We start from the raw sequence: 56621 nt of genomic DNA, 5'->3' as shown, positions 1-56621 counted from the left end.
GACGTCGCGCCGAAGGAGGTCGGCCAGCCGCCGCGCGCGCCGTGGGAGTCCGTCCACGGACTGACGACCATCGCCAACGGCATGATGGCGCCCCTCGACGGGCGCCGGTTCAAGGCGGGCGTCTGGTATCAGGGGGAATCGAACACCGGCAAGCCGGACACGTACGAAGCGCTCCTCAACGCCATGATCGCGGAGTGGCGCGGAATGTTCGGCGAGGACCTCCCCGTCGTCCTCGTCCAGCTGCCGGGCTTCGGCGCCTTGCCTGCGGGTCCTGCTGACTCTGGCTGGGCGGGCGTGCGGGAGGCGGAGCGGCAGGTCGCGCTCGATGACGAGAACGTCGGCCTCGCCGTCATCATCGACGCGGGCGACCGCTTCGACATCCATCCCGCCAACAAGCAGATCGTCGGCCACCGCGTCGCGACCATGCTGGAACGGCTCGCCTACGGCGAAGAGGGCGCGACGGACGGCCGCTCGCCGGCGGCGGCGCGGATGGACGGCGGGGACGTCGTCGTGACCTTCCCCGACGGCCCTGAGATCCGGGCCGTCGGCTACGGCGCGCCGGTCGGGTTCGAGCTGTGCGAAGAGGACGGCGCGTGCCGCTACGCCGCCGCGGTGCTCGACGGCGACGAGGTCAGGCTCGACGCCGAGGGCACGTCGCCGACGGAGGTCCGCTACGGCTGGGCCGACGTGCCGCTGGTCAACCTCTACGAAGAGGACGACCGCCCCGTCACGCCGTTCCGCCTCCCCATCGAGGCGGCTGACTGACGGCCGGAATTGCCTAGTCCGCCCTTCCGGCATAGCTCCCTGGCTCTGAGACGCTGGAGGACGCCGTGAGACACAGACGACTGGGCAAGACGGGCTTCGAAGTTTCCGAGGTCGGGCTCGGCTGCTGGCAGCTCGGCGGCGACTTCGGTCCGATCGAGGACGAGAAGGCGAAGTCGGTCCTCGCGGCCGCCACCGAGGCGGGGATCGACTTCTTCGACACCGCCGACGTCTACGGCGACGGACGCAGCGAGGCGCTGGTCGGGGAGCATGCGGCGTCCCTGCCCCGCCGGCCGGTCCTCGCGACGAAGGTCGGCCGCACGGCCGACCTCTATCCCGACGCCTACGGACGGGACGGCGTTCGCGACCACCTCAAGCAGTCGGCGGACCGCTTGCGGGTCGACGCGCTCGACCTCGTCCAGCTCCACTGCGTCCCGCCGGAGGTCCTGCGCGGCGGCGACCTCTTCGAGGTGATGAACGAGGCGCAGGCGGACGGCCTCGTCCGGGCGTGGGGAACGAGCGTCGAGACGATCGAGGAGGGCATGGTCTGCCTGGACGAGCCCGGCTGCGCCTCCATCCAGCTCATCTTCAACATCTTCCGCCAGGACGCCGCCGACGAGCTCCTGCCGCGCGCGAAGGAACAGGACGTCGGCATCATCGTCCGCCTGCCCCTGGCGAGCGGGCTTCTCACGGGCAAGTTCAGCCGCGACACGCACTTCGCGCCGACCGATCACCGCAACTACAACCGCAACGGCGAAGCGTTCTCCGTCGGAGAGACCTTCTCCGGCATCCCCTTCGATACCGGCTTGGATCTCGTCGACAAGGTACAGGCCGCGCTGCCCGATCACGACGGCTCCCTCGCCCAGGTCGCGATCCGCTGGTGCCTGGACCACGACGCCGTCAGCTCGGTCATCGCCGGCGCGTCCAAGCCCGCTCAGGCCCGCGCCAACGCCGCCGCCTCGGAGATGCCGGCGCTGTCGCCGGAAGTGCATGACGAGCTGCGGAAGCTCTACGACGCCGAGGTGAAGCCCGCGATCCGCGTCCCGGTCTAATCGTCGAAGCTGGCGCTCTTGATCAGGGCGAAGACGGCTTGCCCTTCGTCGAGCGCGAGCTCGGCGGCGGCCGCCTTGGTGATCTGCGAGCGGAGCGGGTCGCCCGCCGCGTCCAGAACGATTTCGGCGAAGGCCGTCCCGGGTTCGGGCTGCACCGATGCCACCTGCGCCGACAGGACGTTCCTGATGCTCAGCCCTCGCGGCGGCGCCGTCGCGAGGGCGACGTTACGCGGATCGACGTAGAGGCGGACGGCGGCGCCCACCGCGCGCTCCCGTGCGAGAGGCACGAAGACCGCCCCCGCGCCGGTCTCGATCGTCGTCAGCCAAGCTTCCTCGTCGTGCCCCGCGACGGTTCCCGTAAGGACGCTGCCGGCATGTCCGGCTATGCCCTCCGCGCTCAGGACCTCCGCCGTCGGACCGAACGCCGCGATTCGGCCGCCGCTCATCACGGCCGTGCGCTCCGCGAGGAGCGCCGCCTCGCGCGCATCGTGGCTGACGAGGAGGACGGGCAGCGCGAAGCGCGCGATGAGCGCCTCCAGATAGGGAAGGATCTCCGCCTTCCGCCCCCCGTCGAGGCCTGCCAGCGGCTCGTCGAGTAGGAGCAGCCTCGGCCCGCAAAGCAAGGTGCGGGCGAGCGCGACGCGCCGCCCTTCCCCGCCGGACAAGGTCGCGGGGCTGCGGCTTAGTAGGTCGCCGAGGGCGAACGCCTCGACGACCTCGTCGAGGCCGAACGCCTGCTCGCGCCTCTGCCCGCGCTTCTGCGCGTAAGCGAGGTTCCGCTCGACGCTGAGGTGGGGAAACAGCCTTCCGTCCTGGAATACGCTGCCGACCGGACGGCGATGAGGCGGAACGAAGCGGCCGGCGCCGGCCTCGAACCAGACCGCTTCGCCGAAGGCGATGCGTCCCGCCTGGGGCCGCACGAACCCGGCGACCGCGCGAAGAAGCGTGGACTTGCCGCTGCCGCTCGGTCCGAAGACGGCGGTGCAGCCCGACGGGGGAAAGCGCTGCGCCACGTCGAGCGTGAAGTCACGGTAGCGAACGACCGCTTCGACCTCGAGCGCGTCAGACCGCACGGGCGGGCCTCCGCCTGAACAGGGCGACGCAGAGAAGGACCGCGAAGGAGAAGCTCAGCAGGATCAAGGAGAGCGCGTGCGCATCGCCGTAGGACAGGGTTTCGACCGCCTCGTAGATCGCGATCGACACGACGCGCGTCTCCCCGGCGATGTTCCCGCCGACCATCAGGACGACGCCGAACTCGCCGATCGTGTGCGCGAAGCTGAGGACCGCGGCGATCAGGAAGCCGCGCGCCGAGAGCGGCACGGCTATGCTCCAGAAGGCGTCGAGCGGCGAGGCGCGAAGGCTCTGCGCCGCCTCGAGCAGCGGCTCCGGCACCGCCTCGAAGGCGGCTTGAAGCGGCTGCACGGCGAAGGGCAGCGAGTAGAGGACCGAAGCGAGGACGAGCCCCGTGAAGGAGAAGGTCAGCGTACCGCCCGTAAGCTCCAGCCAGGCGCCTCCTATCGGCGAGGCGGGACCGAGGCCGATCAGGAGGTAGAAGCCGAGCACGGTCGGCGGCAGGACGAGCGGCAGCGCGACGACCGCTTCCACGAAGGGCCTTGCCCGCGACCGCGTCCGTGCGAGCCACCAGCCGAGCGGCGTGCCGAGGGCGAGCAGGATCGCCGTCACCACGAGGGCCAACCGCACGGTGAGCCAGAGCGCGGCGGCGTCGGCGCCGCTCATTCCGCCCCGTCGCCGTAGCCGTAGCGTTCGAGGACCGCGCGTCCCGCCGCGCTGCGCAGGAAATCGAGGAACGCGGTTGCCGCCTCGTTCTCCGCCCCGCGCCGAAGGAGCGCCGCATCCTGACGAACGGGCGTGTAGAGCGCTTGCGCCGGGGTCCACCACCCGCCCCGTTCTTCCTCGGGCAGAGCGAGGATCTGGGACAGCGCGACGAAGCCGAGCTCCGCATTGCCCGTCCGCACGAAGGCGAAGGCCTGCCCCACATCCTCGCCGAGGACGAGCTTCGGCGCGAGCGCTTCTTCGACGCCGACGGCGCCGATCACCTGCATCGCCGCCGCGCCGTAGGGCGCGAGGGAGGGGTTCGCGACGGCCAGCCTGCGGAAGTCTCCCGCCTTTAGCCGCTCTTCGTTCGCGGCGCCGTCCGGTGCCCAGAGCACGATCCGCCCCACGGCGTAGGTGAAGCGCGACCCCGGTACGGTCATCCCCCCCGCCTCCAGCCTGGCGGGCCGATCCTCGTCGGCGGCGAGGAAGACGTCGAACGGCGCGCCGTGCACGATCTGCGCGTAGAGCTTGCCCGTCGATCCCGCCGCCAGCGTGACCTCGTGGCCGGTCTCGGCTTCGAAGGCGGCTTCGAGCGCCTCCATTGCCGGGACGAAGTTGCCGGCGACGGCCACCCGCACCTCCGCCGCCGCGGCGGGACGCATGAGCGCGCCGAGAACGACGAGAAGGAAGAAGAGCGAACGATGCGGCAAGCAGGGGCCTCGGGGTTGCGTCCGCGCCGCCCTAGCGCGCTTCGCGTTCGGCCGAACAGCAGCACGCAGCTTGCAGGCCGCCGCGCCCCCGCCCAAGCACATCGGCAAGCTCTGCGAGGTTCGCCATGCGATCGCTACTCCTCACGGCCGCTGCGGCGGCGCTTCTGACCGGCACCGCCGCCGCGCAGGAGACTCCTGGCGCCGAAGGTGCGGGCTACGATCGGGCCGATCCCTTCTCGTGGCTCGAGGACGTCGAAGGGGAGCGGACGCTCGAGAAGGTTCGCGCCTGGAACGAGCGCTCCCTTCCGGTCCTCGAGGCGGTGCCGGCCTATGACGACCTCTACGACGAGGCGCTGGCGGTCCTGACCTCGGACGCGCGGATCCCCGCGCCCGAGATCAGGGGCGAGTACGTCTACAACTTCTGGCAGGACGAGGCGCATGTCCAAGGCCTGTGGCGGCGTTCGTCCATCGAGGCCTATGCGGGCGGCGCGCCTGAGTGGGAAATCCTCCTCGATGTCGACGCGCTGCGCGAGGCGGAGGGCGAGGACTGGGTCTGGCACGGCGCGAGCTGCGCCCCCGCCAGCGACCGCTGCCTCGTCTCCCTCAGCCATGGCGGCTCGGACGCCGACGTGGCGCGCGAGTTCTCGGTCGAGACGAAGGCGTTCGTGGAGGGCGGCTTCGTGCTGCCGGAGGCGAAACAGGACGCAGCCTGGGTGGACGAGGACACGCTGCTCGTCGCGACCGATTGGGGCGACGGCACGATGACCGAGTCGGGCTACCCCTTCGTCGTGAAGCGGTGGCGGCGCGGCACGCCGCTCGGCGAAGCGGTGCCCGTGTTCGAGGGCCAGCCTAAGGACGTTCGCGCCGCCGGCATCACGGTGCATCGGGGCGGCCGGACATACGCCTTCGTCCTGCGCGCCGAGACGTTCTTCGAGGACGTCCTCTTCTATCAGGGCGAAGACGGCCTGACGAAGCTGCCGATTCCGAAGCGGGCGGACTTCGAGGACATCGTGGACGGCAAGCTGATCGTCCTTCTGCGCGAGGACTGGTCCTATCAGGGCACGGCGTACGCGCAGGGTGACCTGGTCGCCCTGTCGCTCGAAGACATGACGGCGGAGGCCGTCTTCTCGCCCAATGACCGGCAGGCGGTGCAGCGGGCGGCGGCGACCTCGGACGCGCTCTACGTCGAGCTCTTGGACGACGTGGCGGGCGAGGCGATCCGCCTGACGCCCGGGCCGGACGGCTGGACAGCGGAGACGCTGGCGCTGCCCGAGAACGGCGTCGTCTCGATCGCGGCGGCGGACGGCGACCGGCCGGACCTCTTTTTGTCCTTCGAGAGCCTGACGCAGCCCGACACGCTCTATCACTACGACGCGGGCAGCGGCATGGCCGAGGTCATGGCCCTGCCCGCCTTCTACGATGCGTCCGATGTCGTCGTGGAGCAGCGCGAGGCGGAGAGCGCGGACGGCACGCGCGTCCCCTACTTCGTCATGGGCAAGCGCGACGTGCTGGAGGCAGGCGACGCGCCGACGATCCAGTACGGTTATGGCGGCTTCCTGATCCCGATCCTGCCTGTCTACTACGACGACCCGGCCCGGCCGCAGAACGGCGCGCTCGCCGGCAAGATGTGGGTGTCGCGCGGCGGCGTGCTCGTCCTCTCGAACATTCGCGGCGGCGGCGAGTTCGGGCCCGCCTGGCACGAGGCGGCGCTGAAGGAGAACCGCCAGCGGGCGTTCGACGATTTCATCGCGATCTCGGAGGACCTGATCGCGGACGGCGTGACGACGCCGGGCAAGCTCGGCGCGATCGGCCGGTCGAACGGCGGGCTCCTCATGGGCGCGATGCTGACGCAGCGGCCGGACCTATACGCCGCGCTCGATATCGGCGTGCCGCTGATCGACATGTTCCGCTACGACAAGCTCCTCGCGGGCGCGTCCTGGGTCGGAGAGTACGGCGACCCCGACATCCCCGAAGAGCGGGCGTTCATCGGCGCCTACTCGCCCTACCAGAACCTGTCGGCCGACGCGGACTACCCCGTCCCCTTCATCTACACCTCGACCAAGGACGACCGCGTCCACCCCGGCCACGCGCGCAAGCTGGCCGCGAAGCTCGAGAGCTTCGGCGACGACTTCCTCTACTACGAGAACATCGAGGGCGGGCACGGGGGCACGGCCAACCAAGAGCAGCTCGCCATGCGAACGGCGCTCGAATACGCCTACTTCGTGCGGCAGCTGATGGGACAGACCCAAGAGGCGGACGGCAGCAGAAGCGACTGAGCCGTCCGAACCTCGGGAATGGGATGGTGAGCCCGACAGGGATCGAACCTGTGACCCGCTGATTAAAAGTCAGCTGCTCTACCAACTGAGCTACGGGCCCACGCAAGGCGGGAGGTAGAGGCGTGCGCGCGGGCCGTCAACCGGCCCCTTGCCCACCTGCGCGTTCTTGGTGTCGCGCCCTGAACGCGGCGGCGAACTCTGCGAACGCCCCCGCCTCGATCGCGTCGCGCATGGCGCGCATCAGCGCCTGGTAGAAGGCGAGGTTGTGCCAGGTGAGGAGCGTCGCCGCGAGGTACTCGCCCGCCCGGAAGAGGTGGTGGAGATACGCCTTCGAGTAGTCGCGGCTCGCCGGACAGTCCGAGGTCGCATCGAGCGGCGCCTCGTCGTCGGCGAAGCGGGCGTTCTTGAGGTTGATCGGGCCGTCCCATGTCCAAGCCTGACCGTGCCGCCCGGCTCTCGTCGGCAGGACGCAGTCGAACATGTCGATGCCCCGTTCGACGGCGCCAAGGATGTCGAGCGGCTTTCCGACGCCCATCAGGTAGTGCGGCTTGTCCTCAGGCAGGAGCGGGCACGTCGCGTCGAGCACGCGCAGCATCGCCTCGCGTCCCTCCCCGACCGCGAGCCCGCCGACGGAGTAGCCGTGAAACCCGATGTCGGTCAGCGCCCGCACCGAGGCCGCCCGCTGGTCCGGGAAGACCGAGCCCTGCACGATGCCGAAGAGCGCCTGGTGTCCGCCCGCCATGCGCTCGAAGGCGGCCTTGGACCGCTTCGCCCAGCGCACCGACATCTCCATGCTCTCGCGCGAAGCCGCCTCCTCGATGGGAAAGGGCGGGCACTCGTCGAGCTGCATCTGGATGTCGGAGTGCAGGAGGCACTGGACCTCGATCGAACGCTCCGGCGTCAGCATGTGGCGCGAGCCGTCGATGTGGCTCGCGAACTCGACGCCCTCTTCGGTCAGCTTGCGGATGTCCGTCAGCGACATGACCTGGAAGCCGCCGGAGTCAGTTAAGATCGGCCCGTCCCATCCCATGAAGCGGTGAAGCCCGCCGAAGCGGTCCACCCGCTCCGCCGTCGGGCGCAGCATCAGGTGATAGGTGTTGCCGAGCACGACCTGCGCGCCCGTCTGCTTCACGTCGCGGAACTGCATCGCCTTGACCGTGCCCGCCGTGCCGACCGGCATGAAGGCGGGCGTGTCGATGGGGCCGCGAGACGTGGTGATGCGGCCGCGACGGGCGGCGCCGTCCGTGTGCGTCAGCTCTAAGGTGAAGGGTGTCATTCGCGCTCCAGGAGGCACGCATCGCCGTAGGAGTAGAAGCGGTACCCCGCCTCGACCGCGTGCGCGTAGGCGGCCTTCATCGTGTCCGTCCCGCTGAACGCGCAGACCAGCATGAATAGTGTCGAGCGCGGCAGGTGGAAGTTGGTGAGGAGGACGTCGCAGGCGCGAAAGTCGTAGCCCGGCGTGATGAAGATGTCTGTCTCGCCTAAGAACGCGCGGACTTCGCCCGAAGCGGCCGCCGTCTCGGTCAGCCTGAGTGCGGTCGTGCCTACGCAGACGATCCGCCCACCCCGCGCCTTCGCCTCGCGCATGGCGGCGGCGGCCTCCTCGGAGACGTGTCCCCACTCGGCGTGCATCTTGTGGTCCGACGTCTCCTCCGCGCTCACCGGCAGGAAGGTGCCCGCCCCGACGTGGAGCGTGACGTGGACCGCCCCGATGCCGCGCGCCTCGCAGGTCGCCAGCACTTCGGGCGTGAAGTGCAGCCCGGCGGTCGGCGCCGCGACGGAGCCCTCGGCCTGGGCGAAGACGGTCTGGTACCGCTCGCGGTCCTCGTCGTCCGCGGGGCGGCGACGCGCGATGTAGGGCGGCAGCGGCATGTGCCCCGCCGCGCGCAGCGCCGCATCGAGGTCGCCCTCCGCGTCGAGCCGCAGGCTGACTTCCCCGCCATCGCGAGACAGGACCGTCCCCGAAAGCCCCGCGCCGAAGTCGATCCGGTCGCCGTCGCGCAACCGCTTTCCGGGCCGCGCCAGCGCGCGCCAGACCCCCTCGCCCACCGGCGCGAGCAGGTTCGCCTCGACCGCGACGTCCCCGCCCCCGCCCTCCGGCCGCGCGGGCCGGATGCCGCGCAGCGCCGCGGGCAGCACCTTGGTGTCGTTGAGGACGAGGAGGTCGCCGGGGCGCAGGATTTCGGGCAGCTCGGCGAAGCGCCGGTCGCCGAAGCCCCCGCCCCGCACGTGCAGCAGGCGCGAAGCGTCCCTGCGCTCGGCCGGGCGAAGGGCGATCCTGTCCTCGGGCAGGTCGAAGTCGAAGTCGGCGGTCCGCATCCTGGCCGTCTAGCGCAAGTATCCAGGAGCGCTAGAGCTCCGGCGGCGCGGCCACTTCCGCCGTTGGTTCCACCTCGTCGAAGACGGCGCTCTCGACGATCGAGCGGACGGACTCGACATAGGCCTGGCTGTCGCTCGCGAAGGGCCCGACGTAAGGCGCGAGCGCGCTGGCGCTCGGCTCCTCGCCGTCGACGCGCGTCTGCGCGCGGACGCTGCGGAAGTCCTCGAACTGCTCGTGGCTGGCGTAGAGCCGGGTGAGCGCCCGCGCCGCGGCGAGGAGGTTGGGGTAGCCGTCCTTCAGGTCGAGGCCGAAGACCGCGTTCTTCTCGACGGCGCTCGCAGAGCCGCCCCAGCCCGTGGACAGGGCGGCCTGCGCCGCGGCCAGGCGCGGCGGGACGATGTCGATCCGGCCGAGAAGGACAGCGGGCTCCGCGAAGCGCAGGCCGTAACGCCGCGCGATCGCCGACACCGTCGCTTCCTCCTCCAGCGTCAGGCGTCCGCGCGTCTCCTCCGCCTCGGCGAGCGCCTCCAACCGCGCGCGGTCGGACCGGATGCGCGCGTTGGACGCCTCGACGACCGTGGTGATCGTGTCGATGAACAGGGCGCGCCGTTCCTCGAGCGGCCGCTCGGCGAAGCCCGGCGGGAAGGTGGCGGGCACGCGGGTCCGGTCGCTCAGCGCGGTGCGAAGCTCTTCCTGCGTCGACACCGTGACCAGGGACGGCGCCGCCGGCGGTTGCAGCGCGACGGCGAACCAGCCGCCCACCGCGATGGAGGCTGCCGCTGCGGCGATCCGCGCGAGCGCCCCGCCGCGGCTCATCGGCGAGCGCTCTTCCTCGTCGGACAGGCGCAGGGCCTGGCCGACGACCGGTGCGGTCCAGCCCTGGATGACGAGGGAGATGAGCACGACGACCGCCGCGGCGCTCAGGTAGAGGTTGCCGTTCGGCACGCCGAGGGCGGCGGGGAGCAAGCCCAGATAGACGGGCGTCGCCCCGCGAAGGCCGACCCAGGCGACGAAGCCGACCTCCCGCTGGCGAAAGCCGAAGGGCGCCAGCGCGCCCGCGACCGCGAGCGGCCTCGCGACGAAGATCAAGGCCAGCGCCACGCCGAGCGCTGGAGCGGCGACGGTCGCGAGGTGCGACGGCGTGACGAGAAGACCGAGGAGCAGGAACAACCCCGTCTGGGCGAGCCAGGCGATGCCGTCCATGACCCCGCCGACCCGCTCCGCCTGCTTCGGTGCGACCGTGGAGATCGTCAGACCGGCGAGGTAGATGGCGAGGAACCCGCTGCCGCCGAGAACCTCGGCGGCGCCGAAGGCCATGAAGCCGAAGCCCGCCGTCAGGATCGATATCAGGCCGCTGGGCAGGGCGAGGCGCTGAAGGATTCTGGGGACGGCGATCCCCGTCGCGCCGCCGACCAGGGCGCCCACGACGAGCTTGGCGAGGAGGGTGAAGGCCCAGGCCCCGGCGCTGAGCGGCTCCGTCGCGATCGAGATGGACAGGCCGACGACCAGCAGGATAGCGATCGGGTCGTTGAAGCCGGACTCGACCTCCAGCGCCGCCACGATCCGCTTCGGCATCTTCAGCCCGGAGGCCGCGAGCGCGAAGACGGCGGCGGCGTCGGTCGAGCTGACGATCGCGCCGAACAGGAGCGCCGCGGACCAGTCGAGGCCGAAGGCCTGGCGGGCGAAGGGCGTTACCAGGAAGGCGGTCGCGATCGTTCCGATCAGGGCGAGCGACAGGCCCGGCTTCGTGCCGAGGCGAAAGGCCGAGGCTTCCGTTCGCAAGCCGCCCTCGAACAGGATCGCGGCGAGCGCCGCAGACCCCCATACGAGCACGCCCTGCGAAGCGTCGAAGGAGATGCCGCCCGGCCCTTCGCGGCCCGCGAGCATGCCTGCCAGCAAGAAGACGAGCAGGATCGGTGCGTCGATCTTCTGGCCGGCGGCGCCGGCCAGGATCGCCCCGACGCAGAGGGCCGAGATCGCGAGGATGATGATGCCGACGTCCAAGCCTGCCTCCGGACCGACCGGGGGCCGCTATGCCCGTCCTGCTGGCGATAGGCCAGCGTTCGCCCCCGCGCCGCCTTACCCCCCTTCGCCTTGCCGCGCGGTTTAGACGACTCTTTTCCTTGGCCCGAGCGCCACATCGCCTTACCTGCGGGCACATGACGCCTTCCCGCTCGCGGTTCGTCCCGCTTTCCCCTCTGCGGCCCGCCCTGCTCTTCTGCCTACGGTTGAGGGAGACCTCGCGATGACACAGCTCGACGCCAGCACGCGGGGCGACCTGCCGGAGATCGAAGACGTCTCCGAGCTGACCGACTACCTCGCCTCGGGATGCAAGCCGCCGGACCAGTGGCGCATCGGCACCGAGCACGAGAAGTTCGGCTTCCTGTGGGATTCCTACGCCCCCCTTCCCTTCGCGGGCGAACGCTCGATCCAGGCGGTCCTGCGCGGCCTCGCCTCCGAATTCGGCTGGCAACCGCTGGAGGAGGACGGCGTTCTCGTCGCGCTCAAGAAGGACGGCGCCTCCATCACGCTCGAGCCGGGCGGGCAGTTCGAGCTGTCGGGCGCGCCGCTCGAGACCATCCATCAGACCTGCGGCGAGGTTCATCGTCACCTCGCCGAGGTGAAGGCGATCTCGAAGCCGCTCGAGGTCGGCTTCATCGGCCTCGGCGCGGCCCCGAACTGGACGCGCGACGACATGCCGAAGGTGCCCAAGGGCCGCTACGGCATCATGCGCGCCTACATGCCGAAGGTCGGCTCCCTCGGCCTCGACATGATGCACCGGACCGCGACCGTGCAGGTGAACCTCGACTTCTCGACCGAAGCCGACATGGCGAACAAGTTCCGCACCTCGCTCGCGCTGCAGCCGCTCGCGACCGCGCTCTTCGCGAACTCGCCCCTGACCGAAGGGAAGCCCAACGGCTACCGCTCTTGGCGCGCGCACATTTGGACGGACACGGACGCCGCGCGCACCGGCATGCTGGACTTCGTCTTCGACGAGAGCTTCGGCTTCGAGCGGTACACGCAGTACATGCTCGACGTGCCGATGTACTTCGTCTGGCGGAACGGGCGGTACATGGACGCGACGGGCCAGTCCTTCCGCGACTTCCTCCGGGGAGAGTTGCCGGCCGCGCCGGGCATGAAGCCGACCATCCTCGACTGGCAGGACCACCTCTCGACCGCCTTCCCCGAGGTGCGGCTGAAGACGTTCCTCGAGATGCGCGGCGCGGACTCGGGCAGTTGGGGCCGCATCTGCGCGCTGCCGGCCTTCTGGGTGGGCCTCCTCTACGACGAGCACGCGCTCGGCGCGGCGTCGGAGCGGGTGGCGCACTGGACCGTGGACGAGTTGCGCCAGCTCCGCGGCGATGCGGCCCAGCATGGCCTTCAGGCCGAGATCGGCGGCGAGACGCTTCAGGACGTGGCCAAGGACGTCCTCGGCATCGCGAGCGAGGGGCTGAAACGGCGCGGCAAGCTCGATGCCTCCGGCAATGACGAGTCCGGATTCCTCGCGCCGCTCCACGAGATCGCGCGGACGGGGAACAGCTTCGCCTGCAACCTCCTCGCCGACTACGAGGGCGCCGGGGGGAACACGAACGTCCTCTTCGACCGCTACGCCTTCTGAGCGAGACGTCCTACGTCACGGCGCCCGACGAGGCGCTGACCTACCTGCGCGAGGCGGACCCCGTCCTCGCTCGCGCGCTGGACCGGGCGGGGCCGCCGGTCGTCCGGCGCCGGACGCCGGGCTATCCGGGCCTCTTCCGCATCATAACCGAGCAGCAGCTCTCCGTGCCGAGCGCTCGGGCGATCCTCGCCCGCTGCCACGCGAAGCTGGGCGAGCCGACGCCGAGCGTCGTCCTCGCCGCCTCGGACGACGCCTTGCGCGGCTGCGGCCTGTCGAGGCCGAAGATCCGCTACCTTCGTGCCGCCGCCGACGCGGTCGCGGAGGGTACGCTCGACCTCGAAGGGCTCGGCGCGCTCTCCGACGAGGACGCGGCCAGGCACCTGGTCGCCGTCCCCGGCGTCGGCCCCTGGACGGCGGCCATCTACCTTCTGTTCTGCGACGGCAGGCTCGATGTCTGGCCGAAGAGCGACGTCGCGCTGCTCGCGAGCTACGCCGCCGCCAGCGGCTTCGCGGCGAAGCCCGCGCAGCGCGACTTCGACGCGGAGGCCGACCGCCGCTACGCCCCGTGGCGCGGCGTCGCGGCGCACGTCCTTTGGACTCACTACGCCGTGCTGAAGGGCCGGAAGCCGGGCTGACCGGCGGGACTCGAAACCTCGATCTTACGGGCTAAGTCGCAAGGATGGCGCGACGAACGTGCAGGCGGGCGGGGTCCGCATGGTGACCGCTGACGGGCGCGAGCGCCTGGACCTCCTGGCCTGTCCGGCCTGCGATGCGCTGCATAGCCGGCCCGCGCTGGACGAGGGCGAAGTCGCTCACTGCGTGCGCTGTCACGCCGTTATCCTCGCGCGCAAGCACCGTTCGGTCGACCGGGTGGTCCCCGCCGCCGCCGCTGCGCTCCTCGCCTACCTCGTCGCGGTGACGTTCCCCTTCGTGGGCGTCTCGGAGGCGGGCCTCGCGAACCAGATCTCCGTGATCGACGCGGTCGTCGCGCTCGCCGAGGGGCGGTTGGGCCTCCTCGCCGTCGTCCTCGGCGTCTTCACCCTCGCCTTTCCGCTTTGGATGATCGTCTCGCTGCTCATGGTCACGGTACCGATCCGCCTGGGCCGCCCCGCGCCGCGCTACGCCGCCGCCGAGTTGAAGGTCGTTCGGCGCCTCGCGCCGTGGGCCATGGCCGAGATCTTCCTCGTCGGAACGGCCGTGTCGCTCGTGAAGGTGGCGGGCCTCGCTCACTTGAGCTTCGGCCCCGCCTTCCTCGGCCTCCTCGCGACGGTCGTCCTTCTGGCCATGGCCACGGTCTACCTCTGCGAGGACACGATCTGGGCGGCGGTGCGGGCCCGGTGAGGAGCGCCGCGGAAGAAGGCCTCGCGCTCTGCCGCTACTGCCGCACCGTGGTGCCGGCGGACGAGCCGCGCTGCCCGGTCTGCCACGACCGCATCGTCCTGCGCCAACCGCGCCAGCTCCAGCGCGTCTGGGCCTTCTGGCTCGTCGCGCTCATCGCCTACGTGCCCGCGAACCTGCTGCCGATCATGGAGACCGTGACGCTCGGCAGGGGCGACCCGCAGACCATCATCGGCGGCGTCTTCGTCCTCTTGGAGCACCATGACTACTTCATCGCGGGCGTCGTCTTCGTCGCGAGCATCATCATCCCGACCGCCAAGTTCGGCGCGATCGGCTGGCTCGCCATCGCCGCCGCGCGGACACGGGTGCGCCACCCCGAGGGGCTGCACCGCGTTCACCGCGTCGTGGAGCTCGTCGGCCGGTGGTCGATGATCGACGTCTTCGTCGTGGCCGTGCTCGTCGCCCTCGTGCAGCTCGGCGCGGTAGCCCAAGTCCGGCCGGGCGTCGGCGTCCTGCCCTTCGCGCTGACCGTCATCTTCTCCATGCTGTCCGCCGGCGCGCTGGACCCGCGCGTCTTTTGGGACAAGTTCGACCCTGAGCCTCTTCAAGGAAGTGCCGTTTGACCGACGAGATCCACCCGCCCTACCCCCGCGTGTCTCCGACGCGCAGCCGCCCGATCTCGCTCGTCTGGATCGCGCCGATCGCGGCCGTGATCATCTGCATTTGGGTCATTTGGTCCTCGGCGCAGGACCGGGGGCCCCTGGTCGAGATCACCTTCCCCAGCGCCGCCGGCATCGAGTCGGGCACCGAGATCCGCCGCAACGACGTGCCGGTGGGCGAGGTCGAAGACGTGCGACTGTCCGAGGACGCGGCGTCGGTCGTGGTCTCCGCGCGCCTGGACCCGGAACTCGAACCCTTCCTCGGCCAGACGACCCAGTTCTGGGTCGTCAACGCTCAGATCTCTTCGGCGGGCGTGTCCGGCCTCGAGACCCTGCTGTCGGGCGCCTACATCGCCGTCGATTGGGAGGAGGAGGCTCGCCGCTCCGCCCGCCGCTTCGAAGGCGCGGTGACGCCGCCGCGAACGCCGGCCGGGACGCCGGGCGTGCGCATCGTGCTGACGGCCGAGGACGCCGGCTCCGTCCGTCCCGGCTCGCCGCTCCTCTACCGGGGGCTTGAGGTCGGTCGCATCGAGACGCGCGAGCTCACCGACGAGGGCGAGGCGGTGCGCTACGAGGCCTTCGTCGAAGCGCCCTACAACGCGTACGTCACGCCCTCGACGCGGTTCTGGAACACGATCGGCGTCAACATCTCGGCCAGCACCTCGGGCGTGTCGATCGACGTCGGTACCCTCACCAACATCCTCAGCGGCGCGGTCTCGTTCGGCGAGGTCGGCGGCGCGCTCGGCGACCCGCTCACCCAGGACGGCGAGACCTTCACGCTCTTCCCCTCCCGCCCCGAGGCCGAGGAGAGCCTCTTCGCGAGCGAGGAGGAGGAAGGCGTCCGCTTCGTCGCCGAGTTCGATCAGTCGGTCGCGGGCCTCAAGACCGGCGCCCCGATCACCTATCTCGGCATCCGCATCGGCACGGTCGTCGACGTCTATCTCGACATCGCGGGCGGGCTCGCCGGGGACAGCCGGACCTACGCCGTCCTACAGTTCCAGCCGCGCCGCCTGGGCCTCGAAGGCCTCGGCCCGGACGAGCTGCGCACGCGGTTCGACACCTTCGTCGAGGAGGGCTCGCGGGTTCAGCTGACGACGGGCAACCTCTTGACCGGCGCCCTCGCCGTCCGCCTCGTCAGCCAACCGGACGCGCCGACCGCCAGCATCGACTACGCGGCGAGCCCCTATCCTTCCTTCCCGACCGTCCCCTCCTCGACGGAGGCGATCGCGGCGGACGTGCAGAGCATCCTGCAGAAGGTCGCGAACCTCCCCCTCGAGGATCTCGTCGCCAACGCCGCGGCCGCCTTCGCCGAGATCGACGCCCTTCTCGGATCGCCGGCCGTCGCCGAGGTCCCGGCGGACCTCAGCGAAGCGCTTCAGGCCTTCGCGCAGGCCGCCGAGCAGCTCGAAGCGGCGACCGGCAGCGTCTCGCCGAACTCCGAACTGCAGGTCGAGCTCATCGACGCGGTGCGCGAGTTCAGAGAGGCCGCGCGCCGCATCGGTGCCCTGGCGCAGACGCTCGAGGAGCAACCGAACGCCCTGATCGTAGGACGCGACTGATGACCAGAAGAACCCTCCCCGCCCTCACCCTCGCCGTCCTCGCGCTTTCTGCCTGCGCGGGCGGCGGGATCAGCGCCGAGCGCTACCTCCTGCCCTCGCCGACGCGCGTGACGGCATCCCCGCAGAGCGAGCCCGTCCGCGTCGCGCTCGAACGGGTGGGGCTTCCCGGCTACTTGTCGGAGGACCGTGTCGCCAGCACGGCGGACGGCACCACCGTCACCTTGGACGAGCACGCCCGCTGGGCGGAGGATCCGCGCACCGCGATCACCCGCACGCTGACCGCCTCGCTCGCGCGGGACGAGGGCCTCACCGTGCTCTCCGAACCCTGGCCGAGGCGCTTCGATCCCGACGTGCGCGTCCGGGTCACGCTCGACGACTTCCTCCGCGTGGGCGCGGACAGGGCGCGCCTGGCGGGGCAGTTCATCGTGATGGAAGGCGGCAGCGAAGACGTGCTGGCGATCGAGCCCTTCACGCTTGAGACGACGCAGTCCGCCGCGGACTACGCCGGCTTCTTCGAAGCCTCGGCGGGACTGCTCGGCGAGCTCGGGGACCGCATACGGGCCCGGATCGAAGAGCGCGAAGAGGCGGGCGCGGACTGAACGGCGCCCGCCCGCGGCGGACCGCCTCCTCGCTTCCGGTCGGCGGCCCGTCAGGGGCCGCCGCCGTCTTGATACTCAGAGGTCGAGCAGCAGGCGCTGCGGGTCCTCGAGGTTCTCTTTCACGCGGACGAGGAAGGTGACCGCGCCCTTGCCGTCGACGATGCGGTGATCGTAGCTCAGCGCCAGGTACATCATGGGGCGCAGCTTGATCTCGCCCTTCACCGCGACCGGACGCTGCTCGATCCGGTGCATGCCGAGGATGCCGGACTGCGGCATGTTGAGGATCGGCGTCGACATCAGCGATCCGTAGACGCCGCCATTGGTGATGGTGAACGTCCCGCCCTGCATCTCCTCGAGCTTCAGGTCGCCCGAACGGGCCCTGCGGCCGAAATCGTTGATGTCCTTCTCGATCTGGGCGAGGGACTTCATGTCCGCGTCCTTCAGCACGGGGACGACGAGGCCCTTCTCCGTGCCGACCGCGATGCCGATGTCGTAGTGGTTCTTGTAGATGATGTCCGCGCCGTCGATCTCGGCGTTGACCTCCGGCACCTCGCGCAGCGCCTGAACGCAGGCCTTCACGAAGAACGACATGAAGCCGAGCTTGACGCCGTGCTTCTTCTCGAAGAGCTCCTTGTACTGAGAGCGCGCTTCCATCACCGCCGTCATGTCGACGTCGTTGAAGGTGGTGAGCTGCGCTGCGACGTCCTGGCTCTCCTTGAGGCGACGGGCGATCGTCTGCCGAAGGCGGGACATCTTCACGCGCTCTTCGCGCTCGCCCAGGGGCCGGGGCGCGGCGGACGCCTGCGGCTTGGCGCTCTGTGCCGGACGCGAGGCGGCGGCGAGGGCGTCGCCCTTGGTGATGCGGCCGCCCTTGCCGGTGCCCGCGATCGAACCGGCGTCGAGGCCGTTCTGCTCGATCACGCGCCGAGGCGCGGGCGAGACCGGCGCTTGGGCGGCGGGTTTGGCTTCCGCCTTCGGGGCGGCGGCGCTGCTCGGCGCGGCTTCCTTGCCCGCTTCGCCGGGCACGATGAGGCCGAGGACGTCGCCGACGGCGACCGTGTCGCCTTCATTGGCGCGGATCTCGGTCAGCACGCCGGAGATCGGCGCCGGCACGTCGACCGCCGCCTTGTCCGTCTCCAGGCTGACGACCGGATCGTCCTGCTTCACGAACTGCCCGACCTTGACGAGCCAGGATCCGATGTCGGCTTCGGTCACGCTCTCGCCCGACGAGGGCGCGGTGATCTCGACCGCGTCCTGGGCGCTATCGTCGGTCACCGCGGCGAGGGCCGCCTTGGCGCCTTCCTCCTCGGTCTCGGCGGGGGCCGGGTCGCGTTCGATGCCGCCCGATGCGGGCTCGTTCGAAGCCTTCGCGGTCGGCGCCTTGCCGGCGGCTTGGCCGCCCTCTTCCATCTCGGCGATGACGTCGCCGACCGAGACCGTGTCGCCTTCCTTCGCATTGATCGCGGTGATGACGCCGTCGGCGGGGGCCGGCACGTCCATCGCGGCCTTGTCGGTCTCTAGGCTGACGATCGGCTGGTCGGCCTTGACGCGGTCGCCGACCTTGACGAGCCACTGGCCGATATCGGCCTCGGTCACGCTTTCACCGGCGGCGGGTACTCGGATCTCGGTCATTCTACGTTCCTAACCCAGCGCGTCTTCGAGGAAGGCGGCGAGCTCTTCTCTATGTTGTTTCGCATGTCCCGTGGCGGTCGACGCCGAAGCCGGCCGGCCGGCATAGCGCGGACGCGTATGCTTGGCGCCGATCTGATCGAGCGTCCATTCGAGGTTCGGCTGCATGAAGGTCCAGCCGCCCATGTTCTTGGGTTCTTCCTGGCACCAGACCATCTCCGCGTCGCCGAAGCGGCGCAGCTCCGCGGCCAGCGACTTCGCCGGATACGGATAGAACTGCTCGACCCGGAGAAGGTAGACGTCGTTGATGCCCCGCGCTTCGCGCTCTTCGAGAAGGTCGTAGTAGACCTTGCCCGAACACAGGACGACCCGCCGCATGACGTTGTCGGGGACGAGTTCGACCGTGCTGCCCGGCCGGTACTGCGCATCGTCCCACAACACGCGGTGGAACGAGCTGCCCGGACCCATCTCGTCGAAGGTCGAGACCGCCCGCTTGTGGCGCAGGAGGCTCTTCGGCGTCATCAGGACGAGAGGCTTGCGGAAGTCGCGCTTCATCTGACGGCGGAGGATGTGGAAGTAGTTCGCGGGCGTCGTGCAGTTGGCGACTTGGATGTTGTCCTGCGCGCAAGCCTGAAGGTACCGCTCCAGGCGGGCGGAGGAGTGCTCCGGCCCCTGGCCCTCATAGCCGTGCGGCAGCAGGAGGACGAGGCCCGACATCCGCAGCCACTTGCGCTCGGCCGAGGAGATGAACTGGTCGAAGATGACCTGCGCGCCGTTGGCGAAGTCGCCGAACTGCGCTTCCCACAAGGTCAGCGTGCAGGGGTCGGCGAGCGAGTAGCCGTACTCGAAGCCCATCACCGCGAACTCCGACAGGTTCGAGTCGATCACTTCGAACTCGGCCTGACCGTCGGAGAGGTGGCGGAGCGGCGTCCAACGGCGCTCGGTCTCCTGATCGACGAAGGAGGCGTGGCGTTGGCTGAACGTGCCGCGGACGGAGTCCTGGCCGGACAGTCGGACCCGATAGCCCTCCTCCAGAAGCGTGCCGAAGGCGAGCGCCTCGCCGGTCGCCCAATCGATGCCCTCGCCCGCTTCGAGCGCGGACGCCTTCGCCTTCAGGATGCGGTCGAGCGTGCGGTGTATCGTCAGCTTCTCGGGCACGTAGGTCAGGCGCTCGCCGACCGACTTCAGCCGTTCGAGCGGGACGGCCGTGTCGCCCTTGCGGTCGTCGTCGGCGGGCGGGCGGAAGCCCTTCCACTGCGCGTCGAGCCAGTCGGCCTTCTTGGGCTCGTACGCTTCGCCCGCGTCGAACTCGGCCGTCAGGAAGCCTTTGAACTCGTCCATGCGCGACTGGACGTCGGCTTCGCCGACGAGGCCTTCCTCGACCAGACGCCGCGCGTAGATCGCGCGCGTCGACTCGCGGGCGCGGATCTTCTTGTACATGAGCGGCTGCGTGAAGGACGGCTCGTCGCCCTCGTTGTGGCCGTATCTGCGGTAGCACCACATGTCGATGACGACGTCGTGGCCGAACTCCATGCGGAACTCGGTCGCGACCTTCGCCGCATAGACTACGGCTTCAGGGTCGTCGCCGTTGACGTGCAGGATCGGCGCTTCGACCATCTTGGCGACGTCGGACGGGTAAGGAGAGCTTCGCGCGAAGCGCGGGCTCGTCGTGAAGCCGATCTGGTTGTTGACGATGAAGTGGATCGTCCCGCCGGTGCGGTAGCCCTTGAGCCCCGTGAAGCCGAAGCACTCCGCGATGACGCCTTGGCCCGCGAAGGCGGCGTCGCCGTGCAGGAGAAGCGGCAGCACGTGGGTGCGCGAGACCGGAAGCGGGTCCTTGGGCGGGTTCAGATCCTGCTTCGCCCGGCACTTGCCGAGGACGACGGGGTCGACGGCTTCGAGGTGCGACGGGTTCGCGGCGAGGCTGAGGTGGACCTTGTTGCCGTCGAACTCGCGGTCCGACGAGGCGCCGAGGTGGTACTTCACGTCGCCCGAGCCGCCGACGTCGGACGGGATCGCCGCGCCGCCTTGGAACTCGTGGAAGATCTGATGGTAGGGCTTGCCCATCACCGCCGCCAGGACGTTCAGCCGCCCCCTGTGCGGCATCCCGATCGAGATCTCCTCGACGCCGAGCGCGCCGCCGCGCTTGATGATCTGCTCGAGCGCGGGGACCATCGACTCGCCCCCGTCGAGGCCGAACCGCTTCGTGCCTTGATACTTGGTCTGGAGGAAGTTCTCGAAGCCTTCCGCCTCCAACAGCTTCTGCAGGATGGCGTGCTTGCCCTCGGTGGTGAACTTGATCTCCTTGTCCATGCCTTCGATCCGCTGCTGAAGCCAAAGCTTCTGCGCGGGGTCGGAGATGTGCATGAACTCGATCGCGAAGGTCCCGCAATAGGTCCGCTGCAGGATCTCCATGATCGTCTTGAGGTTCGCCGTCTCCAAGCCGAGCACGTGATCGAGGAAGATCTCGCGCTCCCAATCGCTCTCGGTGAAACCGTAGGTCGCAGGGTCGAGCTCGGGGTGGACGTCGACCTTCCGCATCTCCAGCGGGTCGAGGTCGGCGATCAGGTGACCGCGGATCCGGTAGGCCCGGATGAGCATGAGGGCGCGGACGGAGTCGCGCACCGCGGCCTGCACGTCGGCGGGGGCGAGTTGCGGCGTGCGCGCTTCGACCTTCTTCTCGAACGCGCCCTCGACGCCCGACCAGTCGCCCGACAGCGCCGCCGTCAGCTCGTCGCCGGGCCTCGTCGGCCAGTCGCGCCGCGCCCAGGACGGGCCGGCCGCGTTCTCGGCGGCGCCGTCGCCGCCCATCTCCTCGAACCAGGCGCGCAGTTCCGGGTCGACGCTCGTCGGGTCCGAAGCCCAGCGCGCATGCTGCTCGGCGAGGTAGCCGGCATTGCCGCCGGAGAGGAAGTCGGTCATCGCGACCGCGTCGCGCGCGTCGAACTCGCGGGGGTTCGAACCGTCGTGGGCCATAGGGGGCCTTGGAACTCTGGCGCCGGGGGCGGGCCGGCATGATCGGGGCGGCGGGCGCCACCCGCCGGGTTTGCACGCTACTTAAAGGTGCGCCGCGCTTTCGCAACCGCGGCACACGGGCAAGCTAGCGGGCTTAACCTTTCAGAAGCTCTACCAAAGTCGTCCCGAGCGCCGCGGGCGTCGGGCTGACCGCGATGCCGGCCGCCTTCATCGCGTCGATCTTGGCGGCGGCGGTGTCGTCCGCGCCGGAGACGAGCGCGCCGGCGTGGCCCATGCGGCGGCCGGGGGGCGCCGTGACGCCCGCGATGAAGCCCACGGTCGGCTTCTTCACCTTGTTCTCGGCCAGGAACCGCGCCGCGTCCGCCTCGGCGGAGCCGCCGATCTCGCCGATCATGATGATGCTCTCGGTCTCGTCGTCGGCGAGGAACATCTCGAGCACGTCGATGAAGTCCGTGCCCTTCACCGGGTCGCCGCCGATGCCGACGCAGGTCGACTGGCCGAGGCCCGCGCCGGTCGTCTGGTGCACGGCCTCGTAGGTCAAAGTCCCCGAGCGCGAGACGATCCCGACCGAGCCGCGCCGGTGAATGTGACCGGGCATGATGCCGATCTTGCACTCGTCGGGCGTGATGACGCCGGGGCAGTTCGGCCCCACGAGGCGCGTCTTCGAGCCTTCGAGCGCGCTCTTCACCTTGACCATGTCGAGCACCGGAATGCCCTCCGTGATCACGATGACCAGCGGGATCTCCGCCTCGATCGCCTCGATGATCGACGCCGCGGCGAACTTCGGCGGCACGTAGACGACCGAGGCGTCCGCGCCCGTCTTCTCCCGCGCGTCCTTCATCGTGTCGAAGACGGGCAGCGTCGCGCCCTTCGCGGCCTCGCCCGCCTCCCAGGTCTGCCCGCCCTTACCGGGCACGACGCCGCCGACCATCTTCGTGCCGTAGGCGATCGCCTGCTCGGTGTGGAACGTCCCGGTCTTCCCGGTCAGCCCCTGGCAGAGGACCTTGGTGTTCTTGTCGACGAGGATGGACATGCTGACTCCCGGCGCGGCCGATCTTTGGGTTCCGCGCGGGACTAGCGACGCGCCCCGCGCCGCACAAGGCGAAGAGCGCGATCGGTGCACCCAGAAGCCCCCGAAGATTGACACGCCGCCGCCCCGGCGCGACGCCCTCCCCCATGAGCATCGACGTCACCGCCCCCGCCGATGGCGGCAACATCGAGGTGCTGGACGCCTCGAACGCCGCCCAGATCCGCCTCGCCATCCGCCCCGACGGCGCGGCGAAGTTCCACCAGTGGTTCCACTTCCGCGTCTCGGGCGCCAAGGGCACGCCCCTCACCCTGCGCATCGAGAACTGCGGCGACAGCTCCTACGCGAGGGGCTGGCCCAACTACCGCGCGGTCATGAGCACGGACGGGACCGAGTGGCGGCGCGTGGACACCGCCTATGAGGACGGCGTCCTGACGATCACCCACACCCCGGCGTCGGACAGCGTCCGCTTCGCCTACTTCGCGCCCTTTGGCCTCTCAGAGCAGCAGGCGATGATCGAGCGCGCCTGCGCCGCCCCCCGCACGACGCTCACCACGCTCGGCCACACGATCGACGGCGAGCCTTTGGACCTCCTGACCATCGGCGAGCCCGCCGAGGGCAAGGCCCGCCTCTGGTTCATCGCGCGCCAGCACCCCGGCGAGACCATGGCGAGCTTCTGGATGGAGGGCTTCCTTCAGAAGCTCTGCGACGAGGCCGACGCGGAGGCCAAAACTCTCCTCGACAAGGCCGTCGTCTACGCCGTCCCGCTGATGAACCCCGACGGCGCGCGACGGGGGCACCTGCGCACCAACGCAGCCGGAACCGACCTCAACCGCGCCTGGGCCGAGCCCTCGATGGACAAAAGCCCCGAGGTCTTCCTCGTCCGGCAGAAGATGGAGGAGACGGGCCTCGACTTCTTCTTCGACGTCCACGGCGACGAGGTCATCCCCAACAACTTCGTCGCGGGCGCCGAGGGCATCCCCGGCTGGTCGGACCGGCTCCAGTCCCTGCAGGACCGCTTCAAGAAGGAGATGGTCGACCGCACCCCCGACTTCCAAACCCAGGAAGGCTACCCCATCCCCCCTGCAGGCAAGGCCAACATGGCCCTCGCCACCTCCTGGACGGCGCAAACCTTCGACGCCCTCGCCCTGACCCTGGAGATGCCGTTCAAGGACGCGCTGTCGAACCCGGACGAGGTGTACGGATGGTCGCCGGAGCGGTGTCGGCAGTTGGGGCGGGATTGTCTGGGGGTGATGGCTGGGATGGTGGAGGAGTTGCGGTGACGAAGCAGATGGTCGTGGCAGGGTTCTAACGTGCAACTTTTGACAATCCTAAACCCATCTAATTTTATTGTAGCAATACCATAGTTTATGATAGTAAGTGGTAGGCGCACTATGTAAACTATCAAAGGTTGAATATGGTTGATTTCAGTAAGTTGCCGAGCTCACGAGCAGATAATCGACCCAACGACCCAGTTAAAATCTTTGAACGGCGTCCGAGCGGTGACACTGACGTCAAAGATTTATGGCGTGGACAGGCAGATGCTCTTGAAGAATGGAATCGATACCGCGACAAGAGTGATGTCCTTCTTTCACTGAATACTGGCGCGGGAAAAACAGTTGTAGGACTTTTGATCGCACAGAGTCTTATGAACGAGGGATGTGAAAATGTCTTATATGTCTGTTCGACCAATGATCTGGTTATGCAAACGGCTCGAGAGGCAAAAGAGCTCGGTGTTGCTTGTACGACAAAAATGGGACGAGACTTTTCGAACGATCTTTTTGAAGAGGGGCGTGCGTTCTGCATTACGAACTACGCAGCTATCTTCAACGGTCGAAGTACGCTCATGCGGCGGAATCGGCCACAGGCAATAGTTTTCGATGACGCCCATGTCGCTGAGGGAATGATACGAGACGCCTACACCCTTTCAATTCCCGCAGCGAAATACCGCGACCTATACGAAGAAATCACACTTCTGTTCGAAGATCATTTTACTGATCTTCATATTGCGGAGCGATTCCGCAAGGCGAAAGCAACTGGCCTCTTTGAATTCGTGATGGCGGCGCCACGCGGGATTGTTGAACGAGCGAATAGGTTACGAGACCTTCTACTCAAACATGGGGCCGATGAGGGCGATCTTAGTTACGCTTACTCTCATCTGGCAGATCACCTTAACAGTTGTGCTGTCATCTTCGGCGACAGCAAGATTGAGATCACGCCTCCCTTTTTGCCATCTCGGTGTCATCCTGCCTTCGGCACCGGAGTACGCCGAGTGTACCTGTCTGCAACGCTCCAGTCTCAAGTTGAGTTCGTCCGTGCATTCGGACGAAAGCCGGAACACGTAATTGCTCCGAACAACGATGCTGGTAATGGGGAAAGGCTGATCCTTGATGGTCGCGAGGTACAAGGAGGTTTTGGTCCTTCCTTTGCCAAACAGCTTACGACCAGTCGTAAGGCTGTTATTGCCGTGCCTACCTACAACATGGCGTCGCGTTGGTCTGCGATTGCTGAACCTCCTATCAGAGAGAAGTTTTCGGACGAACTTGATGCTTTCCGCGAAGCTAACTCAGGCGGCTTCGTCCTGGTAAGCCGATCCGATGGAATCGACCTCCCAGCGAATACTTGTCGTATAATGATCATGGACGGACTCCCCGTCGGTACGTCCCTTCTCGAACGTCTTATTGCCGCGTACATGCCAACCACGAGTACGCAAAATCGGCGCGTGGCAAGTCGAATTGCCCAGCTTTTTGGGCGTATCAACAGGGGACGGAACGATTACGGTGCATTTCTGATCGAAGGGCGCGATCTTGCGAAGTGGCTCCGAAATGACCGTAACGTCGCACTCCTTCCTCCACTTCTCCAACGTCAAATCGTCGTTGGTCGAACCGTTGTCGAGAACATGGACGAGCACAATGCGAACGAAGCACTAAACGCTGTTGACGCCGTCCTGAGCCGCAATGAGGGTTGGGTAAAATACTATCAGAGTGAAGTGTTGGGAGCTGAACTTGATCAAACCGAAGCGCAACGAACAGAGGATGCTGAGGATACGCTTGTTTCGGCAGCGTTAGCAGAAGCGAAGTATGCGGCTGCCATGTGGTCCGGTGGTATTGATGTCGCCCGCAATGCACTTGAGAAGACAATAGCTGACGTTTTGCAGTACGATGAGTACCTGGCCGGTTGGCACCAAGCGTGGCTTGGACTGACATTCGATCTTAATCAAGATAGCGAAGCTGCTGATAAGATGTATGATATTGCCCGCTCGCGTCTGCCGAATACGATACCCCTAACTAGGCGCAGACGGGCGGGGGACGAAAGCGTGAAGGGTGAGCAACTAAAGCCGTTAACACGCGCCCTTCTTGATCTCACACATACACTTCATGCACCAAAGTTTGAGAAAGATTTTGGAGTGCACAAGTTGAGGCTTAATCGTATTGACGATGGTACGCCGAAGCAAGCCGAGGATGGAGTTGCTTGGCTCGGAAAGCTTCTTGGATTTGTGGACACTCGGCCAGATGAGACTGAGGGTACTGGTCCAGATGTCGTCTGGGAGGACCCAGAATTACGTCTGGTACTCGCTTTTGAGTTGAAAACCGACAAGGACAAGCCCGCGAGTTACCGGAAGGATGACATCGGACAGGGGCATGATCATGAACGGTACCTCGAAGACACCTACCCGGATCACGAGCGCCTTGGATTACTCTTCGTAGGCCCTGAGGGCGATTTGACAAGTAGTTCGAACCCGTCCCCAACTATGGGCCTATGTCTAACATCAACGATGGCAGGACTTCGAGATCGATATTTTGCGCTTGTCCAAGATCTACGGCAGCAGGAGCCACTTGGTCGATGGGCTATGGCTCGCGAGGAAGCTTCAAAAGACGATTGGACACTAAGGAAGCTGGCGAATGACCTACGCGACAAGAGCTTCTAGCCTCTCTCGGGTGTTCGTCTAGTCTAAGGGTCCTCGCTGCCGCGATCATCGGCGGATAGCTTCGCGAGCTGTTCTACGGACTTGTCCTCGCCCCCTGCCGCTCATGCCGTCCTCACCCTCGCGTCGTACGATCCGGGGTGGGAGCGCGCCTTGCCCTCGCGTGCGGCGCCGGGAGGCTTCGTGCCTTCGGAACTGGGGGCGGTGCGCCGCTCGACCTTCCGGATGATCAAGACAGACCGGGCGAGCGCCAGAGGGGCCCCGGCGGACCGCGCTCCCAACCTAGCCCCACCGTCACCCCGGGCTCGTCCCGGGGTCCAGCACCTGGGCTGTCGGCTTACGCCGCAGTGATAGGAGAGCGCCGCTGCGCGTCTTGCGCCCCCTCTCCCCGCTGGGGAGAGGGCCGGGGTGAGGGGGAGCGGCGCCCGTGCGAAGCGGAAGCCTAGCTCCCCCTCACCCGGCAGCGAAGCTGGCGACCTCTCCCCAGCGGGGAGAGGTGAAGCGCGCGGGGAACTTATCCCCGCGCCCTGCCGCCGTGCCATGTTGCCTCCGTCGCGGCAGGGCCGGGGCGGGGCGGACAGCTGACGTCTCCCCTGCCTGCCGCCACGAGGTCACGTGCTGGCGAAGTCTGGATGATGGAATGCATCCCACTTGGTCAGGTTGGACACGCGCCGGGCGAGCTGAAGAACGGCCCTGGCGGATCGCGCTGAGGAGCGTGGAGGACTTCGTGCCGCGCGCGGCGAGGGTGTGGGACCCCTTGCGTCGCAGACAACCTACTACCACCCCGAACTGCGGCGAGCCGCGCGCGGGACACCCCGGACTTCTCATACCGCACTCGGGGCGGACGCTTCGGCGTGCCTGCCGTCCGGTGCCTGCCGCCCCCGACTACAGCTTTACCTTGCGCTCGCGGCTCTTTGCGCCCACGTCTGGGTCGCATCCTGAGTCTAGGCTCACACTTCAGCGTCCGAGCGGATGCTTCGAACTTTCCTCTACAACGGTTGCGCTCACTAAGCTTCGGCGTCTGCCGGGCACTACACACGATGAAAGAATACCCACGATGTCCACTGGTACAGTGAAATGGTACAACGCCGACAAGGGCTACGGCTTCATTCAGCCTGACGCGGGCGGCAACGACGTCTTCGTTCACGCGACGGCACTCGAAGCGGCCGGGATCCGCAGCCTGCCCGACGGGCAGAAGATCTCCTACGAGATCACCGAGCAGCGCGGCAAAAGCTCCGCGACGCAGCTCGAGCTCCTCTGAGCTAAGGCGACGCCGGGCGCCGCACTCGCGGCGCCTAGGATCTCCAGGGCGCCGCATCCGCGGCGTCCTCGACCTGAAAGGTCGCATCATGACCGACGCCACCGGCTTCGAGGACGATCAAGACCTCCTGACCAGCGTGCCGTCGGCGCAACGCGACGCGAGCAAGGCCCGCCACGAGGCCTCGCAGCGCGCCCGCTCGGAACGCGAAGCGGAGGAGCGCCAGTCGCGGACCGAACACCTCAAACGCCTCCGGACCGCGCGCCAGGCGCGCTGAGCGCTACTTCTTATCCGCGTAGGGGTTCTCGCCCTTACGAAGGTAGAGGCGGATCGGCACGGCCTGGATCTCGAACGCGTCGCGGATCGCGTTCACGAGGTAGCGCTGATAGCTGTCCGGCACCTCGTCCGCCCGCTGGCAGTGGACGAAGAAGGTCGGCGGGCGCGTCTTGATCTGCGCGCCGTAGCGCATCTTGATCCGACGCCCCCGGACCGCCGGCGGCGGATGCGCGGTCGTCGCCTGGCCGAGCCACTCGTTGAAGGCGGACGTCTTCACCTGCGCGTTCCAGTCGACGTAGACCTTCGTGATCGCGGGCATGAGCTTGCGAAGGCCCTGCCCCGTCAGCGCGCTGAAGGTTACGATCGGCACGCCCGGCAGCTGCGGCAGAAGGCGGCTCGCCATCTCGCGCAAGGCCACGCCCATCTCGGTGCGGTCCTCGATCAGGTCCCACTTGTTCGCGGCCAGGACCACAGCCCGCCCCTCCCGCACGGCGAGGTCGGCGATCTGAAGGTCCTGCTTCTCGAAGGGCTGCGTCACGTCGAGCATGACGACCACCACCTCGGCGAAGCGGATGGCTCTGATCGTGTCGCCGACCGACATCTTCTCGAGCCGGTCCTGAACCCGCGACCGCTTGCGCATCCCCGCCGTGTCGAACAGCTTCACCGGCCAGTCGCGGTCCTCTCCGCGCCAGGTCCACTCGACCGAGATCGTGTCCCGCGTGATCCCGGCCTCGGGGCCGACGAGGAGGCGGTCCTCGCCGAGTATGCTGTTCACCAGCGTCGACTTGCCCGCGTTCGGCCGTCCGACGATGGCGACCCGAAGCGGCTTCAGCGGATCGTCCCACTCCAGCGCCTCCGCCTTCACGGCCTCCGCCCGCCCCTCGGCGTGCGGCCGGATCGCCTCGTAGAGGTCGGCCATGCCCTCCCCGTGCTCGGCAGATATCGGCACGGGCTCGCCAAGCCCTAGACTGTACGCATCGTAGATGCCGTCCGCCCCCCGGCCCTCGGTCTTGTTGACGACCAGCACCACGGGTTTGCCGCCCGAACGTAGGATTCCCGCCAGCTCCTGATCGAAGGCGGTGATGCCGGCGCGGCCATCGACGAGGAACAGCGTGATGTCGGCGAGCGAGATCGCCTTCTCCGTCCCCGCGCGCATCCGGGCCTCGAGTGCGCCCTCCTTCGCGTCCTCGAGCCCCGCCGTGTCGATCAGCGTCAGGTCGAAGTCGCCGAAGCGGACCTCATGCTCGCGGCGGTCACGGGTGACCCCCGGGGTGTCGTCCACCAGTGCGAGCTTCCGCCCGGCGAGGCGGTTGAACAGCGTGGACTTACCGACGTTGGGGCGGCCGACGATGGCGACTCTTAAGGGCATGAACGCCCGCTACACCGCAGGCGCCGCCTTGTCATGCGCGGGGTGGCGGCGAGGCGCCGGGGTCTGCTAGGAACGGCCCCGGGCGACCCCGTAGCTCATCAGGATAGAGCGACAGATTCCTAATCTGTAGGCAGCAGGTTCGAGTCCTGCCGGGGTCACCACCCGCCCCTCAGAGGATCATGAGCCGGATGCCGTAGGCGACGACGCCCACCACGAGGACGCCGGCGAGCCAGAGCCCGACGAACCAAAGGCCCTTGCGCAGCGCCGCAGGCATAGAGGCGAACCCGCGCCGCATCAGTGATAGCCTGCCTCGGGATCGACCTTCCCGCGGAAGACCCAGTAGGCGAAGGCGGTGTAGCTCAAGATGATGGGAATGAGCACGCAAGCGCCGACGAACATGAAGATCTGGCTGTAGAACGGCGTCGCGGCGTCCATGATCGTGACCTCGGTCGGGATGATGTAGGGGAACATCGACACCCCGAGCCCACCAAAACACAAAAGGAACAGCCCGAGCGCCAGCAGGAATGGGCGATACTCGTGCTTATGGACGTTGATCGACTTGAACATCATCCAGGCGATCAGGGCGACGGCGATCGGGACCGGCGCGACGACCAGGATGTTCGGCCAGCCTAGCCACCGCTCGAAGTAGGAAGCTTCCAGGAACGGCGTCGCCGCGCTGACGGCGGCGACGAAGCCGAGCGTGCCGAGGCCGAAGCGCCAGGCGAGCTTGCGCGCGACGTCGTGGACCTCGCCTTCGGTCTTCATCAGGAGCCAGGTCGCCCCGAGAAGGCCGTAGCCGACGACGACGGCGACGCCCGTCAGGAGAGTGAACGGCGTCAACCAGTCCCACCACCCGCCGCCATACTGGCGCCCGTCGACTTCGATCCCCTGCAGGAGTGCCCCCAGGGCGATGCCCTGCGCCAGCGCCGCCGTGACCGAACCGCCGATGAACGCGTAGTCCCAATGCCCCAACCACCGCTTCGTCCGCCAACGGAACTCGAAGGCGACACCGCGGAAGATGAGCGCCAGCAGCATCGCGATGATCGGCGCGTAGAGCGCCGGCATGATGATCGCGTAGGCCATGGGAAAGGCGGCGAAGAGGCCCCCACCTCCCAGGACCAACCAGGTCTCGTTACCGTCCCAGACCGGCGCGACCGTGTTCATCAACAGGTCACGATCCTTCTTCGTCGGGAAGAAGGGGTAGAGGATACCTAGACCGAGATCGAAGCCGTCGAGGACGACGTAGATGAAGACGGCCAGGGCCAGAAGGAACGCCCAGGCGTTCGCGAGCCAGAAGCTGACTTCCATGCGCGTTCTCCCCTATTCCGCCGGGCCGAGGAGCGGGCCGCCCCCGGTCGCAGGCCGCTTCGGCGTCCGTCTCGCGACCTCCTCGGAGGCGGGCGTGATGCCCGCCGTCCGGATCGGGCCGCCGTCGGAGGTGACGCCTTCCTCGCCCCGCTGGGGCGGGTGTCCCATCAGGCGCAGGATGTAGAAGACCCCCGCCCCGAAGACGAAGAAGTAGATCACTACGAAGGCCATGAGCGAGCTGCCGACCGCCGGCGCGGCGAGCGGCGAGACGCTATCCACCGTCCGCAGCTGGCCATAGACCGTGTAGGGTTGCCTGCCGACCTCCGTCGTGATCCAGCCCGCAATCACGGCGACGAGGCCGGAAGGCGACATCAGAAGCGCCGCCCGGTGCAGCCACTTGTTGGTGTAGAGTTGCTTCTTCCAGCGGCACCAGAGGCTGAACGCGCCGACGCCGAGCATGGCGAAGCCCAGTCCCACCATGACGCGGAATGACCAGAACACGATCCTGACGGGCGGCTGCTCGTCGTCGGGGATCGTGTCGAGGCCCGCCATGGGTGCGTTGAGGTCGTGGTGCAGGATCAGCGAGCTGAGCTTCGGAATGCCGACCGCGTATTTGAGTTCTTGGTCCTCGTCGTCCGGGATGCCGAACAGGTAGAGCGGCGCGCCGTCCGGATGGCTCTCGTAGTGGCCCTCCATCGCCATCACCTTTTGCGGCTGATGCTCGAGCGTGTTGAGGCCATGCATGTCACCAAGCACGATCTGCAAAGGCGCCACGACCGCCGCCATCCACATCGCCATCGAGAACATCGTCTTCACGCCCGGGTTCTCCTGACGCCCCTTCAAGAGGTGCCAGGCCCCGACCCCGCCGACGATGAATGCCGTGGTGAGGTACGCCGCCGTCAGCGTGTGCGCGAGGCGGTAGGGGAAGGACGGGTTGAAGATGACCGCCAGCCAATCGGTCGGAATGAACTGTCCGTTCTCGGCGACCGCGTAGCCGGCTGGCGTGTGCATCCAGCTGTTCACGGAGAGAATCCAGGTCGCGCTGAGGGCGGTGCCGAAGGCGACCATGATGCAGGCGAACATGTGCAGCTTGTCGCCGACCCGCTCCCGTCCGAACAGCATGATGCCGAGGAAGCCTGCCTCGAGGAAGAAGGCCGTCAGCACCTCGTAGGCCATGAGCGGGCCGAGAACCGGGCCGGCGATGTCGGAAAACTTCGACCAGTTCGTACCGAACTGGTAGCTCATGGTGATGCCCGAGACGACGCCCATCGCGAACGCGATCGCGAAGATCTTCACCCAGAACTTGAAAAGACGAAGGTAGGCTTCGTTCTTCGTCCGAAGGTACATTCCGTTGAGAACGGCGAGGTAGCTCGCCAGCCCGATGGAGAAGGCCGGGAAGACGAAGTGGAACGAGACGGTGAAGGCGAACTGGATGCGCGCCAGGACTACCGGATCGAAGCTGGACAGCATGCTAACGGTCCCCCGTGCAGAAGGCCGACGACGTTCGGCCCTGTTTTCCTCCACCGAAGATTGGTCGGGCAACAGGACCGCTCAATGCGTCATACTGCCTGCGACGTCCCGTTACGGCGGGGTATGACCCATCATCCCCGGTAGCTCAGGTTGAAGCTCGCCGCGCGCGACTCCGCGTCGATGGTCCGCACCGTACCGGACTTCGAGCGCATGACGACAGTCTGAGTGTAGACCCGTTCGCCGCGCCACTTCACGCCCTTCAGCATCGTGCCGTCCGTCACACCCGTGGCGGCGAACATCACGTCGCCGGAGGCGAGGTCGTGCAGGTCGTAGCGGCGATCGAGGTCGGTGATCCCCGCCTTTTCCGCCCGCGCCCGTTCGTCGTCGTTGCGGAAGATCAGCCGCCCCTGCATCTGTCCGCCGACGCAGCGAAGGGCGGCAGCGGCGAGGACGCCCTCGGGAGCGCCGCCCGTACCGACGTAGAGGTCGATGCCGGTCTCCTCGGGGTCGGTCGTATGGAAGATGCCGGCGACGTCGCCATCGGGGATTAAGAAGACGCGGGCGCCGACGGAGCGGATCGCGTTGATGATGCCCTCGTGCCGATCCCGGTCGAGGACGCATACGGTGATCGCCTCGGGCTTGACGCCCTTCTCCTTGGCGAGGCGCCGAACGTTCTCGTCGGCGGGCGCGTCGAGGTCGAGGACGCCGTCGGAGTAGCCCGGTCCGCAGGCGATCTTCTGCATGTAGACGTCGGGGCTATGCAGGAACCCGCCGCCGGTGGCCATGGCGACGACCGCGAGCGCGTTCGACATCGCCTTGGCGGTCAGCGTCGTCCCCTCGAGCGGATCGAGCGCGATGTCGATCTTGGGGCCGCCCTTGCCGACCTTCTCGCCGATGTAGAGCATCGGCGCTTCGTCGCGTTCGCCCTCGCCGATGACGATCGTGCCGTCGATGTCGAGCTTGTTGAAGGCCGCCCGCAGCGCCGTGACGGCGGCCTGATCCGCCGCCTCCTTGTCGCCGCGACCGATCATGGTCGAGGCGGCGACGGCCGCCGCTTCGGTGCAGCGCCCGAGCTCGATCGTCAGGATGCGATCGAGGTACTCGGCGTGGGCTTCGGCCATGGTGTCCTCAGAAGTAGGATGCGTCCGCTATCGGGAAGGCCGAGAAGGGCCCTGCGACCGGTCCCGCATGAGGAAGCGCGCCCTGCGCCGCGCTGAACATCGCCGCCGTGCAGGGATGGGTCGTGATGACGAGGTCCTGCGCGCCGTTCGCGCGGGGGCGTTGCGCGACGGTATCGATGCTGACCCCGTGCTCTCCGAGCGTGCTCGCGATGACCGCGAGCGCGCCGGGCTGATCTTTCAGGGGGACGCGAAGGTAGTAGGCGTTGACGAGTTCCGTCGCCGCGTCGCCGGCCAGGTTCTGAAGACGGTCGACCGGGCTCGCATAGACCGGTCCCGTCGCGCCCCGCGCCAGGGTCACGAGGTCGGCCGCCACCGCCGCGGCGGTCGCCATGTCGCCGGCGCCCGGGCCGGTGAAGCCGACGCGGCCGATGGGGTCCGCGTCGATGATGAAGACGTTCTCGGGGCCTTGCGCGCGGGCCAGCGGGCTCGTCGCGGCGATCAGCGCTGGGCAGACCCTGAGCGCCATTCGCCCGTCCACGACGGTCGCGGTCGCCAGGAGCTTGATACCCATGCCGAGCTTCGCGGCCTCGGCGAGGTCCTCGGCAGCGACGCCGTCGATCCCGGTCGTCTCGACGGCGTCGAGCTCGACCCGGCTGTCGAAAGCGAGGGTCGCGAGGATGGCGAGCTTGTGCGCGGCGTCGATGCCGCCGACGTCGAAGCTCGGATCCGCCTCGGCGAAGCCGAGACGCTGCGCCTCGGCCAGCACCTCGTCAAAGGGCTCGCCGGTCTCGGCCATGCGGCTCAGCATGAAGTTGCAGGTGCCGTTGAGGATGCCGGCGATGGTCTCGACCTGGCAGGCGCCGAGGCCGTCGCGGATACCGCGAATGACCGGCGTCCCGCCGCCCACGGCGGCCTCGTAGCGCAGCGCGGCGCCCGTGCGCTCGGCGATCTCGGCGAGTTCGAGGCCGTGAGTCGCGATCAGCGCCTTGTTGGCGGTCACGACGTCCTTGCCCGCCTCGAGCGCGGCGGTGACCGCCGCCCGCGCCGGCCCCTCGGCGCCGCCCATCAGCTCGACGAAGACGTCGGTGGTGTCGGCCCGCGCCATCTCGACCGCGTCGTCGAACCAAGGATAGTCCTCGATCGGCACTGCACGCTTGGCGTTCCGGTTGCGCGCGGTGACGCCCGTCACTTCGAAGTGCACGCCCTGACGGGCGAGGCGCTTGTCCTCCGCGATCAGGCGAAGAAGGCCGCCGCCGACCACGCCGAGGCCGGCGATGCTGAGGCGTAAAGTCTTCACGGATAATCCCTCGTCACTCGTCTCGGGGTCGGTCTAACGAGCCGGGGGCGCCTTGGGAACGTCTGCCCTCACCGAGCTTCTGGCAAAGCGATGGGAGCCTGTGCGTCGAAGGCGCGGCGGTCCCGTGCGACGGCGCTTCGCAAGGACTGGCCCTCGGCTCGAAGCGCCTCGGTCGAGGGCGGCGTGCTCGCGCGGTCGCGCAGGCGGCGCAGGGCCTCCGCCTCGGCTTCGAGCGCGGCCGTGTCGTCGGCGACCTCCCTCGCGCTCGGTATGTCGGTCGCGCGGGCCGGGACATCGGAGAGGTCGGGAAAACCGCGCTCTCGTCCAGCCTCGACTCGCGCCTCGCGGCGCTCTTCGATCGACGCGGTGCGGTCTAGGGCGTCCCGGTCGCCTTCATAGTCGGCTCGGGTCAGCGGCGGTCCGTCCGCGGGGGCGGGCGGCGTGTCCGTCGCGCAGGCGCAAAGCAGCGAAACGGAAACCAAAACGACACGCCGGACTGGCATCAACCCTCGCGAAGCGCGCGTTCGCGCCTTAAAGCTGGCGCGAGACCATAACGCGGGCGGAGCCGCGAGCAAGAAGGGCGAGCCCCGATGGCCGACACGAGCAAGCCGAAGACGCAGAAGACTCATCGCGCGCCCAAGTCCGCCCCGGAGGCAGGAAAGAACGCGGCAGCGAAGAACGCGCCTGCGAAGAAGGCTGCGTCGACCAACGCTGCCCAGAAGAAAGCCGCCGCGCCTGCCAAGGCGCCCACGCCCAAGAAGACGGCTCCCGCCAGCGCCGCGAAGCCGCGCGCAACCAAGGCCGCCGCCGCGCCGACGTCCAAACGCGCGGCCCCTGCGAAGAGCCAAGCGAACGAGGGGTCGCCGCCCTCCCCCGAGCCTGTCCCCGCGCCTTCGCCCCTGGCGTCGCCGAAGCCTGCGAACGATCCTTACCGTCAGGCGGCACGCTTCGCCGAGACCGTGGCCGACGTGAACGCACGGGCGCAGAACGTCATGCGTGAGGTCGCGAGCCGGGCCGCCGAACGCGGACCGCGGACGCCGGACCCGCATGCCGATCCCCTCAACGTGACCGAAGCGGCGGCCGAGGTCGGCGCCGCCCTCGCCGCCGACCCTGTGAAGCTCGCCGCGATGCAGATGGAGCTCTGGGGCGACTACATGCGCCTCTTCACGAGCGCCGCGGAGCGGATGTCCGGCGGCGCGACCGAGCCCGTCGCCGAGGCCGCCGCCACCGACAAGCGATGGCGCCACCCCGCCTGGTCGGACAACCCCGCCCTCGACTTCGTCAAGCAGAGCTACCTCCTGATGACGCGCTTCGTGGACCGGGCGATCGGCTCGGCCGAAGGCGTCGACGAGGCAACGCGGCGGCGCGCACACTTCCATGCCGATCAGTTCATGGCGGCCTTCTCTCCCACCAACGTGCCGGGCCTCAACCCGGAAGTCGTCGAGGAGACCATCAATTCGGGCGGGGAGAACTGGACGCGGGGGCTCAAGAACTACCTCGCCGACCTGGAGCGCGGGCACGGCGAGCTCGCGATCCGTCAGGCCGACATGGAGGCCTTCGAGGTCGGCGTGAACGTCGCGACGACGCCCGGCAAGGTCATCTACCAGAACGATCTGATCCAGCTCATCCAGTACGCGCCGACGACGAAGGAGGTCGCGAAGCGCCCCCTCGTCATCTTCCCGCCCTGGATCAACAAGTTCTACATCTTGGACCTTCAGCCCGAGAACAGCTTCATCCGCTGGGCCGTGGACCAGGGGCGGACCGTGCTCGTCGTCTCCTGGGTCAATCCGGGTCCGGAGCTCCAGGACGTCGCCTTCCCCGGCTACATGCGCAAAGGCGTCTACGCCGCGCTCGACGCGGCGGAGGCCGCGACGGGGGCGGACGAGTTCGACGCCATCGGCTACTGCATCGGCGGCACCCTCCTCGCCGTCTCGCTCGGCCACATGGCGGCGACGGGCGACGAGCGGATCAAGACGGCGACCTTCTTCACGGCGCAGACGGACTTTTCCGAAGCGGGCGATCTCAAGGTCTTCGTCGACGACAAGCAGCTCGCCGCGATGGAGCGGCAGATGGACGCCGCGGGCGGCGTGCTCGAGGCCTCGGCCATGGCGCGCACCTTCAACATGCTGCGCCCGAACGACCTCATCTGGCAGGCCTTCGTCGACAACTACTACCTCGGCAAGGCGGCGAAGAAGTTCGACCTTCTGTTCTGGAACGCCGACGCGACGCGCATGACCAAGGCGTGCCAGCTCTACTACCTGCGCAACTTCTACCGCGACAATGCGTTGGCGGCGGGCACGCTGGAGGTGGAGGGGGTCCGGATCGACCTGTCGAAGGTGACGATCCCGACGCTGTTCCAGGCGGGCGAAGCCGATCACATCGCCCCTGCCCGCTCGGTCTTCCGTTCGGCCAAGATGTTCGGGGGGGCGCCCCGCTTCCTGCTCGCAGGTTCCGGTCACATCGCAGGCGTCGTGAACCCGCCGGCGAAGAAGAAGTACCACTACGCCGCCTCGGACACATCCCCGGGCGCGAAGGGCGCCGAGACGCTCGACGAATGGGCGGCGCAGGCGTCGCGATGCGAGCACAGCTGGTGGCCGTATTGGGACCGATGGCTGACGAAGAACTCGCCCGGCAAGGTGGCCGCCCGGCAGCCGGGCGGCGGCCGATTGACGCCGTTGGAGGATGCGCCCGGATCCTTCGTCCGGGTTCGCTCAGAGTAGATATCTCGTTTACAGTCCCTTAACCTCTATGACCACAATGTGAGTCGCAGGGGTATAAAGGGGCTTTGGACGATGGAAACGGCGTCTTCGAATTCAAAGACTCGGCAGCTCTTCTTGAAGCTCGCCAACACGGATCACCGCCGCAGCCTTACCGCCGAGCGGATCTTCCGTCAGCTTCGTCAAGAAGAAGACGCTCGCCAGCGCCGCGCCGCCGAGGCGTAAGGCCGCCGCATCCTGCGTTCAGGATGACGCTTCGACGATCCGTTCGCTGATCGCCCGGATGCGCTCGGCGTTCGCGCCCACGTCCGACCGTCCGATCCGCGACTTCGAGCGGATGTCCACCACCGTCGCGATGCCGTGCGCGTCGATGAGGCGGACGACGACATCGTCCTTGAATCCGAACCAGCGCGTGGTGGCGACCGCTTCGATCCGTCCCTCGGCCGGTACCGTCGCGACGAGGTCCAGCCCTTCGCCGCGAAGGGCTTTGACGACGATCGGAAAGGCCTCCGCATAGGGACGCTCGATGATCAACGTCTTGACGTCGGGATAGGCTTCGAGCTGCTGCGCCGTCTGTCCGGGGTCGTACGCGGCGGGGTTCGGTGCCCCCTCACGCAGCGGCAGGATGGCGACGAAGGCGGGCGGGTTCTGCGTGTCCGTCGAGATGTCGTGGATCGGCGGCACGGTTCCGGCCTTCTGGCGAAGCAGCGTCGGTCCCATCCCCATGCCGATGGCCGCGACGCCGACGAGGACGCCCACGAGACCTGCGAAGACCGTCCGTCCCCAAAGCATCAGCGCCCCGCCGAAGAGCGCCGCCACGCCGCCGGCGAGGAGGAAGGGAACGATCCAGGAGAACGAGCCGAAGACGATGCCGAGGCCCAGAAGGCCGGTGCGGAAACCGAGCGTGAGAACGGCGTAGATCACCACGGGCGCGAGGCCGAGCAGAACCAGGACGAGCCCATCCCTGCCTAGATCGCGGCGCGACCCTCTCGTCTCGCTCATTCCCATTCGATCGTTCCTGGCGGCTTGGAGGTGACGTCGTAGACGACGCGATTGATGCCGCGGACCTCGTTGATGATGCGGGTCGACACGCGGCTGAGGAAGTCGTGCTCGAAGGGGTAGCTGTCGGCGGTCATCCCGTCGGTCGACGTCACGGCGCGAAGCGCCAGCACCCAGTCATAGGTCCGCTCGTCGCCCATCACGCCGACGGTGCGCACCGGGAGGAGGACGGAGAAGGCCTGCCAGATGACGTCGTAGAGGCCCTCTTCCCGGATCATGTCGAGGTAGATCGCGTCCGCCTCGCGCAGGAGGTCCGCCTTCTCCTTCGACACGGCGCCCGGGATGCGGATGGCGAGGCCCGGCCCCGGGAAGGGGTGGCGCGACACGAAGGCATCCGGCAGGCCGAGCTCGCGGCCGAGCGCCCTCACCTCGTCCTTGAAGAGTTCGCGCAGGGGCTCGACGAGGCCCATGTTCATGCGCTCGGGCAGGCCGCCGACATTGTGGTGCGACTTGATCGTGACCGACGGGCCGCCGTCGAAGCTGACGCTCTCGATCACGTCCGGATACAGCGTTCCTTGGGCGAGGAAGTCCGCGCCGCCGAGCTTCTTCGCTTCCGCCTCGAAGACGTCGATGAAGGTCTTACCGATCGCCTTGCGCTTCGCCTCCGGGTCGTCGAGCCCGTCGAGGACGGACAGGAAGGTCTCCTCTGCCTGCACGTGAACGAGCGGGATGTTGTAGTGGTTGCGGAAGAGCTCGACGACCTGCCGCCCCTCGTCCTTCCGCATCAGGCCCGTGTCGACGAAGACGCAGTGCAGCTGATCGCCGATCGCCTCGTGGATGAGGACGGCGGCGACCGCGCTGTCGACGCCGCCGGACAGGCCGCAAAGGACGCGGGCCGAGCCCACCTGCTCACGGATCTTCGCCGTCATCTCCTCGCGGAAGGCGGCCATGGTCCAATCGCCTGAAAGCCCGCAGATCTGCCGCGTGAAGTTCGACAAGAGCCGCGCGCCGTCGAGCGTATGCACGACCTCGGGGTGGAACTGCACGCCGTAGAAGCCGCGAAGCTCGTCCGCGATCGCGGCGCAGGGCGCGGAAGGCGTCGTCGCGATGGGGTGGAAGCCTTCGGGCAGGCTGATGACGCGGTCGCCATGGCTCATCCAAACGGGGTAGGCCCCGCCGGTGGTCCAGACGCCTTGGAAGAGCGCGGAGGACTGCGCCACCTTCACCTCGGCCCGGCCGAACTCGCGGTGGTCGGCCGTTTCGACCTCGCCGCCGAGCTGATCGACCATGACCTGCTGGCCGTAGCAGATGCCCAAGACCGGCACGCCCGCCTCGAAGACGATCTGCGGCGCGCGCGGGCTTTCCGCCGTCTTCACCGAGGCCGGGCCACCCGACAGGATGATGCCGCGCGGGGCGAACTCCGCGAGCAGCGCCTCGTCGACGCGGTTGAAGGGGTGCACTTCGCAGTAGACGCCGTCTTCGCGAAGCCGCCTTGCGATCAACTGCGTCACCTGGCTGCCGAAGTCGACGACGAGGACGCGCTCGTGCTGCGCATGGACTTCGGGCGCGAGAATCTCGGTCATGGGTCCTGTTAAGCCGCCCCGTGCAGCGCAGCAACGGGCGATGTCCGCCTTGCGTGCGAGCCCCTCTTACGCTAGCCGCCCGCCTTCGAACGGCGGTCCGCTGCACTCGGGATGGTCCCACCGCAGCGCGAGCCGAAGGCGGCAGGGTGCCCGACCCTCAACCGTCTCCGCCGTCAGACGGGAGCAGACATGCCTCTCTACGAGCACGTCTTCATCGCGCGCCAGGACATCAGTCCCGTGCAGGTGGAGCACCTCACCGAAGAACTGCAGGAGATCATCCGCGAGAACGGCGGATCGATCGAGAAGACCGAGTATTGGGGTCTTCGCAACCTGCAGTACAAGATCAACAAGAACCGCAAGGGCCACTACAGCCTGATGAACATCACCGCGGCGCCCGAAGCCATCCAAGAGATGGAGCGCCAGATGCGCATCAAGGAAGACATCCTGCGCTTCATGACGCTGCGCGTCGAAGAGCACGACGAAGAGCCCTCGCCGGTGATGTCGCGCCGCGACCGCGACGAGAGCCGCCGCCGCGACAACCGCGACCGGGACCGGAGCTAAGCCCATGGCCAAGACATTCTTCCGCCGCCGCAAGTCCTGCCCGTTCTCCGGCGCCGACGCGCCGACGATCGACTACAAGGACCCCAAGCTGCTCGGTCGCTACGTGTCCGAGAAGGGCAAGATCGTCCCCTCACGCATCTCGGCCGTCAGCCAGAAGAAGCAGCGTGAGCTGGCCCGCGCGATCAAGCGTGCGCGCTTCCTCGCCCTCCTGCCCTACGACTCGACGGAGTAAGCGATGCAAGTGATCCTACTGGAACGCGTCGAGAAGCTCGGCGGGATCGGTGACGAGGTCGCCGTCAAGGACGGCTTCGCCCGCAACTACCTCCTGCCCCGCCGCAAGGCGCTGCGGGCCAACGAGGCGAACCGCAAGGTCTTCGAGGCGCAGCGCGCCGACATCGAGAGCCGCAACGCCGAGGCCCGCGAGAAGGCCGAGAACCTGTCGAACTCGATCGCGGACAAGACCTTCGTCGTCATCCGCTCGGCGTCCGACATGGGCCAGCTCTACGGCTCGGTCTCGGCTCGCGACATCGCGGAGGTCGCGACGACCAAGAAGCTCAAGCTGCAACGCAGCCAAGTGCTTCTGAACCAGCCGATCAAGGAGCTCGGCATCTTCCCCGTCCAGGTGCGCCTGCACCCGGAGGTGACGATCGACATCAAGATCAACGTCGCCCGCACGCAGGAAGAGGCCGAGCGCCAGGAGCGCGGTGAGAACGTCCTCGCCCGCGAGGAAGAGCAGATCGAGCGCGTCACCGGCACCGGTGACTTCGGCTACGGCGATGACCGTCCCCGCACCGAGGGCGGCGCCCAGACCGGCGAAGAGGGCAACGAGCCCCCGGCCGAGACGGAAGCCGAAGCCGTCTGAGCCGCGAGCGCTTCGACGACATGGAAAGGCCGCCCTCGGGCGGCCTTTCTTCGTTCTGGTCAGGCCCCCTCGGGCCTCGGCGGCAGGACGAGACAGCAGACCGTGCCCTGCCCCGCGCCCTCCGACGTCATGGTGAGCGAGCCGCCTAGCTGCTGCGTCAGCTGCCGTACGAGGCGGAGGCCGAGGCTGCGTGCCGTCTCGAGCGAGAAGCCGTCCGGCAGGCCCTCGCCGTCGTCCGCGACGCGGACGGTGAGCCCGCGATCGTCCGTGCGGCGCACCATGACGGCGATCGTCCCAGACCGGCCGCCCGCGAAGCCGTGTTCCACCGCGTTGGCGACGAGTTCGGTCAGGATCAGCACGATGGGAACGCTGCGTTCCGGCGCCAAGGTGACGCCCGCCGCGTCGACCTCGCTGCGCACGGCGTCGTTCAGGCCCGCCGTCTGGATCACCTCGTCGCAAAGCTCGTGAAGGAAGCTGTCCAGCGGCACGCTTTGGCCGGCCGGGTCGTGAAGCCGCCGGTTGATCTTCGCGACGAGCGACAGCTTGGTCGCGGCCTCGTCCAGGATACGGCGCGCGGTCGGATCCTCGACTCCGCCCCTCTCCAGGCGCAGCAGGGCCGAGACGACGGCGATGTTGTTCGAGACGCGGTGCTGCAGCTCGCGGAACATGGTGTCTCGAGACTCGGCGAGCGTCCGCGTCCGCTCTCTTTCCTCGTCCAATCGGTGCAGGGCGCCCTTCATCGCGTGAATGATGACGATGTCGATGGCGACGATGAAGACGTAGAAGGCGAGCGCCAACGCGCCCTGCGCGCCGAGCGTGAAGCTCGAGAACTCCGGAACGAAGAAGTACCAGGCCGCTACGCCGCAAGCGAGCGCGAGGACGCTTCCCGGTCCCGCGCCGCAAACGAACGCGGTCAGGATGACCGCCGGAAAGAAGGTCAGGTACGGAAAGCCGGGCGGCAGATCCTCGCTGATCACGAAACGGACCGCTAGGGAGACGCCGAAGGCCAGGACGGCGAAGCCCCAACGGAAGACGCCTGAGCGTCTTGTCAAAGCGAGCCTTGCGAGGAGACGTAACACGAACGGAACCTTCCCCCTCGAAGGGGGAAGGGATAGCGACGACAAGACGCTAGGCCAACCCGTCAGGGCGGACTTGGTGTCAGCGCTCAGCGCGCTGCGGTTCTGGTCTGATCCTCTGCGAGGACGACCTCGACGACGTCCCGGCGCTTCATCTTGCAATCGAGTTCGATCGTTTGGTCCGGGCCGACCACCTTCAGCGTCAGGACGCGATTGCGATTGCCCTTATCCGAGACGAACCGGAACGAGCTCGCGTCGGTGGCAGCGACGAGACCGGCCTCGGTCGCCTCGGCGGCGCAGGCGCGAATGTCTTCCTGAATGTCGGCGGCGGCGGCGGCGACAGGCAGCATGAGGGCGAGCGGGAGGGCGAGGAATACGGGGCGCATAGCAACTCCAATCTTTCGATGCCCAAGCTATGTGCAGCGCAAAAATGTTTCAAATCGATCATAGATAGAGGGATTATCAGTGCGCCTTATCGATGTAAGAAGGTGTCATTAACGAAGGCTGGGGAGAGCGAGGGCGCGCTTATGTCCGAACGTCGGTTGGAAGGTCTCGATCTCAACCTCGTTCTCACCCTGCACTGGCTCCTCACGGAGCAGAGCGTGTCGCGGGCGGCTGGGCGGTTGGGCGTGTCCCAACCCGCCGTCAGCCACGGCCTCAAGCGGTTGCGGGAGCTTTTCGGTGACCCCCTGCTCGTGAAGTCCGGCAAGGTCATGCGGACCACTCCGAGGGCGGACCGGATGAAGCCGCAGGTCTCGCAGCTGGTCGCCGGGATGCGGGACCTCTTCCAGACAGAGGCGAACTTCGATCCCGCCGCGGCGACCGGCCGGTTCAGGGTATCCGCCTCGGACAACTGTGCCGTCTTGGTGGCTCGCGCGTGGGCGAAGGTCGTCGCGCCTCTAGCGCCGAAACTTGCCCTCGACGTGGTCGCGATCGACTTCCCCGTCGCTCAAGACCTCATCTCGGGTAGCGTCGATCTGGTCATGATGCCCGAGGTGCGATTCCTGACGCCGCCACCAGGCCTCGACCTCGACCAGTTCGTTCACAAGCCGCTCTGTCACGAACCGTTCCGGACCGGCGTGCCCGACAGCTCGCCCCTCGCTGGCCGCCCGCTTACCCTGCAGGCGTTCCTGTCCGAGCCGCATGTCCTCGTGAATCCGGAAGGCGCGTCTCTTGGCGTCGTGGACGAGGCGCTTGCGAAGCGAGGGTTGTCTCGCCGCATCGCCTATCGCGCCGAGAGCTTCCTCGCCGCGGCGGCGATCGCCCGGTCGACGGGCTGCATCCTGACCGCGCCCGCCTCGACCTTCCTCGCCCTGCCGGAGGGGTTCGAGGTCGGCCCACCCCCGATCGACGTCGAGGGTTTCGGGCTCGTGACCGGATGGCATCCGAACTGGACGGCCGATCCGCGTCATCGCTGGCTGCGCGAACGGCTGACGGAGGGCCTCAACGCTGTCATCGGCCAGGAGCGGCCGAAATGAAGAAGGCCCCGGCGGGGGTCCGCCGGGGCCTTCTTCGAAACTCTTCGGCAGTCGCGCCTTAGCGGGCCTGCATCGTGTCGACCATCACGCTGTATCGCTTGGAGATCGGCTGCGCCGCTTCGCGAACGGTCGAGATCATCATGTCCGAGACCTTGTTGGTCTGGCTGATCTGCTGCTCGAACGCGTCGCGCACGATCTGGCTCTGGGTCTCGAAGAACTCTTGGGGGCTCTTCGCCTTGGCGAGCGTCTGCATGCGCTCGGAGCCGGCTTCCATCTGCGACTTCGCGAAGGCCATGTTCTCTTGGCCGATCTTCTCGAAGCCCTTCGCCATGGTCGTTAGCGAGGACATGAAGGCTTCCATGTTCTCTTGGCCGAGGCTGCCGAACTTCGACATGCCCTGCGTCAGACGCTCGACACCGTCATTGGCGGCAGCGGCGGCGCTGCTGGTTGCGTCTTGGGTGGTCTTCGTCGCGTCGTCGGCGACCTTCTTGGTAGCGCTCATTCGTCTCTCCTTAGCGGTCCCTGTCCGCTCCACGCTTAAAGACACCGGACGAGTCCGATGTTGCGGTGCATCAAATACGGGGTGCGGATTCCCGCGTCAAGAGATTTTGTGCAATGCAACATGCATCCTGAACGCGAGTTCAGACAGCTGCTTTTCCGCCCCTTGGCACGCTTCGTGAAACGATGAGAGGCGTCGTCGTTCAGACCCTCTTAACCGTTCCTAGAGGAAGGAGGGCTAACCCCAGATGGCGGGTTTTACAGGTTATCACGGCGGCGTTACCGTGTAACAACCACAAACGGGCAAGTACGAAGGGCGGTGGAATTTATGGCGGTTCGGCGCACACTTAGGGCGTTCATCCTTGGCCTGATCATCGCGTTAGGCGCGATCCTTCCGACCGCTGCGAGCGCCAACTCGAAGTACGCTGCGCTCGTCGTTCACGCCGATACCGGCGATGTTCTCTTCGACCGCTACTCGGACGAGGCGCGCTACCCGGCTTCGCTGACCAAGATGATGACCGTCTACCTGCTCTTCGAAGCGCTCGAGGAAGGCGAGGTCTCTCTCGACGACAAGTTGGAGGTCTCGAAGCGGGCCTCCCTCCAGCCCGCATCGAAGCTCGGCCTTTCGCGCGGCTCGACGATCACCGTCGAAGAGGCGATCGAAGCGCTCGTCATCAAGTCCGCCAACGACGCCGCCACGGTGGTGGCCGAACACCTCGCCGGCAGCGAAAGCAAGTTCGCCGGTGAGATGACGGCCAAGGCCCGTGAACTCGGCATGCGCCGGACGACCTTCCGCAACGCCTCGGGCCTGCCCGACTCGCGTCAGGTCACGACCGCCAACGACATGGCCGTGCTCTCGCGCCGCCTCATCCAAGACTTCCCTGACCGCTTCCACTACTTCCAGCAGAAGAGCTTCGAGTGGAACGGCCGGACCTACCGTTCGCACAACCGGGTCATGCTGACGCTCGATGGCGCCGACGGCATGAAGACGGGCTACACCCGCGCCTCCGGCTACAACCTCTCGACCACGATCGAGCGAGACGGCAACCGCCTCATCGGCATCGTCCTCGGCGGCCGTAGCTCCGCGACGCGTGACCGGCACATGAAGGACATCCTGAACGCCGCCTATGTCGAGCTGAAGCGGAAGCCCGACCTTCTCAACCCGATCCTCCTCGCGGCGCCGACCCCGCGCCTGAAGCCCGGGGTGGCGGCCGCGGCCATTGCGGTCGCGGCGATCGAGGAGGAAGCCCAGCCGATCGTCGTGGCGAGCCTCGAGACGCCTTCCGTCGCCGCCGATCTCAACCTCGAATCCCTCAAGGTCGCTATCGACTCCGTCGCGAACGACGACCGGGCCCTCGACGAGGCGGTGATCGGCGAAGGCGACGCGGAGCCCGCCGACATGCGGGACTGGGTCGTCCAGGTGGGCGCCTACACCCGTCAGTCGCAGGCCATGGAACGCATCAAGGCGGTGCAGCAGATCGCCTACACCGTGCAGCCGAACGTCGGGCGCGAGGTCAACATCGCCCCCCGCCGCGGCGCCGACGTCTATCGCGCCCGCTTCACCACCCTGACGGCCTACGAGGCCGAAGCCTTCTGCGGCACGCTCAAGAAGAAGGGCGAGGACTGCATCGCCCTCCGGTCCGAACCCGCAAACTGAGCGCTGGCCCCGCCAGACAGAGAAAGGCCCCGGCGAGCGATCGCCGGGGCCTTTCTCTTTCGGCAGTGAAGAACCGTCAGCCCTTCGCGCCGACCGCACCCATGTAGAGCTCGAGCAGCGATTCCATCTCCTGCCGGTCGGCATGGTTCATCTTACGCAGGCGAATCACCTGGCGCATGATCTTGGTGTCGAAGCCTTCGCCCTTCGCCTCGGCGTAGACTTCCTTGATGTCTTCCATGACCGCCTGCTTGTCCTCCTCGAGGCGCTCGATGCGCTCGATGAGCTGACGCAGGTGGTCGGCGGCAACGCCGCCCGCCTGGTTCGCGATGTCCTCGAAGCTCTGCGCCCCGTCCGCCATGACCTGCCCTTTTCGTGAACTGAAAGAAGGCCGATTCGACCGTCAGGACGGCGTTCGAGCAAGCGAGCCTTTTCCCCATTTGGTTAATCGTCGAGACCGGCCATCGGGAACGTCCGCCCGCGAACGCCTGTTTCCCTCGCAGCGACCAAGGAGGCTTCCGATGACCAAGGATCATGGCCCGCAGGTTAAGGACGACGAGACCTACGAAGCGCTGCGAGATCAAGGCGCCTCGAAGCGGAAGGCCGCCCGCATCGCCAACGCGAAGGCGAACTCGGACATGCACCCGTCCGAACGCGGCGGCCACGGCAAGCGCTACGAGGATCGGACGAAGGACGAGCTGTACGAGGAGGCCCAGCGCGTCGGGATCGAGGGGCGCTCGGAGATGAGCAAGGACGAACTGATCGAGGCGCTGCGGAACTCGTGAGCCGGCCGCACAGGGAACCGGGGCCGGACCACCCTATCGACGTCGCGCCGGCCGCCGGGCTCACGCGCGCCGTGTCGCCGAACGGGCGTGTCATCGCGGCGAGTAGCGACGCCCTGATGCTCTCCGAGGCCGACTACCCGGCCGTCACTTACTTCCCTTCCGAAAGCGTCGATCCCTCGGCGTTGACGCCCACCGCGACGAAGACCTGGTGCCCCTACAAGAGCGAGGCATCCTACGACGCCGTCCTCGGCGTCCCGGACAAAGCCTGGCGGTACTACGATCCTTCTCCTGCCGTGGCGCCGATCGCAGGGCATGTCGCCTTCTATCCCGACGCCGCGGAGAGCCGATGGCAGGCCCTGCCGACCCTGCCGGGTGAGGCCGAGGAGGTCCTGCGCTTCTGGTTCGACGAACTCCCGCCCGAAAAGCACTTCGCTCAGGACGACGAGATCGATGCGGCGATCCGGCAGCGGTTCGCCGATCTGCACGCCGAAGCCTCGAAGAGCGGGCTCGATTGGGCCGGATCCCCACGGGGCGCACTCGCCGTTCTCCTTCTTCTCGACCAGTTCTCGCGAAACCTCTTCCGCGAGAGCCCCCGCGCCTTCGAGAACGACGCCGCCGCTCTGGACCTCGCCCGCCGCTTGGTGGCGGACGGCTTCGACCTCGCCCTGCCGAGGGCTGAACGCGCCTTCGTCTACCTGCCCTTCATGCATTCGGAGCGGATGGAGGACCAGAACGCCTGCGTGGCGCTCTATCGGGACCGCCTGCCCGGCTCGATGAACCTGCCCTTCGCGCTCGAGCACCGCGAGGAGATCCACCGCTACGGGCGTTTCCGCGGACGGGACGCCGCCCTGGGTCGATAGGCGCTTGCATAACGCCGCGGGGACGCGCACATGCGGCAGCGCAGCAGCGTGCTGTCGGGTCTTAGCGCCTGACGCCTGCCCACCCTTCCCGAGGCCGCTCCCGCACGCGGGCCGCCTCGCCCCGGATCGTCCGGGCACCCGAAAGCATCCATGACTCAATTCAAAGACCTCGGCCTCGCCGAGCCTCTCCTGCGCGCGCTCGCGGCGGAGGGACACACCGCGCCGACGCCGATCCAGGCCCAGGCCATCCCGCCGGCGCTCGAAGGCCGCGACGTCCTCGGCATCGCGCAGACAGGGACCGGCAAGACGGCCGCCTTCACCTTGCCGATCCTGCACTACCTGGCGACGACCAAGACCCGTTGGCAGGCCAAGCAGCCCCGCGCCCTCGTCCTCGCTCCGACGCGCGAACTCGCCGTACAGATCGAGGAGCGCACGCTCGCCTACGGCAAGGCGATGCGGGTTCGTACCGCGCTGGTCATCGGCGGCGTGCCGCAGAACCGGCAGAAGCGCGCGGTCGCCGGCGGTGTCGACGTGCTCGTCGCGACCCCCGGCCGCCTCGCCGACATGATGGAGCAAGGCCTCGTCGACCTGTCCGCGACCGAAGCGCTGGTGCTCGACGAGTGCGATCAGATGCTCGACATGGGCTTCGTCAAGGCGGTGCAGCGCATCCGCCGCGCGATGCCGAGCCGCGTGCGGACCTTCCTCTTCTCCGCCACCATGCCGAAGGAGATCGAACGGCTCGCCGCCGAGATGCTGACGGACCCCGTCCGCGTCTCCGTCACGCCGGTCGCCAAGACCGCTGACCGTGTCGAGCAGTCCGTGCTCCTGGTGCCGAAGTCCGGCAAGATCGACGCGCTGACCCAAATCCTCCGAGAGGACGACGTCACCCGCGCGCTCGTCTTCAGCCGGACGAAGCACGGCGCCGACAAGATCGTCAAAGCGCTCGCCGCGAGGGGCATCGAGGCGGGGGCCATCCACGGCAACAAGGCGCAGAACGCCCGGCAGCGGGCGCTGAACGCCTTCGGTGACGGTACCCTGCCCGTCCTCGTCGCGACCGACATCGCGGCGCGCGGCATCGACGTCTCCGGCATCAGCCACGTCGTCCAGCACGACCTGCCCGAAGTGCCCGAGGCCTACGTCCACCGCATCGGCCGTACGGCCCGGGCGGGCCGCGAGGGCGTCGCGGTCGCCTTCTGCTCCGCCGACGAGGTGCCGCTGCTTCGCGCGATCGAGAAGCTGACCCGACAGTCGATCCCCGTCGCCGAAGGTTCCGTCTCGGTCGAGGAACTCGGGCCACCGCAGCCCAAGGAGAAGCCTCAGCACCGCAAGGGCCAGAACCGACGAAAAGCCACCGCCCCGCGCGGCGCTGCGCCCAAGCCGGCTGGCGCGAAGGCCAACCAAGGGAAGCCCGGACAACGCCGCCGCAGGCGTCCGAACGCCAAGGCACAGGGCGCCTGAAACGCAGCGAAATTTCGGCGAACACAGGCCTTGCGTCCGCCGCCAGGCGCCGCCATAAGCGCGCCTCACGCACCGGTAGCTCAGCTGGATAGAGCACCAGACTACGAATCTGGGGGTCGGGAGTTCGAATCTTCCCCGGTGCGCCATTCCTTCACTCACGACGCGTAGCATCTCCGCGGGGGCGGTCTGACCCCCCCCGGAGCGCAGTCGTGCTCTTCGTGCTCGTCCAGCCTGTTCGCCTAGGCGCCTCCTCGATTCGCTTGGGGTGCATCGGTGCGGCGCGCGGTACGATTCCGTCGATCCGGCACGCGCTCGACCGCTCGGTCGATAGAAGCCGCCTTGGGCCCCTCGTCTGCCGAAGGAGGCAGAGGCGGGGCGACGTGCGCCCAGCACAGAGCCCTTTCCCCGGCCGCTACGGCGCTTAAGCGTTGATCGAACCTGGCGAGGCGCATTGGCGCCAGTACCCCTGTCGCTGGGGCCTCTCCTAGCCTCTGCCCGCTGCCCATCTCAGCGCGCCCTCTTCCCGAACTCGGCCCGCTAAACGCCACGAAAAATTCGCAAATTGTTCCATCAACATTCTTGCATCTCGTTCACTTTCCCGTAACCTTCTTAGCGGGGGCAGCGAAAGGGGAACGACATGGCATACGAAGCCGAGGCGCCCATGGTGCCCGCGATTGAACCCGGGCCGATGGGTGCGACGCTCTCCTTCCTCCAAAGTTGGGATGGCGCAGGGCTCGACGTCACCTTCGACATCGAGGATCGCTCGATCAGTTCCTGGTGGAACCACAAGGAGCGGCCGAGCATGACGCCCGACGTCATGCGGTCCTGCGATGCGCTCTACGCGGGCCTGCAACAGTGCTCCTGGGCGGGCGACGACTGGTTCCGCTACTACGTGATGCGGTCCGGCCACGGAAAGATCTGGTCCTACGGCGGCGACTTCTCGCTGCTCCTCGACACGATCGAACGGAAAGACGCCGAGAAGCTGCGCCGCTACGGCGAGGTTTGCATCCAGGCGATCCACAAGGTGATCTCCGGCGTCGGCGAACGGATGATCTCGATCGCGGCGGTGGACGGCACCTGCCTCGGCGGCGGCCTGGAAGGCGCGCTCGCAGCGGACTTCATCGTCGCGGAGCGTTCGGCCAAGCTCGGCCTGCCCGAGGCAAACATCGGCATGTTCCCGGGCGCAGGCGCCTACTCCATGCTGGTACGGAAGATCGGCCCGCGCGAGACCGAGCGGCTGATCACGGCGGGCGCGTACTTCACCGCCGAGGAGGGCTACGAGCTCGGCATCGTGGACGAGCTGTGTGAGGACGGCGAGATCGAGAAGGGCCTCAAGGCCCTGAAAGAGCGGATCACGCCCCGCTTCAACACCTACCTCACCACGGTCAGGGCGCGTCGCCGCGTCACGCCCATCACGCTCGATGAGATGCGCGGCGTCATCGACGACTGGGTCGACGCTGCCATGACGATGGAGCCGCACCACCTTATGCTGATGCGTCATCTCCTCACGCGGCAGAACCGGAACGCGCAGCGCTACGCCGCGAACGAAGAGGCGACCGTATCGAGCCTGCACGGCACGGCTCCGGCTCAGAAGGCGAACCCCTTCCGGACGCCTGCGTAGAGGGGCTGCCGGCGGAACGACGACCGGCTCGTAAGGTGCGGGGAGGCGACGCCTCCCCTAGCTTCGCCCCGAACAACCGGGGCAGAAGATGATCCTCCTCCTATCCGCGATCGGTTTCCTTGCGGCGCAGGACGCGCCGCAGCCCGGCATGGCCGGCTTCGAGGAGCAGTTCGCCGTCGACGTGATGGCGGCGCCGCTGAACGACTCGCCGCTGTCGGCCGGACCGGGCGCCTACCGCTTCCGGACCGAGTTCGACGGCGAGATCCTCGGCCTCAACGTCGGACGAATCTTTCTGACGGTCGCGATCTCGGACGAAGGCTACGAAGTCGCCTACCGAATGGAGCAGCGCGGGATCGCGCGCTTCTTCGACGACGGCGAGGCCGAAGCGCACGCGGCAGGCCTGTTCGCGCCGCGCGGGACCGCGATCATGGCGAGCTACTACTACAACCACGACTACGACGATCCGGACGACCAGCAGCGGGTCGAGCTCTACCGCGCGCCGGGGGCGACCCGCCTGCGGCTTTGGGCCGATCCGACCTACACCTTCCATCAGTCCGTGACCGAGGAGTTGGCCCTCGGTGCCGTCGATCCGATGGGCGCCCTCGTCGCCCTCGGCTTTCCCGAAACGCCGGAGGACGTATCGCCCTGCGAACGGACCGTCCGCGTCTATGACGGGCGGCGCCGCTTCGACCTGTTCTTCAGGCCGGCCGGTGAGGACACGCTGAAGGGCGACGCGAACGAGTATGGCGGCCCGCTATCGAAGTGCCGAATGACCATGCAGAAGGTTGCAGGCTACCGCCCCAAGGACCGAGCGGAGGTCGAAGGAGAGGTCACTGTCTACCTCGCGCCGGTACCGGATGCGATCCGCACACCAACCTTCGCTTACATGCCGGTGCGCGTGACCGCGAAGCGGGGCATCTTCAAGGCGAAGCTAGAGGCCGAAGACCCGGCCATCGAGACGCCGGACGGTGAGGTCATCGACCTCTCCGCCCGTTGAGACGACGCGGCGCTCAGTAGCTGACCTGCGTCGAGGCCGTGCGCAACGTGCCGTTCAGCGCCGCGAGCGGGTCTTGCGGCTTCAGGTCGTGACGCAGCTCGAAGTGCAGCTGAGGGGCGCTGACGGAGCCCGACTGACCGACCTTGGCGACGACCTGGCCCTGCCGGACCCGATCGCCGCGCTTGACCAGGATCGTATCGGTATGCGCGTAGGCCGAGACCCAGCCGTCTTCGTGCTTGATCAGGAGCAGGTTGCCGTAGCCTTCGAGCTCGGCACCCTTGTAGACGACCTCGCCATCGGCGGCGGCGCGGATCGGAGCGCCGAGCGGCGCGGCGATGTTGATGCCGTCATTGCGCGCGCCTTCGGGCGACATGCCGTAGCCTTCCACCACGGCACCCTTCAGCGGCCAGGCGAAGCGGGCATCCGGCGTCTTCGAGACGAGGACGGCGTCGCTGATCGGATCGGCAGGCGTCGCCGGTTGCGTCTCGGCGGGCGCGGCGGCGGCCGGCTCGGCCGGAACGGCGCCGGGGATGATCAGGCGCTGGCCGAGCGACAGCGTGTAGGGCGCGTCCATGTGGTTCACGGCCGCGAGTTCCTGCACGGAGAAGCCGAACTTGCGGGCGACGCCGAACAGCGTGTCGCCCGGGCGGACGGCGTAGAGCGCGTCGAGCCGTTCGCGTTCGTGGGTCGGCTCGATGCGGCTGGTGACCAGGTTGTCCGAGCGGCGCGGCGGCGTCGGCGTGGCCGAGACCGGCGTGACCTCGACTTCGACGGACGAGCCCTGCGGCTCGGCTTCGACCGGCAGGCGGAGAGTCTGGCCGAGCGAGAGGGTATAGGGCGCGGCGAGGCCGTTCTGCTCGATGATGTCCGCAGGCTTGAGGCCGTAGCGGCGGGCGATGCCGTAGACCGTGTCGCCCGCGGCGACCGTCACCTGGCGCTCGGCGCTGGCGACGGCGCGGATCGCATCCTTGGAGGACGGGGCCTCGTACTCGAGCGCCGCTGGCGCCGACACGGCGTAGGCGACCGGGGTCGCGAATTGGGGATGCGCCGCGCCCGGGTCCGTGCCGAACCGCACGGGCGCGGAGGCGGCGTGATCCTGCGCGAGCGCCGGCGTCGCGGCGAGGATGGCGAGTGTGGAGGCGAGGAGGCGGAGCGATGTGCGCATGGGGCCCTCCGAGGGGACGGGATGGTGAACGCTTGGTTTCCAGAATCGGCTCATCGCGTTAACGAACGGCTAACGGCGCTGCACAGAAGCGTCCCGCCATGTGACAGGCGCCTCGATTCGTGCCACTGCGAGGCCATGGCCGACCTCCCCTCGCCCGAGCGCGTGCTCGACTACGTCAGAAGCATCAACGATCGCGGCGACGGGCCCCCTGCCCGGCGCGACATCGCGAAGGCATTCAAGGTGAAGGGAGCGGAGCGCGCGGCGCTGCGCCGCCTCCTCAGCGAGATGGAGGACGAAGGCCTCCTCGTCCTTGAAGGCAAGCGCGCGCGTGAGAAGGGCGTGCTGCCCAAGGTCGCGGTGATGGACGTGATCGGTACGGACAGCGAGGGCGACCTCATCGCGCGGCCCGTGAAGTGGGAGGATGGCGAAGCGCCTCAGGTCCGGCTCACGGACAGGGCCGCGGCCAGCACCACCCCGCCCCTCGGCGTCGGCGACCGTTTCCTGGGCCGCATGCACAAGCGCAAGGGCGGCTTCGAGGCGGAGCCCATCAAGCGGCTCGCGCAGCGCGCGGAACGCGTGCTGGGCGTCTTCGAGGCCGCAAGGCCCGGCGGCGGCGTGGTCGAGCCCGTCAGCCGGAAGGCCGGCAAGCCGCTCGAGATCGAGAAGGGCGAAGAGAACAGCGCAAAGGACGGCGCCCTCGTCTGGGCCGAGCCCCTGCCCCAACGCGGCTACGGCCCGAGGCGCGCCCGCATCTCGGAGGTCGTCGGCGCCTTCGGCGACAGCGCCAACTGGTCGCTGATCGCGCTCGCGAACCAGGACATCCCGACCGAGTTCCCGAAGGCGGCGATCGGCGAGGCGAAGGCCGCTACCCTGCCCGACCTCACCCACCACGAGGACATCAGGAAGACGCCCCTCGTCACGATCGATCCGGCGGACGCAAAGGACCACGACGACGCGGTCTTCGCCGAGAAGACGGAGGGCGGCTGGCGCGTCCTCGTCGCCATCGCCGACGTCAGCTGGTTCGTCCGCCCGGGCTCTGCGCTCGACGAGGAGGCGAAGCGGCGCGGCAACTCCGTCTACCTCGTGGACCGCGTCGTCCCCATGCTGCCCGAGGCGCTGTCGAACGGACTTTGCTCCTTGCACGAGGGCGAGGACCGCACGGCGCTCGTCTGCGAGATGCACTTCGGCGAGGACGGGCAGAAGACGAAGCACCGCTTCTTCCGCGCGATGATGCGGTCGGCCGCCAGCCTTTCCTACGAAGAGGCGCAGGCGGCGGCGGACGGTCAGCCCTCCGAGCGCGCGAGGCCGCTCAAGAAGACGGTCATCGACCCCCTCTTCGCGGCCTACGAAGCGATGAGCCGCGCGCGGGAGAAGCGCTCGCCCCTCGACCTCGACCTGCCGGAGCGGAAGATTCTCCTCGGCGACGACGGCCAAGTCGCCGACGTCGTCCTCAAGGAGCGCTTCGACGCGCACAAGCTGATCGAGGCGATGATGGTCGCCGCCAATGTCTGCGCCGCCGAGACGCTGGAGAAGCATCGCCGGACCTGCATCTACCGCATCCACGACGCCCCCGCTCCGGAACGCCTGGACGGCCTGCGCCAGTACCTCGAGACGCTCGACTACAGCCTGCCCAAGGGGCAGGTGCTCAAACCCCAGAGCTTCAACCGCATCCTGTCGAAGGCGGAGGAGCGCGACGAGTCCGACATGGTCTCGATGGCGGTGCTGCGCTCGCAGGCGCAGGCGAAGTACGACACGGTCAATGTCGGGCACTTCGGGCTCAACCTCGCCCGCTACGCGCACTTCACCTCGCCGATCCGCCGCTACGCCGATCTGACCGTCCACAGGGGAATCGTCGCCGCGCTGAAGCTCGGCCCGGGCGCCGAACGCTCGGACGACGCGAAGGACCTGCCGAAGGTGGCCGAAGCGATCTCCGACACCGAGCGCCGCGCCGTCGCCGCAGAGCGTGAAACGCAGGACCGGTTCCTCGCCGCCTTCCTTCAGGACAAACTGGGCGCGGAGTTCGCGGGCCGCGTGAACGGCGTCACCCGCGCCGGGCTTTTCGTTACCCTCGATGAGACGGGGGCGGACGGCTTCGTCCCTGCCCGCACGCTCGGCTGGGAGTACTTCGAGCACGACGAGAAGCGCAACGCGCTGATCGGCCAGAAGAGCGGCGGACGCTACCGCCTCGGCCAGCGCGTGCGCGTCGGGCTCGTCGAGGTCACGCCGCTGCAGGGCGGCCTGCGCTTCGAGATGCTTAGCGAGCCCGAGGCCGGAGAGCGCCCCGGCCGCAAGCAGCGAGCGCCCAAGAAGGCCGCCGCCCCCGGCAAAGGACGCCCCGTCGCCCGCACGCGGAGCGACAACCCGCGTCGCCGGGACGAGCCGCCCGCGGAACTCGCCCGGGAAGGCAAGGTCGAAGCGCCGGACGATGAGCCGGTCATCCGTCGGCGTCCGCGCAAAACGGCTAAGAAGGCGGGCCGCCCCGCCGGCAAACCTGGCAAGCCGCCCGGCAAGCCGCCGAAGAACGCGGCGGCGAAGGCTCGGGCTGGTCGCAAGGCCACGAAGAAGACGACCCGGCAGAAGAGCGCCTCCCGATCCAACAAGCCCGGCGACGCGCGCTAGGCGTCAACGGAAGCGGCGAACGCCTCAATTCGCTAGCCCTTAACGGCTTGATCAACTCCTCGTGTTCTCTTGTCCGCCGGGCAGAGGTTGGAGTTTCCATGCCGTTGGCGAGGATTTCGGAGGCGGTGAAATCCGCGCCTTTCGCGCAGATCGCGCCGGGTCCGGGCGACCTCGTCATGACCGCTTGCTACGATTGGGCACCCCCACATACGCTCATATTTGCCGACCCCGGCTACCGGGCGCATTTCCCGCGCCTCTACCAAGGCGGCCTGTTCGCCACCGCCCCCGACCCGGGAATGATCGAAGGGCTGCGCACGGCGATCCAAACGATGCGCGATACCAGCGCGCCGCAGATCATGGACCTGCCGCCTCAAATCGATAGGAACGGCGTTCGGCGCCACATCCGCTGGACCTTCGCGCCGCAGACCGATGGCGGCGCGCCGGTCGCATTCACTCATTCGATCACGGACCGTTCCCGCGAGGTCGCAGCCCAGAACGCGCTCAAGGCGGAACTCACTCGTGAAGACCGCTGGAACAAGGACGGTGACCTGGAAGCGCTCGCCGCGACGATCGAGGCCGCGCCGATCGCGATATCCATCGCGCGCGACCCGCAGGGCCTGCCGCCCATCCTCAACGCCGAAGCGCGCCGCCTAACGGGGATGGACGGCTTCGACGGCGACACCGGGCGTTACAAGAAGCTGAGCGCCATCCACGCCGACGGCCGCCCCTACATACCCGAAGACTATCCGACCGTTCGCGCGATGACGTTCGGCGAGGTCATCCGGAACGAGGAGATGATCTTCCTGCGCGACGGGGAGCGTCGCCGTTGGATCATCAGCTCCACGCCGGTGCGCAACGTGACGGGCGACATCGTCGCCGCCGTGACCGCATTCCTCGACGTCGAAGCGCAGCGTCGCGCGGAAGAGCATCGCACGCTCCTGATTGGCGAGATGAACCACCGCGTGAAGAACACGCTCGCCGTGGTCCAAACGATCGCGGCGCAGAGCTTCCGCGCGGGAGAACCGGCGGCGTATGCGCAGGCGACCTTCCAAGCGCGCCTGCACGCCTTGGCTCAGGCCCATGACCTCCTGACCGAGGAAGCATGGCAGTTCGCGGCGCTCTCCGACCTCGTTCAGCGTACGCTTACACGGTGCGGTACGCCAATGGACCGGGTCCACATCGACGGCCCGTTCGTCCTCCTGCCGCCCAAGGCGGCGGTCAGCTTCGCCTTGACGATGCACGAGCTCGCAACGAACGCGGCGAAGTACGGGGCGCTTTCGAACGAACAAGGGCGCATCGAGGTCGAATGGAGCGTGCTGCCGGGCGACGAGCCGCACTTGCACTTGCAGTGGCGCGAACTCG

49 protein-coding genes and 3 tRNA genes (2 of these 52 running past the window's edge) are annotated in these 56621 nt (G+C 67.9%); 28 read left to right on the top strand and 24 right to left on the bottom strand.

The window, feature by feature from the left end:
* Window positions 1–765, top strand: the 3' portion of a protein-coding gene (locus tag GGQ59_RS09020) for a sialate O-acetylesterase (protein WP_183817728.1). Its footprint begins 1104 nt before the window's first position; 765 of the gene's 1869 nt are visible here — the last part of the coding sequence; its start codon lies off the left edge, out of view; its stop codon occupies window positions 763–765.
* Window positions 766–830: 65 nt separating this feature from the next.
* Window positions 831–1814 carry an aldo/keto reductase gene (locus GGQ59_RS09015; RefSeq protein ID WP_183817726.1) on the top strand — a complete coding sequence of 328 codons (984 nt, stop codon included), beginning with the start codon at window positions 831–833 and terminating at the stop codon, window positions 1812–1814.
* Here the strand turns inward: GGQ59_RS09015 and modC are convergent.
* Genes modC through modA form a run of 3 tightly spaced genes read right to left on the bottom strand, consistent with a single transcriptional unit; the run spans window position 1811 to window position 4300 of the window.
* On the bottom strand, window positions 1811–2887 hold the full coding sequence (gene modC / locus GGQ59_RS09010) for a molybdenum ABC transporter ATP-binding protein (protein ID WP_183817724.1): 1077 nt from the start codon (window positions 2885–2887) through the stop codon (window positions 1811–1813). The two genes, GGQ59_RS09015 and modC, sit on opposite strands and share 4 nt — an antisense overlap.
* A complete protein-coding gene (modB, locus tag GGQ59_RS09005; RefSeq protein WP_183817722.1) occupies window positions 2877–3551 on the bottom strand; it encodes a molybdate ABC transporter permease subunit in 675 nt (224 codons plus the stop codon). The genes modC and modB overlap by 11 nt, the downstream gene beginning before the upstream one ends.
* Window positions 3548–4300, bottom strand: a complete 753-nt coding sequence (gene modA / locus GGQ59_RS09000) for a molybdate ABC transporter substrate-binding protein (RefSeq protein ID WP_221400964.1) — start codon at window positions 4298–4300, stop codon at window positions 3548–3550. The genes modB and modA overlap by 4 nt, the downstream gene beginning before the upstream one ends.
* Window positions 4301–4425: 125 nt before the next feature.
* Between modA and GGQ59_RS08995 the strand changes: the two genes are divergently transcribed.
* A complete protein-coding gene (locus GGQ59_RS08995) occupies window positions 4426–6576 on the top strand; it encodes a prolyl oligopeptidase family serine peptidase (RefSeq protein ID WP_183817720.1) in 2151 nt (716 codons plus the stop codon).
* Window positions 6577–6600: 24 nt separating this feature from the next.
* Here the strand turns inward: GGQ59_RS08995 and GGQ59_RS08990 are convergent.
* From GGQ59_RS08990 to GGQ59_RS08975, 4 genes are all read right to left on the bottom strand, one after another.
* Window positions 6601–6676 (bottom strand) — tRNA-Lys (locus tag GGQ59_RS08990).
* A 36-nt stretch (window positions 6677–6712) separates the two neighbouring features.
* Entirely contained in the window at window positions 6713–7852 is a 1140-nt protein-coding gene (gene tgt / locus GGQ59_RS08985) for a tRNA guanosine(34) transglycosylase Tgt (RefSeq protein WP_183817718.1), read from the bottom strand.
* A complete protein-coding gene (gene queA / locus GGQ59_RS08980) occupies window positions 7849–8895 on the bottom strand; it encodes a tRNA preQ1(34) S-adenosylmethionine ribosyltransferase-isomerase QueA (RefSeq protein WP_183817716.1) in 1047 nt (348 codons plus the stop codon). The genes tgt and queA overlap by 4 nt, the downstream gene beginning before the upstream one ends.
* Before the next feature lie 31 nt (window positions 8896–8926).
* Window positions 8927–10900, bottom strand: a complete 1974-nt coding sequence (locus GGQ59_RS08975) for a potassium/proton antiporter (RefSeq protein WP_183817715.1) — start codon at window positions 10898–10900, stop codon at window positions 8927–8929.
* Between the two features lie 241 nt (window positions 10901–11141).
* On the opposite strand from GGQ59_RS08975, the gene GGQ59_RS08970 reads away from it, so the two are divergent.
* The 6 genes from GGQ59_RS08970 (at window position 11142) to GGQ59_RS08945 (ending at window position 16670) form a co-directional block, all read left to right on the top strand.
* Window positions 11142–12515: a glutamate--cysteine ligase gene (locus tag GGQ59_RS08970; RefSeq protein WP_183817712.1), complete on the top strand. Its 1374-nt coding sequence runs from the start codon at window positions 11142–11144 to the stop codon at window positions 12513–12515.
* Window positions 12443–13150 (top strand): DNA-3-methyladenine glycosylase family protein, encoded by a 708-nt coding sequence (locus GGQ59_RS08965; protein WP_343074311.1) that lies wholly within the window; start codon window positions 12443–12445, stop codon window positions 13148–13150. Before GGQ59_RS08970 ends, GGQ59_RS08965 begins: the two co-directional genes overlap by 73 nt.
* A gap of 79 nt (window positions 13151–13229) precedes the next feature.
* Window positions 13230–13856, top strand: coding sequence for a paraquat-inducible protein A (locus tag GGQ59_RS08960; protein WP_183817708.1), 627 nt, complete (start codon window positions 13230–13232; stop codon window positions 13854–13856).
* Entirely contained in the window at window positions 13853–14476 is a 624-nt protein-coding gene (locus tag GGQ59_RS08955; protein WP_183817707.1) for a paraquat-inducible protein A, read from the top strand. Before GGQ59_RS08960 ends, GGQ59_RS08955 begins: the two co-directional genes overlap by 4 nt.
* Window positions 14473–16071, top strand: coding sequence for a PqiB family protein (locus GGQ59_RS08950; protein ID WP_183817705.1), 1599 nt, complete (start codon window positions 14473–14475; stop codon window positions 16069–16071). Before GGQ59_RS08955 ends, GGQ59_RS08950 begins: the two co-directional genes overlap by 4 nt.
* Window positions 16071–16670: a PqiC family protein gene (locus GGQ59_RS08945; RefSeq protein ID WP_183817703.1), complete on the top strand. Its 600-nt coding sequence runs from the start codon at window positions 16071–16073 to the stop codon at window positions 16668–16670. Before GGQ59_RS08950 ends, GGQ59_RS08945 begins: the two co-directional genes overlap by 1 nt.
* Window positions 16671–16745: 75 nt before the next feature.
* Here the strand turns inward: GGQ59_RS08945 and odhB are convergent, their stop codons facing one another.
* The 3 genes from odhB to sucD form a co-directional block, all read right to left on the bottom strand.
* Window positions 16746–18302, bottom strand: coding sequence for a 2-oxoglutarate dehydrogenase complex dihydrolipoyllysine-residue succinyltransferase (gene odhB, locus GGQ59_RS08940; RefSeq protein ID WP_183817701.1), 1557 nt, complete (start codon window positions 18300–18302; stop codon window positions 16746–16748).
* A 9-nt stretch (window positions 18303–18311) separates the two neighbouring features.
* Window positions 18312–21275: a 2-oxoglutarate dehydrogenase E1 component gene (locus tag GGQ59_RS08935; protein WP_183817699.1), complete on the bottom strand. Its 2964-nt coding sequence runs from the start codon at window positions 21273–21275 to the stop codon at window positions 18312–18314.
* 133 nt (window positions 21276–21408) lie between these two features.
* Entirely contained in the window at window positions 21409–22308 is a 900-nt protein-coding gene (sucD, locus tag GGQ59_RS08930) for a succinate--CoA ligase subunit alpha (protein ID WP_183817697.1), read from the bottom strand.
* 143 nt (window positions 22309–22451) lie between these two features.
* Between sucD and GGQ59_RS08925 the strand changes: the two genes are divergently transcribed.
* The 4 genes from GGQ59_RS08925 to GGQ59_RS08910 all read left to right on the top strand — a co-directional run bounded on the left by GGQ59_RS08925 (window position 22452) and on the right by GGQ59_RS08910 (window position 27762).
* Window positions 22452–23585, top strand: a complete 1134-nt coding sequence (locus tag GGQ59_RS08925) for a M14 family metallopeptidase (RefSeq protein WP_183817695.1) — start codon at window positions 22452–22454, stop codon at window positions 23583–23585.
* A gap of 134 nt (window positions 23586–23719) precedes the next feature.
* A complete protein-coding gene (locus tag GGQ59_RS08920) occupies window positions 23720–26230 on the top strand; it encodes a DEAD/DEAH box helicase family protein (RefSeq protein ID WP_183817693.1) in 2511 nt (836 codons plus the stop codon).
* A gap of 1054 nt (window positions 26231–27284) precedes the next feature.
* The gene (locus GGQ59_RS08915) at window positions 27285–27488 is read left to right on the top strand and encodes a cold-shock protein (RefSeq protein WP_183817691.1); all 204 of its coding nucleotides are present in this window, start codon (window positions 27285–27287) and stop codon (window positions 27486–27488) included.
* Window positions 27489–27576: 88 nt separating this feature from the next.
* Window positions 27577–27762 carry a hypothetical protein gene (locus GGQ59_RS08910; protein WP_183817689.1) on the top strand — a complete coding sequence of 62 codons (186 nt, stop codon included), beginning with the start codon at window positions 27577–27579 and terminating at the stop codon, window positions 27760–27762.
* A 3-nt stretch (window positions 27763–27765) separates the two neighbouring features.
* Here GGQ59_RS08910 and der read toward each other — a convergent pair whose 3' ends face one another.
* Window positions 27766–29130: a ribosome biogenesis GTPase Der gene (gene der, locus GGQ59_RS08905; protein ID WP_183817687.1), complete on the bottom strand. Its 1365-nt coding sequence runs from the start codon at window positions 29128–29130 to the stop codon at window positions 27766–27768.
* A gap of 84 nt (window positions 29131–29214) precedes the next feature.
* Here der and GGQ59_RS08900 point away from each other — a divergent pair.
* Window positions 29215–29291: transfer RNA gene (locus GGQ59_RS08900), tRNA-Arg, on the top strand.
* An 8-nt stretch (window positions 29292–29299) separates the two neighbouring features.
* Here the strand turns inward: GGQ59_RS08900 and GGQ59_RS08895 are convergent.
* The 6 genes from GGQ59_RS08895 to GGQ59_RS08870 form a co-directional block, all read right to left on the bottom strand.
* Complete coding sequence (locus tag GGQ59_RS08895) at window positions 29300–29425, bottom strand: DUF2474 domain-containing protein (protein WP_246408615.1); 126 nt, start codon at window positions 29423–29425, stop codon at window positions 29300–29302.
* The gene (gene cydB, locus GGQ59_RS08890; protein ID WP_183817684.1) at window positions 29425–30438 is read right to left on the bottom strand and encodes a cytochrome d ubiquinol oxidase subunit II; all 1014 of its coding nucleotides are present in this window, start codon (window positions 30436–30438) and stop codon (window positions 29425–29427) included. Before cydB ends, GGQ59_RS08895 begins: the two co-directional genes overlap by 1 nt.
* A gap of 12 nt (window positions 30439–30450) precedes the next feature.
* Complete coding sequence (locus tag GGQ59_RS08885; RefSeq protein ID WP_183817682.1) at window positions 30451–31908, bottom strand: cytochrome ubiquinol oxidase subunit I; 1458 nt, start codon at window positions 31906–31908, stop codon at window positions 30451–30453.
* Between the two features lie 131 nt (window positions 31909–32039).
* Window positions 32040–33029 carry a class II fructose-bisphosphatase gene (glpX, locus tag GGQ59_RS08880; RefSeq protein ID WP_183817680.1) on the bottom strand — a complete coding sequence of 330 codons (990 nt, stop codon included), beginning with the start codon at window positions 33027–33029 and terminating at the stop codon, window positions 32040–32042.
* 7 nt (window positions 33030–33036) lie between these two features.
* Entirely contained in the window at window positions 33037–34326 is a 1290-nt protein-coding gene (locus GGQ59_RS08875) for a homoserine dehydrogenase (RefSeq protein ID WP_183817678.1), read from the bottom strand.
* 68 nt (window positions 34327–34394) lie between these two features.
* Window positions 34395–34829, bottom strand: coding sequence for a hypothetical protein (locus tag GGQ59_RS08870; RefSeq protein WP_183817676.1), 435 nt, complete (start codon window positions 34827–34829; stop codon window positions 34395–34397).
* Window positions 34830–34916: 87 nt separating this feature from the next.
* Here GGQ59_RS08870 and GGQ59_RS08865 point away from each other — a divergent pair, with 87 nt between their 5' ends.
* On the top strand, window positions 34917–37046 hold the full coding sequence (locus GGQ59_RS08865; protein ID WP_183817675.1) for a PHA/PHB synthase family protein: 2130 nt from the start codon (window positions 34917–34919) through the stop codon (window positions 37044–37046).
* 240 nt (window positions 37047–37286) lie between these two features.
* Here the strand turns inward: GGQ59_RS08865 and GGQ59_RS08860 are convergent, their stop codons facing one another.
* A complete protein-coding gene (locus GGQ59_RS08860) occupies window positions 37287–38045 on the bottom strand; it encodes a DUF1499 domain-containing protein (RefSeq protein ID WP_183817673.1) in 759 nt (252 codons plus the stop codon).
* Window positions 38042–39625, bottom strand: coding sequence for a glutamine-hydrolyzing GMP synthase (guaA, locus tag GGQ59_RS08855; protein ID WP_183817671.1), 1584 nt, complete (start codon window positions 39623–39625; stop codon window positions 38042–38044). Before guaA ends, GGQ59_RS08860 begins: the two co-directional genes overlap by 4 nt.
* 189 nt (window positions 39626–39814) lie before the next feature.
* Here guaA and rpsF point away from each other — a divergent pair, with 189 nt between their 5' ends.
* The 3 genes from rpsF to rplI are packed head-to-tail and all read left to right on the top strand — an operon-like array spanning window position 39815 to window position 41048.
* Window positions 39815–40186: a 30S ribosomal protein S6 gene (gene rpsF, locus GGQ59_RS08850; RefSeq protein ID WP_183817669.1), complete on the top strand. Its 372-nt coding sequence runs from the start codon at window positions 39815–39817 to the stop codon at window positions 40184–40186.
* Between the two features lie 4 nt (window positions 40187–40190).
* Window positions 40191–40418 (top strand): 30S ribosomal protein S18, encoded by a 228-nt coding sequence (gene rpsR / locus GGQ59_RS08845; RefSeq protein WP_183817667.1) that lies wholly within the window; start codon window positions 40191–40193, stop codon window positions 40416–40418.
* Between the two features lie 3 nt (window positions 40419–40421).
* Complete coding sequence (gene rplI, locus GGQ59_RS08840; RefSeq protein ID WP_183817665.1) at window positions 40422–41048, top strand: 50S ribosomal protein L9; 627 nt, start codon at window positions 40422–40424, stop codon at window positions 41046–41048.
* Window positions 41049–41107: 59 nt separating this feature from the next.
* Here the strand turns inward: rplI and GGQ59_RS08835 are convergent, their stop codons facing one another.
* On the bottom strand, window positions 41108–42100 hold the full coding sequence (locus tag GGQ59_RS08835) for a sensor histidine kinase (RefSeq protein WP_183817663.1): 993 nt from the start codon (window positions 42098–42100) through the stop codon (window positions 41108–41110).
* Window positions 42101–42213: 113 nt separating this feature from the next.
* The gene (locus GGQ59_RS08830; RefSeq protein ID WP_183817661.1) at window positions 42214–42510 is read right to left on the bottom strand and encodes a hypothetical protein; all 297 of its coding nucleotides are present in this window, start codon (window positions 42508–42510) and stop codon (window positions 42214–42216) included.
* A 141-nt stretch (window positions 42511–42651) separates the two neighbouring features.
* On the opposite strand from GGQ59_RS08830, the gene GGQ59_RS08825 reads away from it, so the two are divergent.
* Window positions 42652–43602 carry a LysR family transcriptional regulator gene (locus GGQ59_RS08825; protein ID WP_183817659.1) on the top strand — a complete coding sequence of 317 codons (951 nt, stop codon included), beginning with the start codon at window positions 42652–42654 and terminating at the stop codon, window positions 43600–43602.
* A gap of 58 nt (window positions 43603–43660) precedes the next feature.
* Here GGQ59_RS08825 and GGQ59_RS08820 read toward each other — a convergent pair whose 3' ends face one another.
* Complete coding sequence (locus GGQ59_RS08820) at window positions 43661–44104, bottom strand: phasin family protein (RefSeq protein ID WP_183817657.1); 444 nt, start codon at window positions 44102–44104, stop codon at window positions 43661–43663.
* A gap of 324 nt (window positions 44105–44428) precedes the next feature.
* Here GGQ59_RS08820 and GGQ59_RS08815 point away from each other — a divergent pair, with 324 nt between their 5' ends.
* A complete protein-coding gene (locus GGQ59_RS08815; RefSeq protein WP_183817655.1) occupies window positions 44429–45757 on the top strand; it encodes a D-alanyl-D-alanine carboxypeptidase family protein in 1329 nt (442 codons plus the stop codon).
* A gap of 76 nt (window positions 45758–45833) precedes the next feature.
* Here the strand turns inward: GGQ59_RS08815 and GGQ59_RS08810 are convergent, their stop codons facing one another.
* Complete coding sequence (locus tag GGQ59_RS08810) at window positions 45834–46115, bottom strand: DUF2312 domain-containing protein (protein ID WP_183817653.1); 282 nt, start codon at window positions 46113–46115, stop codon at window positions 45834–45836.
* 160 nt (window positions 46116–46275) lie between these two features.
* Between GGQ59_RS08810 and GGQ59_RS08805 the strand changes: the two genes are divergently transcribed.
* From GGQ59_RS08805 to GGQ59_RS08780, 6 genes are all read left to right on the top strand, one after another.
* Window positions 46276–46539, top strand: coding sequence for a DUF7218 family protein (locus GGQ59_RS08805; protein ID WP_183817651.1), 264 nt, complete (start codon window positions 46276–46278; stop codon window positions 46537–46539).
* On the top strand, window positions 46536–47399 hold the full coding sequence (locus tag GGQ59_RS15435) for a DUF924 family protein (protein ID WP_183817649.1): 864 nt from the start codon (window positions 46536–46538) through the stop codon (window positions 47397–47399). Before GGQ59_RS08805 ends, GGQ59_RS15435 begins: the two co-directional genes overlap by 4 nt.
* Window positions 47400–47549: 150 nt before the next feature.
* Window positions 47550–48857 (top strand): DEAD/DEAH box helicase, encoded by a 1308-nt coding sequence (locus GGQ59_RS08795; RefSeq protein ID WP_183817646.1) that lies wholly within the window; start codon window positions 47550–47552, stop codon window positions 48855–48857.
* Window positions 48858–48926: 69 nt separating this feature from the next.
* Window positions 48927–49003: transfer RNA gene (locus tag GGQ59_RS08790), tRNA-Arg, on the top strand.
* Between the two features lie 491 nt (window positions 49004–49494).
* Window positions 49495–50478, top strand: a complete 984-nt coding sequence (locus tag GGQ59_RS08785) for a crotonase/enoyl-CoA hydratase family protein (RefSeq protein ID WP_183817644.1) — start codon at window positions 49495–49497, stop codon at window positions 50476–50478.
* Window positions 50479–50566: 88 nt separating this feature from the next.
* Entirely contained in the window at window positions 50567–51475 is a 909-nt protein-coding gene (locus tag GGQ59_RS08780) for a DUF3108 domain-containing protein (RefSeq protein ID WP_183817642.1), read from the top strand.
* A 13-nt stretch (window positions 51476–51488) separates the two neighbouring features.
* Here GGQ59_RS08780 and GGQ59_RS08775 read toward each other — a convergent pair whose 3' ends face one another.
* A complete protein-coding gene (locus GGQ59_RS08775; protein ID WP_183817640.1) occupies window positions 51489–52640 on the bottom strand; it encodes a M23 family metallopeptidase in 1152 nt (383 codons plus the stop codon).
* Between the two features lie 135 nt (window positions 52641–52775).
* Between GGQ59_RS08775 and rnr the strand changes: the two genes are divergently transcribed.
* Window positions 52776–55259 carry a ribonuclease R gene (gene rnr, locus GGQ59_RS08770; RefSeq protein ID WP_183817638.1) on the top strand — a complete coding sequence of 828 codons (2484 nt, stop codon included), beginning with the start codon at window positions 52776–52778 and terminating at the stop codon, window positions 55257–55259.
* A 125-nt stretch (window positions 55260–55384) separates the two neighbouring features.
* On the top strand, window positions 55385–56621 hold the 5' portion of the coding sequence (locus tag GGQ59_RS15430; protein WP_183817636.1) for an HWE histidine kinase domain-containing protein. 167 nt of this gene lie beyond the right edge of the window; 1237 of the gene's 1404 nt are visible here — the first part of the coding sequence; the start codon lies at window positions 55385–55387; its stop codon lies off the right edge, out of view.

Origin of the sequence: Parvularcula dongshanensis, from assembly GCF_014199615.1 — a bacterium.
Lineage (GTDB): Bacteria > Pseudomonadota > Alphaproteobacteria > Caulobacterales > Parvularculaceae > Parvularcula > Parvularcula dongshanensis.
Note: the sequence above shows the minus strand (reverse complement) of the source record. Positions and strands in the feature narration are given on the sequence as shown.

Excerpts from the sequence above, each read along its gene's own strand:
- rpsR (WP_183817667.1), top strand. The coding sequence starts at position 40,191 with ATGGCCAAGACATTCTTCCGCCGCCGCAAGTCCTGCCCGTTCTCCGGC.
- GGQ59_RS08785 (WP_183817644.1), top strand. The coding sequence starts at position 49,495 with ATGGCATACGAAGCCGAGGCGCCCATGGTGCCCGCGATTGAACCCGGG.
- modB (WP_183817722.1), bottom strand. The coding sequence starts at position 3,551 with ATGAGCGGCGCCGACGCCGCCGCGCTCTGGCTCACCGTGCGGTTGGCC.
- GGQ59_RS08860 (WP_183817673.1), bottom strand. The coding sequence starts at position 38,045 with ATGAGCGAGACGAGAGGGTCGCGCCGCGATCTAGGCAGGGATGGGCTC.
- guaA (WP_183817671.1), bottom strand. The coding sequence starts at position 39,625 with ATGACCGAGATTCTCGCGCCCGAAGTCCATGCGCAGCACGAGCGCGTC.
- glpX (WP_183817680.1), bottom strand. The coding sequence starts at position 33,029 with ATGGCCGAAGCCCACGCCGAGTACCTCGATCGCATCCTGACGATCGAG.
- GGQ59_RS08865 (WP_183817675.1), top strand. The coding sequence starts at position 34,917 with ATGGCCGACACGAGCAAGCCGAAGACGCAGAAGACTCATCGCGCGCCC.
- GGQ59_RS08895 (WP_246408615.1), bottom strand. The coding sequence starts at position 29,425 with ATGCGGCGCGGGTTCGCCTCTATGCCTGCGGCGCTGCGCAAGGGCCTT.
- GGQ59_RS08995 (WP_183817720.1), top strand. The coding sequence starts at position 4,426 with ATGCGATCGCTACTCCTCACGGCCGCTGCGGCGGCGCTTCTGACCGGC.
- GGQ59_RS08870 (WP_183817676.1), bottom strand. The coding sequence starts at position 34,829 with ATGCCAGTCCGGCGTGTCGTTTTGGTTTCCGTTTCGCTGCTTTGCGCC.
- GGQ59_RS08885 (WP_183817682.1), bottom strand. The coding sequence starts at position 31,908 with ATGCTGTCCAGCTTCGATCCGGTAGTCCTGGCGCGCATCCAGTTCGCC.
- GGQ59_RS08805 (WP_183817651.1), top strand. The coding sequence starts at position 46,276 with ATGACCAAGGATCATGGCCCGCAGGTTAAGGACGACGAGACCTACGAA.
- GGQ59_RS08925 (WP_183817695.1), top strand. The coding sequence starts at position 22,452 with ATGAGCATCGACGTCACCGCCCCCGCCGATGGCGGCAACATCGAGGTG.
- der (WP_183817687.1), bottom strand. The coding sequence starts at position 29,130 with ATGCCCTTAAGAGTCGCCATCGTCGGCCGCCCCAACGTCGGTAAGTCC.
- cydB (WP_183817684.1), bottom strand. The coding sequence starts at position 30,438 with ATGGAAGTCAGCTTCTGGCTCGCGAACGCCTGGGCGTTCCTTCTGGCC.
- GGQ59_RS08920 (WP_183817693.1), top strand. The coding sequence starts at position 23,720 with ATGGTTGATTTCAGTAAGTTGCCGAGCTCACGAGCAGATAATCGACCC.
- rpsF (WP_183817669.1), top strand. The coding sequence starts at position 39,815 with ATGCCTCTCTACGAGCACGTCTTCATCGCGCGCCAGGACATCAGTCCC.
- odhB (WP_183817701.1), bottom strand. The coding sequence starts at position 18,302 with ATGACCGAGATCCGAGTACCCGCCGCCGGTGAAAGCGTGACCGAGGCC.
- GGQ59_RS08830 (WP_183817661.1), bottom strand. The coding sequence starts at position 42,510 with ATGCGCCCCGTATTCCTCGCCCTCCCGCTCGCCCTCATGCTGCCTGTC.
- tgt (WP_183817718.1), bottom strand. The coding sequence starts at position 7,852 with ATGACACCCTTCACCTTAGAGCTGACGCACACGGACGGCGCCGCCCGT.
- sucD (WP_183817697.1), bottom strand. The coding sequence starts at position 22,308 with ATGTCCATCCTCGTCGACAAGAACACCAAGGTCCTCTGCCAGGGGCTG.
- GGQ59_RS08825 (WP_183817659.1), top strand. The coding sequence starts at position 42,652 with ATGTCCGAACGTCGGTTGGAAGGTCTCGATCTCAACCTCGTTCTCACC.
- GGQ59_RS08775 (WP_183817640.1), bottom strand. The coding sequence starts at position 52,640 with ATGCGCACATCGCTCCGCCTCCTCGCCTCCACACTCGCCATCCTCGCC.
- GGQ59_RS08910 (WP_183817689.1), top strand. The coding sequence starts at position 27,577 with ATGACCGACGCCACCGGCTTCGAGGACGATCAAGACCTCCTGACCAGC.
- queA (WP_183817716.1), bottom strand. The coding sequence starts at position 8,895 with ATGCGGACCGCCGACTTCGACTTCGACCTGCCCGAGGACAGGATCGCC.
- GGQ59_RS08820 (WP_183817657.1), bottom strand. The coding sequence starts at position 44,104 with ATGAGCGCTACCAAGAAGGTCGCCGACGACGCGACGAAGACCACCCAA.
- GGQ59_RS08970 (WP_183817712.1), top strand. The coding sequence starts at position 11,142 with ATGACACAGCTCGACGCCAGCACGCGGGGCGACCTGCCGGAGATCGAA.
- rplI (WP_183817665.1), top strand. The coding sequence starts at position 40,422 with ATGCAAGTGATCCTACTGGAACGCGTCGAGAAGCTCGGCGGGATCGGT.
- GGQ59_RS08945 (WP_183817703.1), top strand. The coding sequence starts at position 16,071 with ATGACCAGAAGAACCCTCCCCGCCCTCACCCTCGCCGTCCTCGCGCTT.
- GGQ59_RS08960 (WP_183817708.1), top strand. The coding sequence starts at position 13,230 with ATGGTGACCGCTGACGGGCGCGAGCGCCTGGACCTCCTGGCCTGTCCG.
- GGQ59_RS08780 (WP_183817642.1), top strand. The coding sequence starts at position 50,567 with ATGATCCTCCTCCTATCCGCGATCGGTTTCCTTGCGGCGCAGGACGCG.
- GGQ59_RS08795 (WP_183817646.1), top strand. The coding sequence starts at position 47,550 with ATGACTCAATTCAAAGACCTCGGCCTCGCCGAGCCTCTCCTGCGCGCG.
- GGQ59_RS08815 (WP_183817655.1), top strand. The coding sequence starts at position 44,429 with ATGGCGGTTCGGCGCACACTTAGGGCGTTCATCCTTGGCCTGATCATC.
- GGQ59_RS08915 (WP_183817691.1), top strand. The coding sequence starts at position 27,285 with ATGTCCACTGGTACAGTGAAATGGTACAACGCCGACAAGGGCTACGGC.
- GGQ59_RS08810 (WP_183817653.1), bottom strand. The coding sequence starts at position 46,115 with ATGGCGGACGGGGCGCAGAGCTTCGAGGACATCGCGAACCAGGCGGGC.
- GGQ59_RS08935 (WP_183817699.1), bottom strand. The coding sequence starts at position 21,275 with ATGGCCCACGACGGTTCGAACCCCCGCGAGTTCGACGCGCGCGACGCG.
- rnr (WP_183817638.1), top strand. The coding sequence starts at position 52,776 with ATGGCCGACCTCCCCTCGCCCGAGCGCGTGCTCGACTACGTCAGAAGC.